Raw genomic sequence first — 41697 nt, forward strand, 5'->3', positions numbered from 1 at the left:
CGACGGGCTCGACCCCGAGGCCGTGGCATCGCTCGCCTCCCGGCGCAGCTACCCGCTGAACTCGAGCTTCCGGCCCACGTACAACATGGCCGTCAACCTCATCGACCAGTTCGGACGCGAGCGAACCCGTCAGATCCTCGAGCTGTCGTTCGCACAGTTCCAGGCCGACCGGGCGGTCGTCGACCTCGCCCGCACCCTGCGCAAGCAGGAGGAGTCGATGGCCGGATACGAGCAGGCCATGCGGTGCCACCTCGGCGACTTCGGCGAGTACGCCGCCCTGCGGCGCCGTATCGGCGAGATCGAGCGGCAGTCGTCGAAGGGCAACCCGACGCACGCGCAGCGCGATCGGATGCAGCGCGAGCTCACGTCCGCTCGCAAGGCGATGCGCGCGCATCCCTGCCACGGCTGCGCCGAACGGGAGTCGCACGCCCGCTGGGCCGAGCGCTGGTGGCGGTTGAAGACCGAGCACGAGCAGCTCTCCCGGCAGATCCGCACCCGCACCGGCCAGGTCGCGAAGCGCTTCGACCGCGTCACCGAGGTGCTCGAGTCGCTCGGGTACCTCGATCGCGACGCATCCGGTGCTCTCGTCTCGACCTCGTCGGGGCGCATCCTGAAGCGCATCTACGGGGAACGCGACCTGCTCGTGGCGGAGTGCCTGCGACGCGGCCTCTGGGACGGACTCGACGAGGCCGGTATCGCCGCGATGGCGGCATCGCTCGTCTATGAACCGCGCCGCGACGACAGCAATGTCGAGTACCGACTGCCGCGGGGCCGGTTCCGTGAGGCGTTCGAGCGCACGACCGACACCTGGGCGGTGCTCGACGACATCGAGCGCGACCATCGGCTGCCCGGGAGCGAGGTGCCGTCACCCGCGCTGGCCTCGGCGATGCACGCCTGGGCCCGCGGCACGAGCCTCGGCACGGTGCTCGCCGACACCGAGCTCGCCGCCGGCGACTTCGTGCGACTCTCGAAGCAGGTCGTCGACCTGCTCGACCAGGTCTCGATCGTCGCCGATGCCGAACTCGGCGCGACGGCGCGATCGGCGATCGACGCCGTGCGGCGCGGTGTCGTGGCCTACGGCGCACCCGCGTGAGCGCCCCGCGTGGTCGCCTAGGCTGATCTGGTGCCCGAGAAGTCCCATCGCCCCCTCCTGCCGCTCTGGGGTGCGGTGCTGGCCGCCGCAGCCGGCGGGTTCGCGTACGATCTCGGCTTTCCGGGCGCGAGCATCTGGCCGCTCGCATTCGTCGGCATCGCGCTCGCACTGATCAGCCTCATCGGGCGATCGTCGTGGGGTGCCGCGCTCGTCGGCCTCGTCTTCGGGCTCTCGTTCTACCTGCTGCAGGTCTCGTGGACCTCGCTCTACCTCGGCCCGGTGCCGTGGCTCGCCCTCTCGATCCTCGAGTCGCTCTTCGTGGCGGCGGGCGGCGTGCTGATCGCGCTCGCATACCGATGGCTGCCGAAGGTGAGCGGCTCGCGGTGGATCAGGCTCGTCGCGTTGCCGTTGCTCGTCGCCGGCCTCTGGTGCGTGCGCGAGGCCGCGACCGGCAGCATTCCGTACGGCGGGTTCCCCTGGGGCAGGGCGGCGCTCAGTCAGTCGGAGAGCCCCTTCGCCGACGTCGTCTCGTGGGTGGGGTCGACCGGCCTGAGCTTCATGATGGTCGCGATCGTCGCGGGTGTCATCGAGTGGGTGCGGCTGGCGGGGTGGCGCCGGCCGATCACCGTGCTGCCAGTCACGGCGTTGCTCGCCGTCTCGATGCTCGTGCCCGCGTGGCAGACGACGCCCGCGGGCGAACTGCGGGTCGCGAGCGTGCAGGGCAACGGCCCATCGGGGTACTTCGATGAGCGCGAGCCGGGCGACGTCTTCGCCGCGCAGCTCGCGGCGACCGAACCGATCCTCGACGAGCCCGGCATCGACGTGCTGCTCTGGCCCGAAGGCGGTTCCGACATCGACCCGACGCGCAGCGAGTCGGTCGCTCGGGTCTTCGATCGCCTGAGCGAAGAGCTCGATGCGCCGCTCGTGCTCAACACGGTGACGATGCGCGACGACGAATACTTCAACACGTCGATGCTGTGGCGCGCGGGCGAGGGGGCCGTCGACCTCTACGACAAGCGCCACCCCGTGCCGTTCGGCGAGTACATCCCCGATCGGGACTTCTGGTACGCGCTCGCACCCGACCTGATCGGCCTCGTGCAGCGCGGGTACACGCCGGGCACCAACGCGCCCGTGTTCGACCTCGGCGAGGCGATCACGGGGCTCGCGATCTGCTTCGACGTCATCTACGACGACGTCGTCTGGGAGGGCGCGCGCGATGGCGCGCAGCTCTACATGTTCCAGACGAACAACGCCGACTTCCGCGGCACCGACGAGAACGAGCAGCAGCTCGCGATCGCGCGCCTCCGCGCCATCGAGACCGGTCGCTCGGTCGTGAACATCTCGACCGTCGGCACGAGCCAGGTGATCGACCCGTCAGGTCGCACGATCGATTCGCTGCCGGCCTACGAGCCCGGCGCGATGGTCACCGACGTGGAGCTGCGCGACGGGTTGACGCCATCGGTCGTGCTCGGCGCGAGCGTGCCGAACGTGATCGTGATCGGCTCCCTGGCGGCACTCATCGCCGCCGGAATCATCGCTCGCCGCCGGTCTCGCGACCGGGGCGGCGATGACACCGTCGGAACGGATGCGGCCTAGGCGCCGATCTTCTGCTGGCCGCGACGGGCCCGCAGGTAGCTGAGACGCTCTTCGAGCAGTTCCTCGAGCTCGGCGCGCGTGCGCCGTTCGAGCAGCATGTCCCAGTGGGTGCGGGCGACCTTCTCGCCCGAGCGGTCGATCTCGACCGGCTTCGAGTCCACGAGCAGCACAGCGGATGCACCGCAGTGCTTGCACTCCCAGGATTCGGGCAGTTCGGCCTCGGTCGAGAACGTCATCACGGTCTCGCGTCCGCAGGTCTCGCAGCGATAGGCGTACTCCGCACGGTCTGCGAACACCACGCCGTCTTCACTCTGCAGGCTCTGTGCGCCGATGCGCATGCCTCGAAGGCTCCTGTCCGCCATGGCGTACTCCTCTCGCTCGTCTCTATGTCTAAACGATCAAGCTGGGCGTTCCCTTTCCGGACCCTGAGGTTTACCGGGGAATTCTCAGTTTCGAGCAGCGATGAGGGGGAGAGCGAGGTCGGCGCGGTCGGTCACGAGCCCGTCGACGCCGAGGTCGAGCAGCCGCGTCATGTCGGCGGGGTCGTTGATGGTCCAGACGTGCACCTCAGCGCCCGCGCGGTGCACGGCCGTGACGAAGCGTTCGGTCACGAGCGGCAGTGCGCCGACGCGCTCGGGCACCTGCAGGGCGCGCGCGCCGCGGAGCGCTCGGGCAACGGCTCGCCTCGAACCCGTGAGCGATGCGAGACGGGTGCGGATGACGCCTGCGCCGCCGGCCGAGGTGACCGCATCGGGCACGCGCGCGGCGAGCCGCCGGCGCCGGCCCTCGGAGAAGCTCGTGAGCAGCACGCGCGAACCGGCGCGCGCCTTCGTCACCGAGGCGACGGTCGCCTCGACCGCGCTCTCGATCTTCACGTCGATGTTGAACCGTGTCTCGGGGAACGCATCGAGCGCCTCTTCGAGCGAGCAGAACCCCTGGCCGTGCCCGAGGTCGATACGTCGGAGCTCGGCCATTGTGAGCTTCGAGACCTCGACGTCGCGGTCGGCCACTCGAGCGAGCGTGGGGTCGTGCGCGACGACCGCCACACCGTCGGCGCTGAGGTGCACGTCGGTCTCGACGTACTCGGCACCGATCGCCACGGCCTTCGCGAACGCGAGGAGGGTGTTCTCGGGTGCATCACGGGCGAGGCCGCGGTGCGCGAGCACTCGCGGCCTCGTCGGCTCGAAGTAGGTGGTGACCACTGGCCTGCCGTCAGAAGCGCTGGCCGGTCGCCCCGGGGGCGTCCGGTGCCTGCGCCGGGGCGGTGGGGGTGAACGCCTTGCCGATTCCCTTCAGCGCCTCGGTGAGCTCGCTCGGCACGATCCAGAGCTTGTTCGACTCGCCCTGCGCGATCTGGGGGAGCATCTGCAGGTACTGGTAGCCGAGCAGCTTGGGGTCGGCATCGCCCTTGTGGATGGCGTCGAAGACCGTGAGGATCGCCTCGGCCTCGCCCTGGGCGCGGAGCACCGCGGCCTTCGCGTCACCCTCGGCCTCGAGGATGGCGGCTTGCCTCGCGCCCTCCGCCGTGAGGATCGCGGACTGCTTGGTTCCCTCGGCGGTGAGGATGAGCGCACGACGGTCGCGCTCGGCACGCATCTGCTTCTCCATCGAGTCCTGGATGGAGTGGGGCGGGTCGATCGCCTTGAGCTCGACGCGTCCGACCCGGATGCCCCACTTGCCGGTCGCCTCATCGAGCACGATGCGGAGCTGCCCGTTGATGTTGTCGCGTGAGGTGAGGGCCTCTTCGAGGTTCAGGCCGCCGACGACGTTTCGCAGCGTCGTGGTCGTCAACTGCTCGACGGCGCCGAGGTAGTTCGCGATCTCGTACGTCGCAGCGCGGGCGTCGGTCACCTGGAAGTAGACGACCGTGTCGATCGAGACGACGAGGTTGTCTTCGGTGATGACCGGCTGCGGCGGGAACGAGACGACCGTCTCGCGCATGTCGACGAGCGGCCGCAGGCGATCGATGAACGGCACCAGGATGTTCAGGCCGGGGCTGAGGGTCTTGTGGTAGCGGCCGAGCCGCTCGACCACTCCCGAATACGCCTGGGGGATGATTCGGATCGACTTCGCCAGCACGACGATGACGAAGATGACGATCGCGACGACGACGATCGTCGCGATGATTCCGGAAACGTCCATCAAGCCCCAGTGCTCCTCTCCACCGGAACGACGACCGCCGTCGCTCCGTCGATACCGGTCACGAGCACACGCTCGCCGACCGCGACATCCGCCTGCTCGGTGATGGGCGACAGCCGAGCCGTCCACACGTCGCCGTTCTGCAGGCGCACCTGACCGCCCGCGGGGGTCACCGTGCGCACGACCTGGCCGTCGGCGCCGATCAGCGCGTCGATGTTGCTGCGCGTCGGATCGCCACCGCGCCGCAGCATCCGCAGGAGCGGTGGCCGCAGCAGCAGGATCAATGCGACCGCGACGAGGGCGGCGATGATGAACTGCGCCCACCACGGAATGCCGAACAGACCCGACAGCAGACCGGCGACGCTGCCGAGCGCGAGCATGAGGAACGTCATCTCGAGTGTGAAGACCTCGATGGTCGCGAACGCCAGGATCAACACGAGCCACACGATCCACGCGTACTGGGTCAGCACATCCAATTCGTTCTCCTTCGCACGGCCTCTACTGAAACTATCAGGGCGGTCGACCCAGTGGGTCGCGCCTGTGGACTTGATAGTCTCGGTTCGCCTGTTCTGTGCGGACCACGTCCGTCAAGCCTCGAGGAGTTCCACTGTGACCAACCCGCTCGCCCCCGGTTCGCTCGACGGCCGCGTCGCTCTCGTCACCGGCTCCTCGCGAGGAATCGGTGCCGACACCGCCCGCTACCTCGCGGCCGCCGGGGCATCCGTCGTCATCAACTACCGGAGCAAGGCTCCTCGCGCCGACAAGGTCGTCGCCGAGATCACCGAGGCGGGCGGCACCGCCATCGCCGTCGGCGCAGACCTCACCGACGCGGCATCCGTCGCCTCGATGTTCGAGCGCGCCGTCGCAGAGCTCGGGCCGATCGACATCCTCGTGCTGAATGCCTCCGGCGGCATGGAGACCGGCATGGGCGACGACTACGCGATGCGCCTGAACCGCGACGCGCAGGTCAACGTCGTCGAGGGCGCGCTGCCGCACCTCGCGCCCGGCGCCCGCATCGTGTTCGTCACGAGCCACCAGGCGCACTTCATCCGCACGACGCCGACGATGCCCGAGTACGAGGCCGTCGCCCGCTCGAAGCGCGCCGGCGAAGACGCGCTCCGCGCGAAGCTCCCCGAGCTCGAGGCCGCCGGGTTCGAGTTCGTGGTCGTCTCGGGCGACATGATCGAGGGCACCATCACGGCGACCCTGCTCGAGCGCGCGAACCCCGGTGCGATCGAGGCCCGCAAGCAGGACGCCGGCCGGCTGTTCAACGTCGCCGAGTTCGCCGCAGAGGTCGCGTCGGCCGCGGTCGAGCCGGTGCCGGCCGAGAACACGCGCTACGTCGGCGACACCTCGGGCTTCTCTCGCGAGGGCGATGCCTGATCCGATGGTCCTCCGTCTCGGCCACTCGGCCTGAGACGGCGAAAGCCCGCCGAAGCGATTGCTTCGGCGGGCTTTCTCGTTCGTCGGTTCAGGACGCGGCAGGCGTGACGCCGCGTCCGAAGGTGAACGCTCGCACGATCTGCACGATGCCGAGCACGATGAGGGCGATGCCCGCGACGATGAAGAGGACGACGGCGCCCCACAGCGGCGAGAAGAGCAGCACGATACCGGCGAGGATGCTCAGGATGCCGAAGAAGATCGTCCACCCCCTCGAACCTGCGTCACCCGACTGGGCCAGCGCCACGATGCCCTCGACGATCCACAGGATGCCGACGAGGATGCCGAGGAAGATGCCGAGGAAGACGGCCGACTCGCTCGGGTTGGCGAGCACGATGATGCCGCCGATCACGAACAGCAGTCCGAGGATGATGTCGAGCGTGCGTGCGCCGCCCGAGATTCCCTTCGAGAAGATGCCGAGACCGAGATAGGCGATGCCGGCGATCAGGAAGTAGATGCCGAACAGCACCGTGATCACGACGGCGGATCTCTCGGGCCAGAAGGTGATGAGGAGGCCGAAGATGAGTGCGACGGCGCCGCTGATGCCGAGCGTCGCGCGGATGGTGTTGATCGCCGACTTCGTGAGTGACGATGCGTCGAGCGAGAATGACGCGAAGACCCCGGTGGGCTGCGACGTAGACATGATGGGTCCCTTCCGGCGGCGGGTGCCGCGCAAGGGTCAGGCTATGGCCGCCGGTCGCCTGAGTGTCGGATGTGAATCCGCGAGTCTTCGGATGTCGCGGAGTGACCGTGTGGTCGCATTGATGCCCCGATCCGGTGGGAAAAGGGTCGAGATGCGGCCGGGATGCCAGTATCGGAGCATGACGGAGGAGCTGCTGAGCGGCGGGAACATGGACGTCGTCGTGCGCGTCGGCGACACGGTGCGCAGGGTGGCCGGCGAGTGGACGCCGTCGGTGCATGCGTGGCTCCGGGCGATCAGGGCGAGCGGCGTCGAGGAGGTGCCCGTGCCGCGGGGGAGCGACGCCGAGGGCAGGGAGGTGCTCAGCTACCTCCCAGGTTCCACGCTCGATCGCGCCGAGCCCGCCGTGCTGTGGTCACCCGACGTGCTCGAGCAGGCCGCACGGCTGTTGCGACGGATCCACGATGCCGAGCCGTCGCCCGACGCGGCATCCGGTGTCTGGCGTACGAAGCGGCACGACCCGGTCGAGGTGATCTGCCACAACGACTTCGCACCGTACAACCTGCTGGTCGAGGGCGGACGCCTGGTCGGCGTCATCGACTTCGACATGGCCTCGCCCGGGCCGCGAATCTGGGATCTCGCGTACCTCGCGTATCGTCTCGTCCCCTTCGCCGAGGACGCCGAAGGTTTCGACGACCTCGAGACGAACGGCGGCGAGTCGCGGATGACGCGGCTGAACCGTGTGATCGCTGCCTACGGCACCCCGTACGCGGCATCCGCCGTACTGGCGATCGCCGCGGAACGTCTCGACGAACTCGCCGCGTTCACTGGCGCTCGCGCGGCCGAGACCGGGCGATCCGACCTCCGAGCGCATGCCGCGATGTATCGGCGCGATGCCGAGCACCTCCGTCGCCTGCTCACCGGGCGCGAGGGATGATGGCGGCGACCGTGCTCGCGCTGCCGTTTCGCGGAACGTGGATGGCGCAGAACAGTCCGGCCCGACGGGTGCCGAGCCACGGCGTCGACCTCTTCGGCGAGCGATACGCGATCGACTTCGTCGCGGTCGATCGGCGTCGTCGCACGGCCGATCGACGCGACTGGCGGACCATCTTCGCCACCGAGCCGCCTGAGCGGTTCCGCGGATTCGGGCTCCCCATCCTCGCGCCGGCCGATGGGGTCGTCGTCGCCGTGCACGACGGCGAACCCGACCACGACGGCCGGAGGTCGCAGCTCGCGCTGGTGCCGTACGCGCTCGGCCAAGCAGGCCGGCTGCGACAGGGCGTGCACGCGATCGCGGGCAACACCGTGACCATCGAGTTGCGCGGCCGTGCGGCGTTCGTCTCGCTCGCGCACCTGCGTCTCGGTTCGATCCGCGTCACTGCGGGCGACGCGGTCGCGGTGGGTCAGCCGATCGCCGAGTGCGGCAACTCCGGCAATTCGACAGAGCCGCATGTGCACCTGCAGGTGATGGACCGGGCCGACCCGGCGCACGCCGAAGGTCTGCCGTTGGCGTTCCGGTCGTTCACGGAGTGGCGACCGGGTTCGGCCCCGCCGTCGACGGTCGATTCAGGCATCCCCGGCGAGGGTTCGATCGTGGAACCGACCGGCTGATCCGCGCAGGAATCGAGAAGCGGCGGCGCCGACGGGCGGCTAGCGTGACGCCATGGACATCACGATTCACTCGAGTTTCCTGCCGCACACCGACCCGGATGCATCCGTCGCCTTCTATCGCGACGCCCTCGGGTTCGAGGTGCGCAGCGACGTCGAGTTCGAGGGCATGCGCTGGATCACCGTCGGCGCCCCCGATCAACCCGAGACCTCCATCGTGCTGGAACCGCCGGCGGCCGACCCCGGTGTCACCGACGCCGAACGCGACCTCATCATCGAGATGATGGCGAAGGGCACGTACTCCGGAATCCTGCTCGCGACGACGGATCTCGATGCCGCGTTCGCGCGACTCCGTGCAGTGGGCGCCGAGATCGTTCAGGAGCCCATCGAACAGGGGTGGGGTGTTCGCGATTGCGCGGTGCGCGACCCCGCGGGCAACATGATCCGCATCCAGGAGACGCGCTGAACGGCGCGTGCCTCTGTTACTTCGACGCGGCGACGGCGCGATCGAGCGCGGCGCGGATGTCGTCGGGCGAGGTCAGGGGAACCAGCTCATCGCCGATGAAGATCGTCGGGGTGCCTTCCGCACCGAGTGCCACGGCGGCATCGAAGTCGAACTGCACGCGGGCTTCGGTCGCGGGGTCGGCGACGGCCTCGTCGTAGGCCGCCATGTCGAGCCCGAGGTCGGAGGCGTACTGACGGAAGACGTCGGCCTTCGAGACCTGCTGCTCGCCCCACTCGGCCTGCGTCTCGAACATGCGGTCGTACATCTCCTCGAACTTGCCCTGCTGGGCCGCGGCCTCGACGGCGATGGCGGCGGTGCGCGAGTTCACGTGTCCCGGCATCGGGAAGTACCGGGTCACGAAGGTCACCTCGCCGGCGTAGTCGGCACGGAGTTCTTCGACGAACGGGTAGACGGCTCCGCACACCTCGCACTCGAAGTCGAGGAACTCGGTGAACGTGACCGTGCTGCCCTCGGCGACATCGAGTCGGTGGCTGTTCTCGGCGACGACCGGCGTGGTCGAGGCGGCAGCGCCGGGCGGCGCAGCGGGAGCCTGGTTCGCCGTGACGGCGAAGACGATGCCCACGGCGGCGATCACGAGCCCCCCGATCACGGCGAGCTGGATCTTCGTACTGTTCTTCATCGCCACGGGGGAAGCGCCTCTCGAGCCGTGCAGGGCGGATGCCTCGGGGAGGGGTGGTCTCCGAGGCATCCGTTGGTCTCGATACAGCGTACGGGCGTTCCCTCCGCGATGCTCTCAGTCTTCGGGGATGGCGCGTCCGAACGTCTCGAGGGTGATGACCTCGGGCTCGGGGCCGCCGCGCACCCCGGTGTCGAGCGCGTCGATCGCGGCCAGCTCGTCGCTCGTCAACTCGAAGTCGAAGACGTCGAAGTTCTCGGCGATCCGCTCGGGTCGCACGGACTTCGGGATCGCGGAGCGGCCCTGCTGCAGGTGCCAGCGCAGCATCACCTGGGCCGCCGTCTTGCCGTGCTGCTCGCCGATGCCGACGATGACCGGGTCGTTGAAGGTGCTGCGGCTCGAGTCTCCGCGGTACGAGGTGATGCCGCCGATCGGCGACCACGCCTGGGTGAGGATGCCGTGCTCGGCGTCGGCGGCCCGCACACCCGGCTGACTGAAGTACGGGTGCACCTCGACCTGGTTCACCGCCGGCACGACCTCGGTGCGCTCGAGCAGGGTCGCGAGGTGGTCGGGCATGAAGTTGCTGACGCCGATGGCGCGCACCCGGCCGTCGGCGAGCAGTCGCTCGAGCGCGCGATAGGCCCCGACCGTCGCGTCGAACGCGCTCGGCAACGCCTGGTGGAGGATGAGCAGATCGATCGTCTCGACGCCGAGCTTGCGGGCGCTCTTCTCGAAGGCGTGCAGGGTCTCGTCGTAGCCGTAGTCGCTGATCCAGACCTTGGTCTCGATGAAGACGTCGTCGCGCGCGAGTCCGGAGGCCCGGATGGCGTCGCCGACCCCGCGTTCGTTCCCGTATGCGGCCGCCGTGTCGATGAGGCGATAGCCCGTCTCGAGGGCGGTCTCGACGGCCTGCGTCGTGACCTCGGGAGGGGTCTGGAAGACGCCGAAGCCGAGCGCCGGCATCGTGACGCCGTTGTTGAGGGTGACAGTCGTGGAAGTCATGACTCCATCTGATCGCATCCAGTGTCGCTGCGGGAGTCCCCGACGAGACGAGTATCAGCAGTACCTGTCTTGCCGCGACGCACCGGCCTACCCTCGAGACATGGACAATCGCAGCGAGGTGCGCGAGTTCCTGCGTACGCGACGCGCCCGCATCACGCCGGAGCAGGCCGGTCTGCCCGCCTACGGCGGCAATCGCCGGGTACCGGGACTGCGCCGCGAGGAGGTGGCGATGCTCGCCGGTGTCAGTGTCGACTACTACACGCGTCTCGAGCGCGGCACGCTGACCGGGGCATCCGACACCGTGCTCGAAGCCCTCGCCAGGGCGCTGCAGCTCGACGACGCCGAGTCCGCCCATCTGTTCGACCTCGCTCGCGCCGCCAATGCCTCGCCGACTGCCAGGCGCCCGCGCACCAAGGCGGGCGAGGTTCGCCCGACCCTGCAGCGCGTGCTGGATGCGATCACCGAGGCGCCCGCGATCATCAGCACCACCCGCACCGACTACCTCGCGGCGAATCCGCTCGGCCGGGCCCTCTACTCCGTGGTCTTCGCAGCTCCGCAGCCGAACGGCGCGAGATTCGCCTTCCTCGATCCGGCCGCCGCGGACTTCTATCCCGACTGGGATCGCGTCACTCAGGACGTCGTCGCGGCGCTGCGCGGTGAGGCCGGTCGCAACCCCTACGACAAGCGACTCACCGATCTCGTGGGGGAGCTCTCGACGCGCAGCGAACGGTTCCGCACGCTCTGGGCGGCCCACAACGTGCGCCACCATCGCACCGGTGTCAAACGTCTCCACCATCCCGTCGTCGGCGCGATCGAGTTGAGCTTCGAGGCGATGGACCTGCCTGCGGACCCCGGGTTGAAGCTCTCGGTCTTCACCGCCGAGCCGGGCTCGACGTCGGCCGACGCGCTGAAGCTGTTGTCGAGCTGGGCTGCGACAGCGGATGCCGCGGCGGAGGCCGCTCGGGTCGACGACGCCTGAGGGGTCGACGACGCCTGAGGGCGGGGGCCACGAGAACCTCCGACGGAAGATCTCGTCGCGACACGTGTCGATCTCGACCGGTTTCGTTCGACGACTCAGTGAAGGCCGCCGCACGAGCGGCCGCTGAGGAGAGGAACCATCATGCAGTACTTCCTGACCGTCCCGCATGACACCGCAGACGAGCCGACGATGGCGTCGATGCAGGAGTTCGACCCGGCCGAGTTCGAGGCCATGATGGCGGCAGTCGGCGCCTTCAACGCTGCCCTCGAGGAGGCGGGCGCGCTCCGCTTCGCCGGCGGCTTGCAGCCGCCCTCGACGGCGAAGACCGTGGATGTCTCCGGGGGAGCGACGACCGTCGTCGACGGCCCGTTCGTCGAATCGGAATCGTACGTGGGCGGATTCTGGGTGATCGAGGCCGGCGATGAAGACGACGCCGTGCGGTGGGCGTCGTTGGCGGCGAAGGCGCTGGGGGGTCGCATCGAGGTGCGCGCCCTGCAGGAGGCACCAGGGGAGTGACCCGCGGTCGGCCCGCGCCTCCACGACGGCGAGCGGCTATCGTGTTGCGTATGCGAGACGAGGATGACTCGGCACCAGCGGCTGAGCGGATCACGAGGGAGTCCGAGCCGCCCTACCAGGCGCTGCTTCCGAACCTCGACCGCGTGTCGCGTTCGTCCTTCGCTGCGGGCACGGTGAGCCGTCGACGGATCGATCGAGCGTTGCTCGTCCTCGCCCTGGTCGCGCTGGCGATCGCGGCCGCCGTTGTCGTGCCACAGCTCGTCGGTGGTTGACGCCGTCGGCGACGTCGCTGCGTTTCGAGAGGGTTCCCCGATGGACTCGCGTTTCGTTGTTCGGCCCGCCCGAGTCGAGGACGTCCCCGCCATGGCCCGCATGCTCGTCGCATCATGGCGTGAGACGTATCGCGGCGCGATGCCCGATCGCGTGCTCGACGATCCAGGGCTCGTCGAGGCTCGCGAACGCTTCTGGACCGCCGCCCTCGTCGATGAGCGCTACCGTGCGAACCGGGTCGCGTTGGCCGAACGGGAGGGAATCGTCATCGGGGTCGCGATGGCCGGCCCGCCGGAAGACCCGGCGCCCGAATGGAGTACGCACCTCTACGTGCTGTACGTCCTCGCGTCCGAACACGGCACCGGCGCCGGCGCGGCGCTGCTCGACGCCGTCATCGAGAACGACGACGAGTCGGTCGCCCTGTGGGTTTCCGATCCCAACCCGCGGGCGCAGGCGTTCTATCGGAAGCACGGCTTCCGTGCCGACGGCACGGTGCAGAGCGTGCAGGGCGTCCGAACGATCCGAATGGTGCGAATCCGTTCGAGGGAGTCGGGCTGAAGAGTCGCCGGCCTGAAAGAACCGACGCACCTACTGAAGGGCCGAGGTCTGCAGCGGATGGACGAGACCTAGTAGCGCTCCCGAGGGTTGCGCGTGAGCCGTTCTGACTGGTCGATCGCGTGCTGGCGAGCGACCTCGGCATCCGGCTGCACCGCGGTGCTGCTCGGGGTCTTGCTGCGTCGCCGCTTCAGCCAGGCTGCGATGAATCCGCCTCCGACGAGCAGGACTGCGACAACACCGAGCGTCAGCCAGCCGCTCGCGTCCATGTCAAGAGGAAGGTCGCTCATGGCGGCAGTCTAGGTCTCCTGCGATCCGTTCAATCGGCAACCACGACGCGATGGCCTCCAGACGAACCGGCAATCTCGTCCCGAACGAGGAGGATGCGCGGGGGAGTGCAGGCGCGATCACCCCAAGGCGATGCGCTTCCGCAACGTCTCCGCCAACGACGCCACGTCGACCGAAGTCGTCGTCTCAACCGGCACAACCGGGAGGCCGGTGATCGGTACGGCGGACGAGCTCAGCGCCTCCCACTCTGAAAGGCGCCCAGCGTCGGAATGCGCAGCATGGCGATCCCGCGTGAGGAACCGTTCTCGAGCGATGTCAAGCGAAGTATGGCACCAGACTTCGACGCCGCGCGGGGCGCCGAGCGCGTTGTAACCGCTGCGAAAGAAGGAGTTGTCGCGACCTGCCGCCCAGAAGGACTCGACGATGACCGTTCCGCTGAGCATCCCGGCTATCGCCCAGGCGTTCTCAGCGGCGACTGCTCCGAGCCGCGACGTCGGCAAGGGAACGTTGATCGCATCGCTGAGCGCTTCTTTGATCGAATCCTTCGCGACCAAGGGAACCGCGAGTTCTCGTGCCAGGGGACCGGTCAGGGTCGTCTTGCCCGCGCCCGGGATGCCGTTGACCACGATCAGGAAGTCGATCACGATCTGAGACTAGATGCTGCGATCTCGCTGCCGGCAGCTCTCCACTCGAGCCCTTGTGTTCGGAGGCGTCGTGTTCTCGAGTAGACCGCCTGATCGGCTGCTGCACTTGGCGTTCGACGGAGCCTCGTCGGGCCAGCAGAATGACTGTTGTGAACAGCGACGGCGAGTGGTGGGACGTTGTGGACGTCGACGGCGTACTGACGGGGGAGACCTTCCGCAGGGGTGCGTCCAATTGGCCGGCTGGGCGCTTCCATTTGATCGTCGCAGTCTGCGTGCAGCGCGAGGACGGAGCTGTCCTCCTCACGCAGCGTGCAGCGGACAAGAAGGAATTCCCGCTCTCGTGGGAATTCCCCGGTGGCAGTGCGTTGGTCGGCGAATCGAGCCGAGTAGCCGCGAATCGCGAACTGCTTGAGGAAACGGCCCTTGACGTACCCGCGGATTCGCTCGAGCTGATCGGTCGTTTCGTTGAGGCGTCGGCTCTGCTCGACTTCTATGTCGCCAGTGAGCCGGCCGAAGCGGACCTGATACTGCAGGCGAGCGAAGTGGCAGCGGCTGAATGGGTCCCAGTTCACGAAGTAGAACGCCGGGCAAACGCCGGTGCGATGGCCGTCCCGTGGTCAGCACGTCTGGACGCCCTCTGGCCTCGCGCCGTACGGTCGCTCAGGGACACCCTCTGAGCGTTGTCGCATCAGTATTGGACGACACCTTGTGATTGGACGACACCTTTGTGCTCAACATTCCGGGGGAGTGGCATCCGTAACGATAGAGAGAACGATCGGTCCTCGTTTCGGCAAAGCGAGTTCTCCACGAGTTGGTACGTGCTTCCGGCCGGAATGATAGAGGGCATGTCAGTTGATCGCTCTTACATCCGAGTGAAGGCCATGCTCGTCTCACCGAACGACGACGGCTCTCGCCACCTCGTCAGCAGGAACGCTCCGACCAGCGAGAATCCGCTGGGCTTTCACCGGCTGATCGGCGGCAGTGTCGAGCTGGGGGAGACGCACCAGGAAGCGATTATCCGCGAGGTGCACGAGGAGCTTGGAGCCCGCATCCTCGACCTCACCCATCTGGGCATGGTCGAGAGCATCTTTCGCTACAACGGCGAACTCGGACACGAGATCGTCGCTCTCTACTCTGGCAGGTTGGAGCCAGCGCCAGCGGATGAGGGCGGGACGCTCACCGAGTCGGATGGCTCAGTGGTTCCTGTTGTTTGGCGACCATTCGATGACGCCGACATCACGGTACCGCTGTACCCGGCAGGGGCACGCAATTGGATTCGCAGCTCGCTCACCTAAGCCGTCGCATCGTGCGAGGCCTGCAGGATTGCCGGTGCAACTCGACCTTTTGCCGGTGGAGGCTTGATTCCAACTCGTGAATTGCCTACGCCGATAATGCACATTATGTCGGAATAAAGCGGGCAAAGGTCAGATTCGGCGCTTCGTTGAAGCCTGCGCAACTCCCCTACGGGTTTCAGGAGCGATGCCCACGAATCATCTCGACCCGAGAGAGAATCACACCTGACCGACCACAACCCGATGCATCACCCCGCGAGCCGCCGCGTACGCGACCTCGTCTACGAGACGCTCGCCGCTGAGGGCCGCGCACCGTCCGTCGGGGAACTCGCCCGCATGACCGGCAGCTCGACCGCCCGGGTCCAGGGGCTGCTCACGGAGCTGGCCGACGCACACGCACTCGTCCTGAGCGCCGAGGGCGACCGGATTCGGATGGCCCACCCGTTCACCGCCGCCCCGATGGCATTCGTCCTGACCCCGGTCGACGGCCACGACGACCGCCGCTGGTGGGGCGGCTGCGCCTGGGATTCCTTCGGCATCAGCGCGGCGCTGAAGCTCGACGTGCGCATCGACACTGCCTGCCCACAGTGCGGCGAGCACATCTCGGTCCACGCCGGCCCCGAGACGGCGCCAGAGGGCGAGCTCGCCGTCCGATTCCCGAGGCCCGCGGCCCAGTGGTGGGAAGACGTCGTCGCCACCTGCACGATGATCCGGCTGTTCTGCTCCCGCGAGCACGCCGAGCTGTGGACAAACGAGCACTCGCCCGGCAACGGCTACATCGCCGACGCCCGCACCGTATGGGACCTCGCGCAGGCTTGGTACGGAGACCGCATCGAACCAGACTTCGAGCCACACACCCGCGAGCACAACCAACGGCTGCTGGAAGAGCGTGGCCTCACCGGCGAATTCTGGCAGCTGCCCTGAGTGCGCTGAACCACAAGCCTTGTTGAAGTTCAGTGAAGCGACTTCACCATCGAAGAATCCCCGATCGACTGAAACTGCAGGCTCATCCGAGTTCGAGGACGTACTCCGTCTCGGAATCCGCGAACTGCACAACTACAGTCACCGGCCGCTTGTTCACTGAGGACGGGAGTTCGAACACGTGCGTCGTTGCCGCCATGTCTGCTGTGCATGGGTCGTGCGGCGATGGGCCGAACTCGACCCGCACTTCGTCCGTGTCGAGGACCTGCAGCTCGCTTGCGACGGATGGGCAGCTGCTGCTGCCGACCGTGATCACCCCGAACGCAGCTTCACTCACCCAGCCGACAACCGGGTGACCGTCAGGGAGGTCCGGACCAGGTCCCTCCCAGCCATCGGGCATCCCCCTCACGACACGATCGGCTTGGGACTCGTCGCCGATGCCGCTGCCTGGCGCGTCGGCGGCGCAGCCCGCGATCGTCAACATCACAGCGAGCATTGTGCCGCCCACTCTCACCCGTGTCAGCCTTCGAGTACTACCGCGGTCCGAACCAGATGCCTTCATATTGTGTTGGTGTCTCGAAGCGGGCCTTGTTCGACAGCCGAGATTGTTTCGTTATCGACTCGATGCAGCGATCGCTACCATCGCCGGGCAGCGCTCGATGAATCGGTCGCCCGAACCGTGCCCCGCAGCATCTCCCCCAGCGGCAAGAAGATGCCGTTTGCCAGCTCATCGAACCTGCCGATCCGACCCTTCAGCGGGCGTTCCGGAAGGACATGGTGACCAGAGCGAGCACGTCTGCGGTGCTGCTTTCCATTGCCGTCGGCACCCATTTCTCCGGCCAGACTCGTCCGTGGCTCACCCACGCCGTCGCCAGACCTGCTGCCCGCGCTCCTCCAATGTCGGCCTGGACATGGTCGCCGACCATCCACGCGACTCCGTCGGCCCCTGCGATTTCGCGTGCAGCCGCGAAGATTCGTGCGTCAGGTTTCTTGAAACCGAGCTCGCCCGAAATGGCACTCCCAGTCACGATTTCAGCGAGCCCCGTGCGCCGGAGTTTCATCCGCTGCTGTTCGGATTCTCCGTTGGTCACGATCACGAGGCGTTCACCGATTGCCGCCAGCGCATCGAGCTGCGCCAAGACGCCGGGATAGCACTCGATGTAGTCGACGTGCTCATAGAGCAGTCGCCTTACAAGACCATCGACATCGGAAGCATCGGGCATCAACCTGTCGAGGATCATCCCCGCCAGCTCAGCGCGCGGAGTGTATCCGTGTGCGTCAGCTTGAATGAGCCATTCGACATCCGACGCATCCCCACCCCACGACGCGATCGCGGCGTTCACCCAACGCGAGAATGCGGCGTCTCGATCCACGAGCGTGTTGTCAAGGTCAAGAAATACGGGCACGGATGGATCCTATGAGGCCACCGATTTCCGACCCCACTGGCCCCTGCCGGGGAAGGCGGCCCTCCCCCAGTGCTTCTCTTCGCCGCTCGCGGGCGATCGTCCTTCCGTTGGCCATCGCGTCGGGTGGCTTGTCCTTGTGCGGTGGCTCTTCTTCAGCGATGTGATGGATGATCCCTCGTTGTTCTACCTCTTCCACCGGCGCTTGCGACTGGCGGGCGTAGGTTGGCCTGCATGAGCATCGTTGGACCACTCGGTCATGTCGTCGAGAACGCCACGCGCGCTGATGCGTTGGAGGTTGCGCGGCAATTCCTGGCCGAGGCTCACCCCCTTGCGTCGGCCGCAGTCCTCGCGGGAAGCGTCGCGGCGGGCACCTCAACGTCGACCTCCGATCTCGACATCGCGATCTACTACACGGATCGGACCGCCAACGCTGCGGTGACGCTCGAGTACGCCGGTTGGCTGATCGAAACCTTCCTCTACGATCCGACGTCGCTGACCGAGTGGTTCGATCGTGAGGCTCTGCAGCGTCGCCCGGTGGCCATCGACATGTGGGCGCGAGGAGTTCCAGTCGTGGGATCCGACACCCTGGCCGAGGTTCAACAGGGTGCTCGTTCGCGACTAGATCTGGGCCCCGAATCTCTGAGTGACTCCGAGTCGGCCGAGCTGCGATATCAGCTCACCGCGGCGGTCGATGATCTTGCAGGCGTGAGTGACGCCGCTGAGGAGTACGCAATCGCATCGCGTGTCTTCGAGAACACTGCCTGCCTCCTGTTGATGACGAACGGTCAGTGGGTGGGCTTCGGAAAGTGGCTGATTCGACGGCTGCAGCAGTTCGACGATGCGGACGCGCATGCGCTCGTCGAGTGGGCGCGAGACCCGCATCGCACCACAGGAACGCTGGTGCGACTCGCCGAACATGTACTCGATCGCGCGGGCGGACGGTTGCAGGCTGGTCATACGCGCGGCGCTCCCTGAACACCGATCGGGACGTCATCGATCGGAGCAGAGTTGGTCATCCACGAATGATGGTCGACCAGGGTGCCGCGACTACGTTGGCCGTGCCCGCCGTTCGACGATGAAGGCCTCCTTGCCGTCTACGTAGGCGATCCGGTCATCAGGATGCTGGATGGACAGATTGACCTTGAGCTCCCGGTACGCATCTCGTTCAGACGGGTGAGCTCGCAGGAAATCACGGAAGCCGATGTAGTACTGCCATTCTCGTGACCCGTGCTCCAATACATGGAGATTTGCGAGCCGGATCATCGGCTGGAGCTCATAGCCGTACATGCGATCCGGACGAACGTCGTTCGCGTCACCACGGAACACGAACCCGAGTTCGGTGAGCCAGTCATGAACCTCGGCATACACGTCGCTAAGCCGGATAGGTTGACGAACCCCAATTCCGATATCCAGGATCGGCTTCGCCGCCAGCCCAGGGACCGATGTCGATCCAATGTGCTCGATCGCAACGACCGCATTCGGCGCGTCGAATGCCATGGCCGCGCGAACATCATCAAACGTGCGCGCCCAAGTATCAGTTGCTGGCGTGATCTGTACGATGCCCCGAGGGAGCCCCAGGGCTGAACCTGCGAAGGCGATCGCTAGAGCACCGGCGTGAGACATCTCGCCAGACTAGTCCGGCGAGATGCTGTCGAGTCCCGCGTCGCACCTTTCAGATGGTAGCCACACCAGTTCGACCGCAATCACGGGGAATTCATTGTCGAGAAGCGCGACGGTGCAATACGCGTTGGCGGCGAGCCGCCCAAGAGCATTGCGATCCGTCCCGAGATCCGGCGGGTGCATGAGCGGCGCGCGGCGACTTCGATGAGGCGGACGGTTACTCGACAACGACGACGTAGGCGTCGTGGGAATCCGCCCAGTCGGTAGCCGCCGCGACCATCGCGTCTTGGTCGCTGGTGCCTGCTAGCCCGGTCCCGCCAGATTCGTCCACGGAGGAGACCGTGCCCCAAGCACCGAAGCCCAAGTAGACGATGACGACGGTGCGACCAAACTCGTTCGCATATGAAGTCGCCACCTCGCGGAGGCTTCTCATGCCCGCCATGGGCGCGAACTCGTCGTCGGTCTGTGCCTGAGCCGCGCCAGGCGCCGCATCGGCGATGATTTGGTCTATGACCGGCTGCGGGAGGGGCCGTCCGGGTGTCACGACAACGACGGTGCCATCGTGAAGGGTGATGTCGCGGGGTGCGTTCCTCGCGAGTACCTGCTTCTCGAACTCGGAAAGCTCGCCGTCCTCGTCCGTGTCCCCTTCGATCGCAGCGGAGGCGGCCGCGTTCGGGGTCGTCTGGGTCTCGGGCAGGAACGAGGCGTCCGCATTGGTGCAGCCGGTGAGCAGCGGGAGCATCAGCAGCGCGGTGAGGGCGACGCAGCCAGTCGGGGTCTTCATCATTCGGCGAATCTATCGCCCGACAGAGTGCAGATCGTGACCCTGTCGAAGGCTGGACGTATCCTCTCCCCCACTGTCGGTCATCTGAGCACTGTGATAGACAACCGGGATGTACGAGGTCCTCACGTTCGTTGATCAGCTACGACTGATCAACGAACGGTCGGCAGCCTTCCGCGCTGCAGTGGCCGCGGCACCCGATCTGGACGCTCAGATGCGGACCCATCCCGAACGGACACTGTTCGATCACGTGCGACACGTGGGCATGGGTCGCCGGAAGGCGGCCGCCATCGTCACCGCCGGACCCGCGGATGCTCCCCCGGATGAGTCCGCGTGGGGAGGCGGTATGGATACGTCTCGGGAGCGCGAGGAGCTCCTGGCCTGGTGGGTCGAGTCCATTGATCATCTGGAGAGCGTGCTGCGCGAGGCGGGTCCGGATCGTGGCTGCTGGACGTGGTGGGCGGACTCGCCGTCACCGCAAACCTCCGGGGCTTGGGCGCGACGCCAGCTCCACGAGATCGCGGTGCACACCTACGACGTCCAGCTCACCGTGGGTTCCCCGCAGCCGATACCGAGGAGGATCGCCCTCGACGGTTTCGACGACTGCCAGTACACGCTCTGCGCGACGACTGTCGCTTGGCCTCACGACCCCGCCATCGTCGACTACCACGCCACCGAGGGCCGCTCCTGGCGCCTCCGGCTGTCCCACGACGGCGCACAGGTCACCCACCGCAAGCCCACTGCCGGCGAGGACCTCGACACGACCGACGCCTCCGCCCGGGGCACGGCCAGCGACTTGGTCCTGTTCTTCTACGGCCGCATACCGCTGGAATCGTTGGAGTTCGACGGCGATCGTCGCATCTTCGATCAGCTCGCAGTCTGGGACCCATCCGTGTGACGGCCGACGACATGCGATCGCATGTACTCCCCGAGGCCGCGAGCCACTCCCCCGTCGGAGTCGGGCAGTTCGTTCCCAGCGGTCGTTCGGCCGAGAATCGCGTACGAGCTGCCGCGACGGCCGCCCGAGCACTAATCTGGACAGGGATGTACGAGAAGGAGTTGCCATGTCGACGATCAGCACACCGCTCAAGCGCGCGGATGCTCGGCGCAACATCGAGGCCATTGTCGAAGCGGCGACGGCTCTGCTCGCGGTGAACCCTGACGCGAGCGTGCAGGACATCGCGAAGGCCGCAGGGGTCGGCCGGGTGACCTTGTACGGGCATTTCGACTCCCGCGCAGCTCTCGTCACCGAGGTTGCGGCCCGGGCGATCGCCCAGACCGAGGAGTCGCTGCGCGACGTCGATATCGACGGTGACGCCCGCGATGCGATGGCGCGGCTGCTCGAGGCCACCTGGCATCTCACGCATCGATTCGGGGGGATCGTCATCGCCGCGGGCCAGGTGCTCCCACCCGACGAGATGCGGCGCGCCCACGAGGCGCCTGCAATGCGAGTGCGCGCCCTTCTGGAGCGCGGTCGGCAGGAGGGTCGGTTCCGAGCCGACATGCCCGTGGAGTGGCAGATCACCGCGATTCAGGCGGTGCTGCATGCCGCATCGAGCGCCGTGCACCGCGGCGAGATCTCCGCCGATCAGGCGCCACGTCTCGTCAGCGACACCGTACTCGCCGCCCTCGTGTCGCCGGCCTGAGGCGCCGATAGCGCAGCCCTCCCGGTCATTGCGACGTGGCTGATGTGCGACGTGGGAGGAAGGCGACCGCGAGCGCTGCTGCGACGGCCGCCACTGTGGCTGCGAACCAGAACCCGTTGTTGTACTCGGTCAGACCGCCCTCGGCCAAGGCTGCAGCGGCGACGCTCGAGACGGCGGAGACTCCAGTCGCGGCACCGAACTCATGGAAGGTGCTCAGCGCTCCCGAGCCGACGCCGGCTTCGTGGGGCGCGACCGCAGAGAAGGTGCTGGTCGCAGAGGCGACGAACGTCATGCCGGTGCCGAGCGACGCGATGCTCATCGCGATGACGAGGACCGTCATGCTCGCGAATCCGGCCGCGGCGACCATGCCGAGCGCTGCGATGGCGAGACCGACGACGGCGACGATGCGAACGCCGAAGCGGCCGATGGCCCGTCCGCCGAGTTGCGCGCCGGCGATCGATCCGAGCGCCACGGGGATGAAGACGAGCCCTGTGTCGAGAGCGCTGAACTCATGGACGTGCTGGAAGATGAAGGAACCGAGGAAGAACACCGCGATCATGAGGGCGGTGGCGACGAATATGAGTCCCAGGCCGGCGATGACCGGTCGGCGGGTGAGCATGCCGGGGTCGATCAGCGGAGAACGGGCGACGTGCTGTCGCCACGCGAACAGCGCGTAGCCGACCGCACCGGCAACGATCGGCAGGAGCGTTGCGAAGCTGAACCAGCCGGCATCGCCGGCCACAGTGAGTCCGTAGATCACCGCCGCCGTCGACAGCGTGACGAGGGCGGCTCCGAGCAGGTCGAGACGTCCGCCAGCCCCCGACAGCGCGGGCACCGTGCGGGCGAGCGCGACGAACAGGACCGCACCGATGGGGACGTTGATCCAGAACACCCATGACCAGCCTGGTCCTGAGGTCAGCAGCCCGCCGAGGATCACGCCGATGGCGGCACCGGCACCACCGAGCGCGGACCAGACGCCGAGTGCTTTCGCGAGTTCGGCGCCCTGGAAGACGCGCGCGATGATCGAGAGCGCAGCGGGTGACATCGCGGCCGCCCCGAGTCCCTGCAGCGCGCGACCGGCGAGCAGGGTGCTCGGGTCGGTGGCGAAACCGGTGAGCAGCGACGCGATGGTGAACACGGCGAGCCCGGTCAGCACGATCCTTCGGCTTCCGAATACGTCGGCCGCCTTGCCGCCGAGCAGCATCAGTCCGCCGAACACGAGCGCATAGATGCTCACCACCCAGGTGAGCGCGCTGCGCGAGAGGTCGAGGTCAGCGCCCATCTGCGGGAGTGCCAGCGCGACGACGGTGACGTCGACGATCAGCATGAGCTGGGCGATCCCGAGGAAAGCCAGCATCCTCCATCGACGCCGATGCACGCCGCTCTCGGTGAGTACCTGGTCGGCCGAATCGGACATCGGAGAGCTCCCTGTAAATCGAACTTGACTGTACGAGTTGGAATCTAACATGAACACGTGTGTTCAACAAGGGGCCCGCATTCGCATCTACTTCCCCGCTGTCGGCACCGGCGCGATGCCCCGTGCAAGCAGTGATCGCCTTCGGCTGTTGCCAGTACGAACGTGCACGTTGACAGGCGATGAACGCAATTCGTACACTGCCGTTCAACATGACAACCGACGACATGCGATCTCGCGCAGCCCGGAGGCGGCAACGTGTACGGTCCGGTGAAGACGCGCCGCGCCGATCAAGGGAGAGAACAGGATGAGACCACTTCGATACTCCATCAACGTCACACTCGACGGCTGCTGCCATCACGAGGCAGGGCTGCCGCCCGACGAGGAGTCGATGCGCTACTGGGCCGCCGAGATGGAGCGAGCCGATGCCCTGCTCTTCGGCCGGGTGACCTACGAGATGATGGAGTCCGCATGGCGGCGGCCGGCTACGGGCACATGGCCCGACTGGATGGATGAGTGGCAGCTCCCGTTCGCCGAGGCCATCGACGGGGCGAAGAAACACGTCGTGTCGAGCACGCTGAGCGATGTCGACTGGAATGCCGAGCTGCTGCCAGGCGACTTGGGGCAGGCGGTCGAGCGGCTCAAGAAGGAGCCTGGCGAGGGCCTGTTCGTGAGTGGCGTCACGCTCCCCTTGGCATTGGCAGACCTGGGACTGATCGACGAGTACGTGTTCGTCGTGCAGCCGATCCTTGCCGGACACGGGCCGACGTTGCTTGCCGGTCTGCGCGAGCGCATCGAGCTCGAGCTCGTCGATCGCCAGGAGTTCACCTCGGGGGTGTTCGCGCTGCGATACCGGCCCACGCGATCAACGGCGTGACGGGAACGCTCCTGACGGTTCGAGCGGGTGCAGGGCCATTCGGCACTCGCACCCGCATCGGCGTTCACGGGAGAACGCGAAACCTGCGTCCGTCGAAGCTGACGATGTCACCGTGCTGCAGCTGGCGCCCGCGTCGGCGATCGACCTCGCCGTTCACGGCCACATCGCCGGCGATGATGGCCTCTTTCACGTCTCCGCCGGAGTCGAGGAGTCCAGCGAACTTCAGGAACTGCCCGAGGCGAATCACCTCACCACCGATCGGGACGTCATCGATCGGAGCCGAGTTCGTCATCCTCGGATAGTAGTCGACCCGGCGCCCGCAAGCCGACTCCCCCACCGGCGTTCGCCCGGGTGGCCGGTGACCAGCGACGGTGCGGCGCGCCCGGCACCGGAGTAGCCTGTGCGCCAGTTCTCCTGACGACGCGGAGGGAGCGGATCATGGCCGGGAAACCGCTGCGATGCCGTATTGGCCTGCACAAATGGGTGATCCAGCATCAGGTCGAGACCGGCGTGGGCTTCTACGTCTGCGCTCGTTGCGGAGCAGACCGGTCGTCTGACGGCCCGTCGGTGCCTCACGGTCTGTCAGGCTGACCTCATCGAGGCTTCCGGAGTTGCGCGAGCGGACCATCGACTTCGGCACGTTGCCCGTGCTCAGTGCGCTCAGTCGTTACCTCCAGCTCGCGCGACCGCCGGTCATTCGCCAGGCGACTCGGATGCATCGGCGTCGTGTCGAACGCGCTGTTGCTGCCACCGAACGGCTCGCGCAAGCCACGAGGTGGGTACGAATCGCGGATCGTCCCGGTGCAGGAGTTCATTGCGCACCGCGCGAATGGCGAGGGGGATGCACAAGGCGATCCCGACGATCGCGCTCCAGAAGAGGAAGTCCAGAACGAATTGCATCAGCTCGGGGCGCAGTCGGAGGTCGCACGGTGCCGAACGACGAATTCGCGCATGGCGCCAACCTACTCCCCGGCCGCCATTCCCCGCGCGAGCGTGCGAGCTCAGTCCCGATACGCCGCCAGGAACACGCGGACACCTGACTCCAGCCCGGACTCCACTTCGGCTTCGGTGATCGCGTCGAACCGGCCGGTCATCATGATGCGGTTGCTCGGAATCCAGAGCAGCAGTCCGGCGAGCTGGTTCGCGGCGATCCGCGGCTCATCCACACGCAGCCAGCCACGCTCGCTCGCGCTGGCGAGCAGGTCGGCCATGTGCCCGATCGTGAGCTCGAACGCGCCCTCGTAATAGGCGCGTCCGATATCGGGGAACCGCGCCGCCTCGGCGATGACGAGCCGGCGGAATCGTTGCACACGGCGATCGAGCACCGAGTCGGTCAACAGCCGAGCCAGTGCCCGCACCACCGCTTCCCCATCGTCGTAGGCATCGATGTCGAGGCGCACGATGGAGTCGTGCACCCGGTCGACCATGTCGGAGATGAGCGCACGGAAGAGCCCCTCCTTGTCGCCGAAGTACTTGTACACGGTCTGCTTCGAAGCGGCCGCGGCCGCCGCGATCACGTCGGTGCTCGCGCCCGTGTACCCGTCGAGCACGAATGCGTCGAGCGCGGCGTTCAGGATTCGTGCTCGTGTCGCCTCGACACGTGGGTTGGTGTTCATGCCTTGACTCCTCCGGTACTCATCAGTACCGTACCATTCAGTACCGTACTGAACGGTACCGTTCAGACGAAGGAAGACTCCCATGACCCAGTTCATCCACTCCGCCGATGGCACGTCGATCGGTTTCGACGACCTCGGCCACGCAGACGCCCCCGCCGTGATCCTCGTGCACGGCGCGACCGCCTACCGCGCCATCTCCCCCAGCGCTGCAGCGCTCGCCGCCACCGGCGGCCTCCGCGTCATCACCTACGACCGCCGCGGTCGCGGCGAGAGCGGCGACGCCGCGCAGTACGAGGTCGAGCGCGAGATCGAGGACATCGCCGCCCTCGTCGAACACGTCAGCGGCACCGCGATCCTGCTCGGCGAGTCCTCGGGCGCCGTGCTCGCACTCGAAGCCGCGCTCGCCGGAGTGACACTCGCTGCGGTCGCCGCCTTCGAGCCGCCGTTCATCGTCGACGACGCGCGTCCGCCGATCCCGGCGGACTACGTCGCTCGGCTCGACGCATTCGCCGCCGACGGCGATCGGCTCGGAGCACTTCGGTACTTCTCGCTCGAGGCGGTCGGACTGCCCGCGGAGATGGTCGACCAGATGATGGCGTCACCGTTCATCGCCGCAGTGGAGCCGTTCGCCGGCACGCTCCGGTACGACGCGCGCGTCATGGGCGACACCATGGCCGGAAACGTCGCGGCGCTCGAGCGCTTCGCACCGATCCCGGTCCCCGTCACGGTCATGGTCGGCGAATCGACGTTCCCGTCGATCCGTTCCGGCGCCGAGGCCTTCGCAGCGCTCGTTCCCGGCAGCGAACTGGTCATCGTGCCCGGCGGCGACCACCAGCTTCCCGCAGACGCCGTCGCCCCCCTCCTCCGTTCGATCGCCGTGGGCGTCTGACATGCCCCGGACCATCACCGCCGAACTCTTCGCGAGCGCCGACCTCGTCGTCGAAGCGCCGGAGGCGTGGCACTTCCCCTGGGTCGGCGAGGAGATGCTCGCCGAGGTCGCACGGGAGCAGGGCGAAGCATCCGCACTGCTCCTGGGTCGCCGCACCTACGAGGTGTTCGCCGGCTCGTGGCCCGACCGTGGCGACGAGGTACCGCTCGCCCGCCGGCTCAATGCGATGCCGAAATTCGTCGTCTCGACGAGCACGCTCGGCTCACCGGCCTGGCACAACACCGAGCTGGTCGGGTTCGACGACCTGGCAGAGCTGAAGGATCGCGGAGAAGGTCGCATCACGGTGGCCGGGAGCATCCGACTCGTGGAATCACTGATCGCCGGCGGTCTGCTCGACGAGCTCCGCATCCTCACCCACCCGGTGATCCTCGGCGAGGGTCGCCGCCTGTTCGACGCCTACGACGGGCCCCGGGTCGACCTCGAGCTCGTCGAGTCCCGCACGCTCGAGCGGGGCGTCCAGCTCGCCGTCCACCACCCGCGCGTGCAGCACTGAAGCCACGCAGCACGCAAGCACCGAGAAGGAGCACGACCATGTCCCAAGGGCAGTCATACCTCGACAACGTCGAGACCTCGACCGGACTCACACCTCGCCGGTTCATCGAACTCGCCGATGAGCGGGGACTCGGAGCCGTCGGCACCAAGACCGGCGAGGTCGTCGCGTGGTTGAAGAACGACTACGGGCTCGGGCACGGTCACGCGATGGCGATCGCCCAGGTCATCAAGCACCGCGAGACCGTCGACATCAGGAACGCCGAGTGGACGCCCGAACCGCCGGTCAGCATCGGCCGACTCTGGCTCGACGGGAAGAGCACCCGGCCGTGGTGAGGCGCGACAGCCGCATCCACGGTCGGTGATCGACGGTGATCGACGCGAACGGGCCCATTGTTTGACGACCGTCTCATAACCGATACTGTTGTACCTGTGTCAAATAATCAACCGGCGCGACTCTCTCCAGAGCAACGTCGCGATCAGATCCTCGATGTCGCGACCCGCTATCTGTCGCACTCGACGTACGACTCGATGTCGATGCAGGCGATCGCCGCCGAGGCCGGGGTGACTCGTGCCCTCGTGCACCACTACTTCGGCGGCAAAGACGGTCTCTACGACGCCGTCGTCGCGCGTGAGGTCGGCGTGCTCCTCGAGCTGACCGCCCTCGACCCGTCGCTCTCCCCCGAACAGAACCTCGATCGCGCACTCGGTGCCTACTTCGACTACTTCTCATCGACCGGCGGGGAACTGCGGAGGTTCTACGCGTCCGTGGCGTCAGCGCCGAAGCACGACCATCCGGTCGCCGACGCGCACCTCGTGCAGATCGACCGCATCATCGGCGCACTCGGCGTTCCCGACTCCCCCCGCAACCGCATCGCAGTGGCGGCATGGCTCACGTTCGTCGTCGAAGCCGCCAATGAATCGGCGGCGCGGCCCGAGGTCACCAGGGACGATGTGCTGTCCATCTGCCGCGCTGCATTGCGTGCCGCCGTCTCCGACACGCCCACCTGATCGGCCGAGTCCGCGCACCGCCCCGACCCCCGCCCACCCGAACCACGAAGGACTCCACCATGAAACTCGTCATCCTCGGCGCCACCGGCCATGTCGGGAGCGAGACCGTCGACCAGGCACTGAAGGCCGGCCACGAGGTCGTCGCATACGCGCGTCGCCCCGAAGTGCTCGCGGCCAGGCCCGGACTGACCATCGTGGGCGGGTCCATCACCGACGTGCCGGTCATGGCCGCCGCGTTCGCCGGCGCTGACGCCGTGATCTCCGCCGTCGGATCGACCGAGGCGGGTTTCGCCCGGAAGACGCTCCCCGCGATCACCGCTGCGGTCTCGCAGGCCGGCGTTCGACGATTCGTGCTCGTCTCGGCCTTCGGCGTCGGCGACACCAGGCAGAAGGCATCCGGCTTCGCACGCCTCATCTACGCGACGGTGGTCAAGAAGCTCTTCGTCGACAAGGAACTGGCCGAGGCCGCGGTGCTCCCGACGCTCGACCTCGACTGCACGGTCGTCTACCCCGTCAACCTGAAGGCCGGCCCGTCGGTCGGCGCAGCCGTCGTTCCGCTCGAACGGGTCGAGAGCGTCCCCGGCCTGCCGACCCTCCCGTACATCGACGTCGCCGAGGCCCTCGTGCGCACCGCCGAGGATGAGGCACGCGTCGGTCAGCGACTCCTGATCACCACGAACGACGGCTACCGCGGCATCTGAGCGCCTGCCGATGCGCCGTCACTCGTTCGCGTGGCGTTCGGCGTACTTCTCGAGCCGCCGACCCGTCGCAGGCATGCCGAGCTCGTTGTAGGGCCCACCGACCTCGTGCTCGGGCAACCGCACGTCGGTGGGGCAGACCAGCACCGTGTTGGCCGTCGAGTGATCGATGAAGTGCTCGAACATGGGATGCCCGCAGATCGGACATGCCTTGCCGTCGGTCGGCTCGAGCGGCGCCTCGTCCGTTGGAGCCGGCGGGTTGCTGAACACGGGTTCCAGCACCCGATCGACCTTGTCGAAGAAGTGGGTGAATGCGTTGCCGTCATCACGGCTCGCGTCGTCACGTGCCATCATGCGCCTGATGGTACGCCTGCTGCGCACCGCGCCGCCACTGCACTCCCGTACGCCGGGTACCCGGCCTCCGCACGACACCGCCCGCGAATAGGCTTGGCACATGACGGATGCCCCAGACACACGCCAGGTCACGATCATCACCGGTGCGAGCCGCGGCATCGGCGCGGCGATCGCCGAACGTCTCGCCGTCGACGGCCACGACCTCGTGCTCACCTATCGTGAGCGACGCGACGAGGCCGATGCGATCGCACGTCGCTGCGCGGCATCCGGCGCCCGAGTGCTGCTGCTGCAGGTCGATCTCGCCGACCTCGAGGCGGCGGCCGCCGTCGTTCCCGCGGCGCTCGCCGAGTTCGGGCGGGTCACCGGCCTCGTCAACAACGCCGGCATCACGGGGCTCATCGGTGGCTTCCTCGATGCGTCCATCGAAGAGAGCGACGAGCTCTTCCGCGTGAACGTGCTCGCACCCATCGTGCTCACGCGGGCCGCGATCGCCCACATGGCCACCGATCGAGGCGGGGCCGGCGGCAGCGTCGTGAACATCTCCTCGGGGGCGGCCCGCAGCGGTTCGCCGAACACGTACATCCCCTACGCCATGAGCAAGGCGGCGCTGAACGCGCTCACCACGGGCGCTTCGAAGGAGTTCGGCCCCGTCGGCGTGCGCGTCAACACGGTCTCCCCCGGCACGACGTACACCGAGATCCACGCGGCGGCCGGCCGACCGAACGCCCCCGAAGAGCGCGCGCCGAACATCCCGATGCGTCGTGCAGGCGAGCCGCACGAGATCGCGGGTGCGGTCGCGTACCTCTTCTCGGCGGATGCCTCGTACACGACTGGCGCCGACATCCGCGTCGCCGGCGGCAACTGACGAGAGGCGTTCAGGCTTCGCCGAAGCCCGATTCCGCGAGTGCCGCCAACGCGTCCACTGCTTCGCGGCCGCTCAGGTCCCTCGTCGTGATGTCGACCTGTGCGCCCTTCGTGAGGCCGAGCGACATGATGCCGAGCAGGCTCTTGGCGTCGGTGCCGTTCACGGTGACCTTCTGCGGGAACGTGCTCGCGAGCTTCACGAGCTCGGCCGCCGGTCGTGCGTGCAGCCCGTCGGAGTTCACCAGACGGATGCTCCGGGTGTAGCCGGATGTGGCGGGGGCGACGGTCGCGGCATCCGACGTGGTGCGACTCGCGCTGGGGCTCTCGCCCTCGTTCGCCGCGGTCGCCGGCCCGCGCGCCGATTCGGCGGCGGCCACCACGACGTCGAGCGGATCTCCGGCCTCGGCGGCGACCGCCGCTGCGACCCCGCCCTCGACGAGCGGCGCATCGACGATGCGCACGCGCTCGCGCACCTCGTCGTCGAGGAAGTCGAGGGCCGTCTCGGCCGTGAGGATCGCAGATCCGAGATCGCACAGCACGACCACGCCGGCCCCCGAGTCGGCCTCGGCGATGCCGGCCGTCACGAGGTCGAAGCTCGTGCCGATGCGGCCGTCGTCGGTGCCGCCCGCAGCGACGAGCGCAGCGGTCGGCGCCATCTGGCGCGCCAAGTCGACGAGCCCCGAGGCGATCGCCGCCGAGTGCGAGACGAAGAGCACGCCCACCTTCTCCGGAGTGCCCATCTCAGGCACCTGCTGATGCCGCCGCCGCATCCGCGGCCGCTCGAAGCAGCAGCGCACTCGACTCGGCCCCGGGGTCCCGGTGTCCGGCAGATCGTTCGCCGAGATAGCTCGCGCGGCCCTTCCGCGCCACGAGCGGCTCGGTGGCGACGGCGCCGGCTTCTGCGGCATCGGCCGCCGCCGCGAAGACGCCCGCCGCATCGACGCCCGCCTCAGCCGCGGCATCCGCTGCCTCGACGGCGGGTGTCCACGCGTCGATCATCGTCTTGTCGCCGGACTCCGCCTTGCCGCGGGCGACCACACCGTCGCGAGCAGCAGTGAGGATGGCGGCGATCGCCGGCCCGTCGAGCGACACCGCGCTGCCGGCCGCCGCGGCGGCCTTCAGGTAGGCGGTGCCGTAGAGCGGGCCGGCCGCACCGCCGACCGTCGAGATGAGCGTCGTCGCGACGAGCTTCAGCACATCACCGGGCGTCGAGCCGGCGGCGAGGTCGTCGAGCTTCGGCAGCACCGCCTGAAAGCCCCGGTCCATGTTCTCGCCGTGATCGCCGTCGCCGATCTCGCGATCGAGCGTGATCAACTCGACTCGGTGATCCGAGATCACCTGCGCGCTTCGTCTGACCCAGTCCACTGCCCAGGTGATGTCCAATCCCACCGAGATTCCCCCTTCGATCCTCTTCTAGCGACCCCACCGCAGTGCAGCCGTCTGCACCGGGGCATCCCACAATTCGATCATCTCGTCATCGAGCTTCAGCAACGTGATCGACATCCCCTGCATCTCGAGTGCGGTGATGTAGTTGCCCACGAGCGATCGCGCGATCTCGATGCCCCGCTCCTCGAGCACCTCCACCGCCCGACGGTAGGCGACGTACAGCTCGACCTGCGGCGTGCCGCCCATGCCGTTGACGAAGAGCAGGGTGCGCTCACCGCGTTCGTACGGGAGGTCGTCGAGGATCGGCTCGAGCAACCGGTCGACGAGGCGATCGGCGGGTTCGAGCTTGACACGTTCGCGCCCCGGCTCGCCGTGGATGCCGATGCCGATCTCGATCTCGTCTTCGGCGAGGGTGAAGCTCGGTTCGCCCGCATGCGGCACGATGCACGGCGTCAGGGCGAGCCCCATCGAGCGCGCACCGGCGTTCACCCGCTCCGCGATCGCGACGACCTCGTCGAGCGAATCCCGACGCTCGGCAGCTGCGCCGGCGATCTTCTCCACGAGCACGGTTCCGGCGACGCCGCGTCGGCCAGCGGTGTACAGCGAGTCCTTGACGGCGACGTCGTCGTTGGTGACGACCGATCGCACCTCGATGCCGTCGGCGGCGGCCAGGTCGGCGGCCGTCTCGAAGTTCAGCACGTCGCCCGTGTAGTTCTTCACGATGTGGAGCACGCCCGCCCCGCCGTCGACCGCCTTCGTGGCGGCGAGGATCGGATCGGGCGTCGGCGAGGTGAACACCGCACCCGGCACGGCGGCGTCGAGCATGCCGAAGCCGACGTACCCCGCGTGCAGCGGTTCATGCCCGCTGCCGCCGCCGCTCACGATGCCGACCTTGCCCGCGACCGGCGCATCGGCTCGCACGACATGGATCGGATCGAACTCGACGCGCACGAGATCGGCGTGGGCGAGGCCGAAACCGGCGACCGACTCGTCGACGACCCGCTTGGGATCGTTGATGATCTTCTTCACGACATCCCCTTCCCTCAACTGCCGGGCGCCGTGCAGCCGTGCAGCGACGTCGACGCAGCATTCCCCCGCCAACCTACGCCCGACGAGCTCTCGACCGTAAGGGGCAGCGCGAAATCTCGCGCGCCCCCATTCCCCGCCGCAGCAGGGCTGAGTATCGTGGGCTGTGTTCCGCCCCTGGGCGAAGCCCTCGGGCTAGCGAAAAGGATGGATGGTCAACGTGGACAATCTCGGAGTGTTGTTCCTCAGCGAGCTCGTCGGTACCGCGATGCTCGTGCTCCTCGGCTGTGGTGTCGTGGCCAACGTGGCCCTCGCCAAGACGAAGGGCTTCAACGGCGGATTCCTCATGGTGACGATCGGCTGGGGCCTCGCGGTCTTCGCCGGTGTCATCGTCGCGTACGCGTCGGGCGCGCACATCAACCCGGCCGTCACACTCGGTCTCGTCGCCAACGGTGCGACCGAGTTCGGCAACGCGGCACTCGGCATCACGGTTCCGGTCGACTTCCTGTCGGTGAGCGCATACATCGGCGCCCAGCTGATCGGAGCGATCATCGGCGCCGTGTTCGTCTGGCTCGCCTACAAGCAGCACTTCGATGAGGAGCCCCAGGCGGCCTCGAAGCTCGGTGTCTTCTCGACGGGCCCCGGCATCCGCAACTACGCCTGGAACCTCGTGACCGAGATCATCGGCACCTTCGTGCTGGTGTTCGTCGTGATCGGCTTCGGCGGCGGACGTCAGGGCGACGGCGGACTCGCGGCGCTCGGTGCGCTGCCCGTCGCGCTGCTCGTGATCGGCATCGGCGTCTCGCTCGGTGGCCCGACCGGCTACGCGATCAACCCGGCCCGTGACCTCGGCCCGCGCATCGCGCACGCCATCCTGCCGATCCACGGCAAGGGCGGCAGCGACTGGTCGTACTCGTGGGTGCCCGTGATCGGCCCGATCATCGGCGGCCTGCTCGCCGGGTGGCTGGCGATCCCGCTGCTGCCCATCATCACCTGATGAGGGCGGGGCCGGTCCGTCGGACCGGCCCTGCTTCATCCGCGGAACGAACGCCGGTCTCGACCGGCTGATCAGATTGAGAGAGAAACCGAATGGCCGACTACATCCTCGCGATCGACCAGGGCACGACCTCGTCGCGCGCGATCATCTTCGACAAGGCCGGATCGATCATCTCGACCGGGCAGCTCGAGCACGAGCAGATCTTCCCGCAGGCCGGCTGGGTCGAGCACAACGCCACCCAGATCTGGGACAACACGCGCGAGGTGATCGGCCAGGCCCTCGGCAAGGCCAACCTGACCCGGCACGACATCGCCGCCGTGGGCATCACGAACCAGCGCGAGACCGCGGTGGTCTGGGACAAGACCACCGGCCGCCCCGTCTACAACGCGATCGTCTGGCAGGACACGCGCACACAGCCGATCGTCGACCGGCTCGCGGCCGACGGCGGCGTGGAGCGGTTCAAGCAGCAGGTCGGCCTGCCGCTGGCGACCTACTTCTCGGGCACGAAGATCGTCTGGATCCTCGAGAACGTGCCCGGTGCACGCGAGAAGGCCGAGGCCGGCGACCTGCTGTTCGGCACGACCGACACCTGGGTGCTGTGGAACCTCACGGGCGGCGTCGACGGCGGCGTGCACGCGACCGACGTCACGAACGCCTCGCGCACGATGTTCATGGACCTCGAGACCCTCGCCTGGGACGACGACATCCTCGCCGCGTTCGGCGTGCCGAAGTCGATGCTCCCCGAGATCAAGTCCTCCTCCGAGGTCTACGGCCACGCGCACACCTCGAGCCTGCTGCGAGAGGTGCCGGTCGCCGGCATCCTCGGCGACCAGCAGGCCGCGACCTTCGGCCAGGCGGCGTTCGACGCCGGTGAGTCGAAGAACACCTACGGCACCGGCAACTTCCTGATCTTCAACACGGGCGAGGAGATCGTCCACTCGAAGAACGGGCTGCTCACCACGCTCGGGTACAAGCTCGGCGACGCCGCTCCTCATTACGCGCTCGAAGGCTCGATCGCGGTCACCGGTTCACTCATCCAGTGGCTCCGCGACAACCTCGGCCTGTTCTCGAGCGCGCCCGAGGTGGAGGCCCTCGCGAAGACGGTGGAGGACAACGGCGGTGCGTACTTCGTGCCCGCGTTCTCGGGCCTGTTCGCACCGTACTGGCGTCCCGACGCCCGCGGCGCGCTCGTCGGCCTCACGAGATTCGTGAACAAGGGCCACATCGCCCGCGCAGCGCTCGAGGCGACGGCATTCCAGACGCGAGAGGTGCTCGACGCGGTGAACGCCGACTCGGGCGTCGACCTGACCGAGCTGAAGGTCGACGGCGGCATGATCGCCAACAACACCCTCATGCAGTTCCAGGCCGACATCCTCGGGGTGCCGGTCGTGCGTCCCGTCGTCGCGGAGACCACCGCGCTCGGCGCGGCCTACGCCGCCGGCCTCGCGGTCGGCTTCTGGTCGAGCCTCGACGAGCTGCGCGCCAACTGGCAGGAGGACTCGCGCTGGGAGCCCGCGATGGATCCGGCCGAGCGCGACCGTCAGATCCGGCTCTGGAAGAAGGCCGTCACCAAGACCTTCGACTGGGTCGACGACGACGTGAAGTGACGGATGCGGCGGTGGGACCGAGCCGGTTCCACCGCCGCATCCCGTGCGTGGTCAGGCCGACACGCGCCTGATCAGGATCGGGTCGCCGCGATCCACTCCTCGAGCTTGCGAGCGGCCGCACCGCTGTCGATCGCGGCCTCGGCGGCGGCGATCTTCTCCGTGAAGCGGTCGAGGATGGCGCGCTGGAACTGGCTCGGATCCTTCGCCAGCTCGAAGGAGACGAGACCGGCTGCGGCGTTCAGCACGACGATGTCGCGCACGGGGCCGCGGGCGCCGGCGAGCACGTCGTGCACGACGCCCGCGTTGTGCTGGGCGTCGCCGCCGGCGAGCTGATCGATCGTGGCGCGGGCGATGCCGAGATCGCGCGGGTCGAGGTCGTGCTCCTTGACGGTGCCGAGCGACACCTCCCAGACATGGCTGTGGCCGGTCGTCGTGAGTTCGTCGAGGCCGTCGTCGCCGCGGAACACCAGCGCGGTCGCACCTCGGGTCTGGAAGACGCCGACGATGAGCGGCACCCGGTCGAGCTGGGCGACGCCAACAGCGGATGCCTCGGGGCGAGCAGGGTTCACGAGCGGACCGAGGAAGTTGAAGACGGTCGGCACCCCGAGCTCGGCGCGAACCCGCCCGGCATGACGGAAGCCGGGGTGGAACGCCGCCGCATAGGCGAAGGTGATGCCGACCTTCCCGAGCACGTCGGCGACGCGCTCGGCGGGAAGCTCGAGGTCGAGTCCGAGCGCGGCGAGCACATCGGAGGAGCCCGACGACGAGCTTGCGGCGCGATTGCCGTGCTTGATCACCGGCACACCGGATGCCGCGGCGACGATCGATGCCATCGTCGAGACGTTGACCGTGCCGAAGCGGTCACCGCCGGTGCCCACGATGTCGAGCGCCATCGGGTCGACCGGAAGGGCCACGGCGTGGTCGAGGATCGCGTCGCGGAAGCCGACGATCTCGTCGACCGTCTCGCCCTTCACCCGCAATGCGATGAGGAATCCGGCCAGCTGGGCCTCGCTGATCGCGCCCGTCATGACCTGCTCCATGCACCACGCGGCATCCGAAACACTGAGATCGGACCCTTCGAGAAGGGAATTCAAGATGTCTGGCCAGTTCTGTCCTGCGGGCATGCGTCGATCCTATCTGCGGGATTCACGGCGGATTCGCGGCCTTCGCACAGCGCAACTTAGGTTTGCCTTACCCGACGGGAGCGACACGACTCCCCGGGATGACGAAAACTCAGGCCTCGTTTCAGCCATAATGGGATGGTGACGAGCACCTCAATCACTTATCAGGCGAGCGCGCCCCTGATCAAACGACCCAACACCGTAGCGGTGGGAACGATCGTCTGGCTCGGCAGCGAGGTCATGTTCTTCGCGGGACTCTTCGCGATCTACTTCACGCTGCGGTCGACATCACCCGAGCTGTGGACCTTCGAGGCCGGCAGGCTGAACGTGCCGTTCGCGGCGGTGAACACCCTGATCCTGGTGTTGTCGTCGGTCACGTGCCAGTTCGGCGTCTTCGCCGCGGAGCGCCTGCAGCCGTACGCGACCGGATGGAAGCCGACCCAGTGGGGCGTGGTGGAGTGGTTCTTCCTCACCTACGCCATGGGCGGCGTCTTCGTCGCGGGTCAGGTCTGGGAGTACGCGACGCTGGTCTCCGAGGGCATCGCCCTCGACTCGAACGCGTACGGCTCCGCCTTCTACCTCACGACGGGCTTCCACGCCCTGCACGTGACCGGTGGCCTGATCGCGTTCCTGTTCGTCATCGGTCGCGTCTTCGCGGTCAAGAACTTCGGTCACCGCGAGGCGACCAGCGCGATCGCCATCTCGTACTACTGGCACTTCGTCGACGTGGTCTGGATCGGACTGTTCTTCGTCATCTACGTCCTCAAGTAAGTCGCATCAGGAGCGTCACCACAGCATGACCGTGAACAGGAAGATACCCATGACTCGCCAGAAGCGACGCACCGGACGCCGGCACCCGCTCGCCACCGTCGCGCTCCTCGCGCTCGGCCTCGTCTTCACAGGTGGTGCATACGCCGCGTTGAGCAGCGGCACCATCGCGCAGGCCGAAGTGGACCCGAGCTCGCAGCAGACCATCGAAGAGGGCAAGAAGCTCTTCCAGGCCAACTGCGCCACGTGCCACGGGCTCTCCGCCCAGGGCACCGGCGAGGGCCCCAGCCTCATCGGCGTCGGCGCAGCAGCGGTCGACTTCCAGGTCGGCACCGGCCGCATGCCGATGCAGATGCAGGGCCCCCAGGCGCAGCAGAAGCCCGTGCAGTTCACCGACGAGCAGATCCAGCAGCTGGCCTACTACGTCGCCTCGCTCGGCCCCGGCCCCGACATCCCCAGCGACCACCTCGTCAACGGCGGCGGAGACGCGGCCAACGGCGCAGAGCTCTTCCGCATCAACTGCGCGATGTGCCACAACGTGGCCGGCGCCGGTGGCGCGCTCACCGAAGGCAAGTTCGCTCCCCCGCTGACCGACGTCTCGGGCGTGCACATCTACGAGGCCATGGTCACCGGCCCGCAGAACATGCCGGTCTTCAACGACCTCAACATCTCGCCCGAAGACAAGCGCGACGTCATCACGTACCTCAAGTACCTGCAGGACAACCGCTCGCCCGGCGGCATCGAACTCGGCTCCCTCGGGCCGGTCGCAGAGGGCCTGTTCATCTGGATCTTCGGTCTCGGCGCGATCGTCGCGATCACCGTGTGGATCACGGCGAAGTCCAACTAGCGCACGCCCCGGCACAGAAGTAGCTGAAGAAGGAGAACCATGGCACAGGACGACCACAGCGGCGCAGAGCTCGCCGCTGCCGACTCGTCGCACGCCGCGCACGACACTGCCGTCTCGCCGGGTACCGCGGTCATCACCGCAGACTCGTTCGAGAACCCCGGCTTCCCGCCGCACCGGCCCCGGGTCACCGACGAGAACCCCAAGCGAGAGAAGCGTGCCCAGCGCACCGTCTACACGCTGTTCTACCTGTCGATCCTCGGAAGCGTCTGGGCGATCGCTGCGTACATGCTGTTCCCGATCGAGTCCAACGACGTGGGCGCGGTCCGTCTGAACAACATGTTCTTCGGTCTCGGCGCAACGCTCGCCCTGCTCGCCATCGGCTTCGGCGTGGTGCACTGGGGCAAGGCGATCATGGCCGACGTCGAACTCGTCGACGAGCGCCACCCCATCGGCGGCTCCCCCGAGACGCAGGCGGCAGCCGTCAAGGTGTTCGCCGACGCGGACCGCGAGTCGGGCTTCACCCGCCGCGCCGCGATCCGCAACAGCCTCATCGGTGCGCTGCTCGTCTTCCCGCTCCCGGCCGTCGTGCTGTTCCGCGGCTTCGCTCCTCAAGACCAGATTCCCGTCGAGCTGCTCAGCCACACGATGTGGAAGAAGGGCACGCGCCTCGCGCTCGACCCGTCGGGCGTGCCGATCAAGGCCGCCGACGTCACCATCGGCAGCGCCTTCCACGTCATCCCCGAGGGCCTCCAGGACCTCGAGCACGGCAAGCTCGAAGAGAAGGCCAAGGCCGCTGTGCTGCTCATGCGCCTCGAGCCGGGCGATCTGAACCACGCGCCCGGTCGCGAGAACTGGGCCTACGAGGGCATCGTCGCGTACTCCAAGATCTGCACGCACGTCGGATGCCCCGTCGCCCTGTACGAGCAGCACACGCACCACCTGCTGTGCCCGTGCCACCAGTCGCAGTTCGACGTCGCGAACGCCTGCGAGGTCATCTTCGGCCCGGCGGCTCGCCCCCTGCCCCAACTTGCGATCGCCGTTGACGACGAGGGCTACCTCGTCGCGCAGCACGACTTCACCGAACCCGTCGGCCCGAGCTTCTGGGAGCGCAATTGACCACCGCACCGTCCGCAACCGCGCCGCAGAAGCGGTCGTTCACGTCAGCTGCGTCCGTGTACGTCAACGAGCGCACGAGCATCGCGGGATTCGTCAAGGAGCTCGGCCGCAAGGCGTTCCCCGACCACTGGTCGTTCCTCCTCGGCGAGGTCGCGCTCTTCAGCTTCGTCGTCGTGCTCATCTCGGGCACCTTCCTGACGTTCTTCTTCCAGGCCTCCATGGTCGAGGTGCACTACGACGGTTCGTACGTGCCCCTCAAGGGCGTCGAGATGTCGGTCGCCATGGCGTCGACGCTCGACATCTCGTTCGACATCCGCGGCGGCCTCTTCGTGCGCCAGATGCACCACTGGGCGGCCCTGCTCTTCGTGGCGGCCATCGGCCTGCACATGCTGCGCATCTTCTTCACGGGTGCGTTCCGCAAGCCGCGTGAGCTGAACTGGGTGATCGGCTTCATCCTCTTCATCCTCGCGATGGCAGAGGGCTTCACCGGCTACTCGCTCCCCGACGACCTGCTCTCGGGCAACGGCCTCCGCATCATCGACGGCATGGTCAAGGGCATCCCCCTGATCGGCACGTGGACCTCGTTCCTGCTCTTCGGCGGCGAGTTCCCCGGCACCCAGATCGTCGGTCGTCTCTACACGCTGCACATCCTGCTGCTGCCGGCGCTCGTCGTCGCTCTCGTCGCGCTCCACCTGGTGTTCGTCGTCGTGCACAAGCACACGCAGTACGCCGGCCCGGGCAAGACGCAGCAGAACGCGGTCGGCCCGCCCATCCTCCCGATCTACGCCGCCAAGGCCGGCGGGTTCTTCTTCATCGTGTTCGGTGTGCTCGCGCTCATCGCCTCGATGTTCACGATCAACCCGATCTGGAACTACGGCCCGTACGACCCCTCCCCCGTCTCGGCCGGTACCCAGCCCGACTGGTACATCGGCTTCGCCGACGGCGCCCTGCGACTGATCCCGCCGGGCTGGGAGTTCGTCTGGCTCGACCGCACGTGGTCGTTCAACATCCTCGTGCCGCTGATCGTGATCGGCATCTTCATCGTGACCGTGCTGATCTACCCGTTCATCGAGGCCTGGGTCAAGGGCGACAAGCGCGAGCACCACATCGCCGACCGTCCGCGCAATGCGCCGACCCGCACGGCGATCGGTGCAGCCGGTGTCACGTTCTACGCCGGCCTCTGGGCGGCTGCGAGCTCCGACATCCTCGCGACGCACTTCTCGCTCACGATGGAGGGCGTGATCCACGCGCTCCAGGCGGTCGTCATCATCGGCCCGTTCATCGCCTACTTCATCGCGAAGCGCGTCTGCATCGCGCTGCAGAAGAAGGACCGCGAGATCGTGCTGCACGGCTACGAGTCCGGACGCATCGTGAAGCTGCCGGGCGGCGAGTTCATCGAGGTGCACCAGCCCCTCGACGAGTACGACCGCTGGAAGCTCGTCAGCTTCGAGAGCTACCAGCCGCTCATGATCCGTCCGAACGCACGTGGCAAGATCACGTTCGGGCAGCGTCTCCGCGCCGGGTTCTCCCGCTGGTTCTTCGAAGACCGCATCGCGCCGGTCACGAAGGGCGAGCTCGAGTCCGGCCACGACACCCACCACTGACGATCCCGTCAGACGGATTCGGGCACCGCGCCATGTCGATCGATTCGACGTGGCTGCGGTGCCCGAACTGCTTTCACGACCTCGAACCCGTCGCCGATCGAGTGCTGGGATGCGAACTCGGCCACCGGTTCGACCTGGCCAGGCATCTGAGCGTGACGCTCCTGCCGCCGCGTGCCCCGCGCACGATCGGCGACGACCGTCAGATGCTCGAGGCTCGCGCCGGACTCCTCGACTCCGGCGCCTATGCGCCGATCGCCGACGCGCTCGTTGCGGCGGTGCGCGACGCGCGGCGAGCCACCTCCACGAGCGCGGGCGACGCCGAATCCGATGATGGGGCGCTCATCTCGGCGACTGCAACGCGCATCGTCGACCTCGGGTGCGGCACGGGATACTACGCAGGGGCGCTCGAGCGCGCGACGCCGGATGCCTCCGTGCTGCTCGCCGATCGCTCCCCCGCCGCCGTCCGCATGGCCATGCGCGCCGTACCCGGCGCGACCGGCGTCGTGCTCGATCTCTGGCGGCCGCTCCCGATCCGCGACGCCAGCGCCGACGTCGCCCTCAACGTCTTCGCGCCCCGGAACCCACCCGAGTTCGCACGGATCGTGCGGCCGCGAGGACTCCTGCTCGTCGTCGTCCCGACGTCGGCGCACTTCATCGAGCTGCGGCGACTCGGCGCTGCACTCGACATCCCCGAGGGGAAGGCCGATCTCGTCACCGAGCAGTTCGGTGGCGCGGGTTTCCGCGCACTGCGGGCGACGAGGGTCGAGTACCAACTCACGACGGACGAGCGAATGCGAGAGCTCCTGGTCGACATGGGTCCGGCCGCTCACCATCGCAGCGATGGCGAGACGCCCCGAGGCGACCTCGCCGTGACCGTCTCCGTCGACGTCGTCGCATTCGAGCGGGACTCGTCGGCACCCTGAGCGACCTTCCGGGCGTCCGAACGATCGCTACTCGGGGCTGTACTCCCGCGCGCACTTCGTCGGGTCGAGCCCTGCTTCGAGGATCTGCGCCCAGACGTCTTCGGTCGTCGTCTTCGGCGTCACTCCGGCGGCGGCCAGACACGCCTGGTTGGCGCGATTGGCGAGCGATTCGTCCTTGTGCAGGAACTGCCACCGCTCGTCGACCCTCTGGAACTCACCGAAGTAGCAGCGTTCCCGGTCGCCGGTGAAGTCGGCTTCGGCGAGCGTCGCGTAGTCCATAAAGTGGTCGTTCAGCATCGCGCTCAGCGCGGCAACCACAGCCACGTGTCGCTTCGTCATCGAGTGCCTCTTTCGGTCCGCGCGTGAAGCGGACCCTCCCTCCTGTTCGACGCGGCGTCAATGGAGCTGAGCGACCTTCCGGGCGTCCGAACGATCGCTACTCGGGGCTGTAC

52 protein-coding genes (1 of these 52 only partly in view) are annotated in these 41697 nt (G+C 67.6%); 30 read left to right on the forward strand and 22 right to left on the reverse strand.

The window, feature by feature from the left end:
• Positions 1-1093, forward strand: the 3' end of a protein-coding gene (locus ACFTQE_RS01555) for a DEAD/DEAH box helicase (protein ID WP_376923412.1). The gene continues 1340 nt to the left of window position 1, outside the view; 1093 of the gene's 2433 nt are visible here — the last part of the coding sequence; its start codon lies off the left edge, out of view; it ends in the stop codon at positions 1091-1093.
• A gap of 30 nt (positions 1094-1123) precedes the next feature.
• Positions 1124-2689 carry an apolipoprotein N-acyltransferase gene (gene lnt / locus ACFTQE_RS01560; RefSeq protein ID WP_376923413.1) on the forward strand — a complete coding sequence of 522 codons (1566 nt, stop codon included), beginning with the start codon at positions 1124-1126 and terminating at the stop codon, positions 2687-2689.
• Here lnt and ACFTQE_RS01565 read toward each other — a convergent pair.
• The 4 genes from ACFTQE_RS01565 to ACFTQE_RS01580 form a co-directional block, all read right to left on the reverse strand.
• The gene (locus ACFTQE_RS01565) at positions 2686-3051 is read right to left on the reverse strand and encodes an RNA polymerase-binding protein RbpA (protein ID WP_022892121.1); all 366 of its coding nucleotides are present in this window, start codon (positions 3049-3051) and stop codon (positions 2686-2688) included. The genes lnt and ACFTQE_RS01565 overlap by 4 nt on opposite strands.
• A gap of 84 nt (positions 3052-3135) precedes the next feature.
• Positions 3136-3891 (reverse strand): glycerophosphodiester phosphodiesterase family protein, encoded by a 756-nt coding sequence (locus ACFTQE_RS01570; protein ID WP_376923414.1) that lies wholly within the window; start codon positions 3889-3891, stop codon positions 3136-3138.
• Positions 3892-3901: 10 nt separating this feature from the next.
• Complete coding sequence (locus ACFTQE_RS01575) at positions 3902-4831, reverse strand: SPFH domain-containing protein (RefSeq protein WP_376923415.1); 930 nt, start codon at positions 4829-4831, stop codon at positions 3902-3904.
• Positions 4831-5298 (reverse strand): NfeD family protein, encoded by a 468-nt coding sequence (locus ACFTQE_RS01580; protein WP_234980758.1) that lies wholly within the window; start codon positions 5296-5298, stop codon positions 4831-4833. Before ACFTQE_RS01580 ends, ACFTQE_RS01575 begins: the two co-directional genes overlap by 1 nt.
• 139 nt (positions 5299-5437) lie before the next feature.
• Here ACFTQE_RS01580 and ACFTQE_RS01585 point away from each other — a divergent pair, with 139 nt between their 5' ends.
• Complete coding sequence (locus ACFTQE_RS01585) at positions 5438-6211, forward strand: SDR family oxidoreductase (protein WP_376923416.1); 774 nt, start codon at positions 5438-5440, stop codon at positions 6209-6211.
• Between the two features lie 88 nt (positions 6212-6299).
• Here ACFTQE_RS01585 and ACFTQE_RS01590 read toward each other — a convergent pair whose 3' ends face one another.
• A complete protein-coding gene (locus ACFTQE_RS01590) occupies positions 6300-6911 on the reverse strand; it encodes an HdeD family acid-resistance protein (protein ID WP_376923417.1) in 612 nt (203 codons plus the stop codon).
• A gap of 178 nt (positions 6912-7089) precedes the next feature.
• Between ACFTQE_RS01590 and ACFTQE_RS01595 the strand changes: the two genes are divergently transcribed.
• From ACFTQE_RS01595 to ACFTQE_RS01605, 3 genes are read left to right on the forward strand one after another with little or no spacing between them, the layout of a single operon-like run.
• A complete protein-coding gene (locus tag ACFTQE_RS01595; protein ID WP_376923418.1) occupies positions 7090-7845 on the forward strand; it encodes an aminoglycoside phosphotransferase family protein in 756 nt (251 codons plus the stop codon).
• A 41-nt stretch (positions 7846-7886) separates the two neighbouring features.
• Positions 7887-8519 carry a M23 family metallopeptidase gene (locus ACFTQE_RS01600; protein ID WP_376923419.1) on the forward strand — a complete coding sequence of 211 codons (633 nt, stop codon included), beginning with the start codon at positions 7887-7889 and terminating at the stop codon, positions 8517-8519.
• A 52-nt stretch (positions 8520-8571) separates the two neighbouring features.
• Positions 8572-8982 (forward strand): VOC family protein, encoded by a 411-nt coding sequence (locus ACFTQE_RS01605; protein WP_376923420.1) that lies wholly within the window; start codon positions 8572-8574, stop codon positions 8980-8982.
• Between the two features lie 16 nt (positions 8983-8998).
• Here the strand turns inward: ACFTQE_RS01605 and ACFTQE_RS01610 are convergent, their stop codons facing one another.
• Positions 8999-9661, reverse strand: a complete 663-nt coding sequence (locus ACFTQE_RS01610; RefSeq protein ID WP_376923421.1) for a DsbA family protein — start codon at positions 9659-9661, stop codon at positions 8999-9001.
• Positions 9662-9775: 114 nt separating this feature from the next.
• The gene (locus ACFTQE_RS01615; RefSeq protein WP_376923422.1) at positions 9776-10660 is read right to left on the reverse strand and encodes an aldo/keto reductase; all 885 of its coding nucleotides are present in this window, start codon (positions 10658-10660) and stop codon (positions 9776-9778) included.
• 100 nt (positions 10661-10760) lie between these two features.
• On the opposite strand from ACFTQE_RS01615, the gene ACFTQE_RS01620 reads away from it, so the two are divergent.
• The 4 genes from ACFTQE_RS01620 (at position 10761) to ACFTQE_RS01635 (ending at position 12983) form a co-directional block, all read left to right on the forward strand.
• Entirely contained in the window at positions 10761-11639 is an 879-nt protein-coding gene (locus ACFTQE_RS01620) for a helix-turn-helix domain-containing protein (RefSeq protein WP_376923423.1), read from the forward strand.
• A 141-nt stretch (positions 11640-11780) separates the two neighbouring features.
• Positions 11781-12155 (forward strand): YciI family protein, encoded by a 375-nt coding sequence (locus ACFTQE_RS01625; RefSeq protein WP_376923424.1) that lies wholly within the window; start codon positions 11781-11783, stop codon positions 12153-12155.
• Positions 12156-12205: 50 nt separating this feature from the next.
• Positions 12206-12427 (forward strand): hypothetical protein, encoded by a 222-nt coding sequence (locus ACFTQE_RS01630; RefSeq protein WP_376923425.1) that lies wholly within the window; start codon positions 12206-12208, stop codon positions 12425-12427.
• A 91-nt stretch (positions 12428-12518) separates the two neighbouring features.
• A complete protein-coding gene (locus ACFTQE_RS01635; RefSeq protein ID WP_376923426.1) occupies positions 12519-12983 on the forward strand; it encodes a GNAT family N-acetyltransferase in 465 nt (154 codons plus the stop codon).
• Between the two features lie 68 nt (positions 12984-13051).
• Here the strand turns inward: ACFTQE_RS01635 and ACFTQE_RS01640 are convergent, their stop codons facing one another.
• On the reverse strand, positions 13052-13270 hold the full coding sequence (locus ACFTQE_RS01640; RefSeq protein WP_376923427.1) for a hypothetical protein: 219 nt from the start codon (positions 13268-13270) through the stop codon (positions 13052-13054).
• A 117-nt stretch (positions 13271-13387) separates the two neighbouring features.
• A complete protein-coding gene (locus tag ACFTQE_RS01645) occupies positions 13388-13912 on the reverse strand; it encodes an AAA family ATPase (protein WP_376923428.1) in 525 nt (174 codons plus the stop codon).
• A 149-nt stretch (positions 13913-14061) separates the two neighbouring features.
• On the opposite strand from ACFTQE_RS01645, the gene ACFTQE_RS01650 reads away from it, so the two are divergent.
• The 3 genes from ACFTQE_RS01650 (at position 14062) to ACFTQE_RS01660 (ending at position 16128) form a co-directional block, all read left to right on the forward strand.
• Positions 14062-14589 (forward strand): NUDIX domain-containing protein, encoded by a 528-nt coding sequence (locus ACFTQE_RS01650; protein WP_376923429.1) that lies wholly within the window; start codon positions 14062-14064, stop codon positions 14587-14589.
• A 168-nt stretch (positions 14590-14757) separates the two neighbouring features.
• Positions 14758-15207 carry an NUDIX domain-containing protein gene (locus ACFTQE_RS01655; RefSeq protein WP_376923430.1) on the forward strand — a complete coding sequence of 150 codons (450 nt, stop codon included), beginning with the start codon at positions 14758-14760 and terminating at the stop codon, positions 15205-15207.
• Between the two features lie 240 nt (positions 15208-15447).
• Positions 15448-16128 carry an alkylmercury lyase family protein gene (locus ACFTQE_RS01660; RefSeq protein ID WP_376923431.1) on the forward strand — a complete coding sequence of 227 codons (681 nt, stop codon included), beginning with the start codon at positions 15448-15450 and terminating at the stop codon, positions 16126-16128.
• A gap of 82 nt (positions 16129-16210) precedes the next feature.
• Here ACFTQE_RS01660 and ACFTQE_RS01665 read toward each other — a convergent pair whose 3' ends face one another.
• Positions 16211-16612, reverse strand: a complete 402-nt coding sequence (locus ACFTQE_RS01665; protein WP_376923432.1) for a hypothetical protein — start codon at positions 16610-16612, stop codon at positions 16211-16213.
• A 265-nt stretch (positions 16613-16877) separates the two neighbouring features.
• Positions 16878-17531, reverse strand: coding sequence for an HAD family hydrolase (locus ACFTQE_RS01670; protein ID WP_376923433.1), 654 nt, complete (start codon positions 17529-17531; stop codon positions 16878-16880).
• 231 nt (positions 17532-17762) lie between these two features.
• On the opposite strand from ACFTQE_RS01670, the gene ACFTQE_RS01675 reads away from it, so the two are divergent.
• Positions 17763-18506 carry a nucleotidyltransferase domain-containing protein gene (locus ACFTQE_RS01675; protein WP_376923434.1) on the forward strand — a complete coding sequence of 248 codons (744 nt, stop codon included), beginning with the start codon at positions 17763-17765 and terminating at the stop codon, positions 18504-18506.
• 72 nt (positions 18507-18578) lie between these two features.
• Here the strand turns inward: ACFTQE_RS01675 and ACFTQE_RS01680 are convergent, their stop codons facing one another.
• Positions 18579-19154, reverse strand: coding sequence for a GrpB family protein (locus ACFTQE_RS01680; RefSeq protein WP_376923435.1), 576 nt, complete (start codon positions 19152-19154; stop codon positions 18579-18581).
• A gap of 214 nt (positions 19155-19368) precedes the next feature.
• On the reverse strand, positions 19369-19938 hold the full coding sequence (locus tag ACFTQE_RS01685; protein ID WP_376923436.1) for a hypothetical protein: 570 nt from the start codon (positions 19936-19938) through the stop codon (positions 19369-19371).
• Positions 19939-20044: 106 nt separating this feature from the next.
• Between ACFTQE_RS01685 and ACFTQE_RS01690 the strand changes: the two genes are divergently transcribed.
• Together ACFTQE_RS01690 and ACFTQE_RS01695 are read left to right on the forward strand one after the other, a co-directional pair.
• A complete protein-coding gene (locus ACFTQE_RS01690; RefSeq protein ID WP_376923437.1) occupies positions 20045-20830 on the forward strand; it encodes a maleylpyruvate isomerase N-terminal domain-containing protein in 786 nt (261 codons plus the stop codon).
• Between the two features lie 166 nt (positions 20831-20996).
• Positions 20997-21578: a TetR/AcrR family transcriptional regulator gene (locus ACFTQE_RS01695; RefSeq protein WP_376923438.1), complete on the forward strand. Its 582-nt coding sequence runs from the start codon at positions 20997-20999 to the stop codon at positions 21576-21578.
• A 25-nt stretch (positions 21579-21603) separates the two neighbouring features.
• Here ACFTQE_RS01695 and ACFTQE_RS01700 read toward each other — a convergent pair whose 3' ends face one another.
• On the reverse strand, positions 21604-22995 hold the full coding sequence (locus ACFTQE_RS01700) for an MFS transporter (protein ID WP_376923439.1): 1392 nt from the start codon (positions 22993-22995) through the stop codon (positions 21604-21606).
• A 304-nt stretch (positions 22996-23299) separates the two neighbouring features.
• Between ACFTQE_RS01700 and ACFTQE_RS01705 the strand changes: the two genes are divergently transcribed.
• The gene (locus tag ACFTQE_RS01705) at positions 23300-23869 is read left to right on the forward strand and encodes a dihydrofolate reductase family protein (protein WP_376923440.1); all 570 of its coding nucleotides are present in this window, start codon (positions 23300-23302) and stop codon (positions 23867-23869) included.
• 64 nt (positions 23870-23933) lie between these two features.
• Here the strand turns inward: ACFTQE_RS01705 and ACFTQE_RS01710 are convergent, their stop codons facing one another.
• Both ACFTQE_RS01710 and ACFTQE_RS01715 read right to left on the reverse strand, forming a co-directional pair.
• Positions 23934-24161 carry an RNA-binding S4 domain-containing protein gene (locus ACFTQE_RS01710; RefSeq protein ID WP_376923441.1) on the reverse strand — a complete coding sequence of 76 codons (228 nt, stop codon included), beginning with the start codon at positions 24159-24161 and terminating at the stop codon, positions 23934-23936.
• Between the two features lie 709 nt (positions 24162-24870).
• Positions 24871-25485, reverse strand: coding sequence for a TetR/AcrR family transcriptional regulator C-terminal domain-containing protein (locus tag ACFTQE_RS01715; protein ID WP_376923442.1), 615 nt, complete (start codon positions 25483-25485; stop codon positions 24871-24873).
• An 82-nt stretch (positions 25486-25567) separates the two neighbouring features.
• On the opposite strand from ACFTQE_RS01715, the gene ACFTQE_RS01720 reads away from it, so the two are divergent.
• The 5 genes from ACFTQE_RS01720 to ACFTQE_RS01740 all read left to right on the forward strand — a co-directional run bounded on the left by ACFTQE_RS01720 (position 25568) and on the right by ACFTQE_RS01740 (position 28635).
• The gene (locus ACFTQE_RS01720; RefSeq protein WP_376923443.1) at positions 25568-26374 is read left to right on the forward strand and encodes an alpha/beta fold hydrolase; all 807 of its coding nucleotides are present in this window, start codon (positions 25568-25570) and stop codon (positions 26372-26374) included.
• Between the two features lies 1 nt (position 26375).
• Positions 26376-26927, forward strand: a complete 552-nt coding sequence (locus ACFTQE_RS01725) for a dihydrofolate reductase family protein (RefSeq protein ID WP_376923444.1) — start codon at positions 26376-26378, stop codon at positions 26925-26927.
• A 38-nt stretch (positions 26928-26965) separates the two neighbouring features.
• The gene (locus ACFTQE_RS01730; protein ID WP_376923445.1) at positions 26966-27259 is read left to right on the forward strand and encodes a DUF4287 domain-containing protein; all 294 of its coding nucleotides are present in this window, start codon (positions 26966-26968) and stop codon (positions 27257-27259) included.
• Between the two features lie 96 nt (positions 27260-27355).
• Positions 27356-27934 (forward strand): TetR/AcrR family transcriptional regulator, encoded by a 579-nt coding sequence (locus tag ACFTQE_RS01735; RefSeq protein ID WP_376923446.1) that lies wholly within the window; start codon positions 27356-27358, stop codon positions 27932-27934.
• A gap of 59 nt (positions 27935-27993) precedes the next feature.
• On the forward strand, positions 27994-28635 hold the full coding sequence (locus ACFTQE_RS01740; RefSeq protein WP_376923447.1) for an NAD(P)-dependent oxidoreductase: 642 nt from the start codon (positions 27994-27996) through the stop codon (positions 28633-28635).
• Positions 28636-28653: 18 nt separating this feature from the next.
• On the opposite strand, the gene ACFTQE_RS01745 is transcribed toward ACFTQE_RS01740, so the two are convergent.
• On the reverse strand, positions 28654-28986 hold the full coding sequence (locus ACFTQE_RS01745; RefSeq protein ID WP_375832880.1) for a hypothetical protein: 333 nt from the start codon (positions 28984-28986) through the stop codon (positions 28654-28656).
• 100 nt (positions 28987-29086) lie between these two features.
• On the opposite strand from ACFTQE_RS01745, the gene ACFTQE_RS01750 reads away from it, so the two are divergent.
• A complete protein-coding gene (locus ACFTQE_RS01750; protein WP_376923448.1) occupies positions 29087-29851 on the forward strand; it encodes an SDR family NAD(P)-dependent oxidoreductase in 765 nt (254 codons plus the stop codon).
• Positions 29852-29861: 10 nt separating this feature from the next.
• On the opposite strand, the gene dhaM is transcribed toward ACFTQE_RS01750, so the two are convergent.
• The 3 genes from dhaM to dhaK are packed head-to-tail and all read right to left on the reverse strand — an operon-like array spanning position 29862 to position 32265.
• Positions 29862-30590 carry a dihydroxyacetone kinase phosphoryl donor subunit DhaM gene (gene dhaM / locus ACFTQE_RS01755; protein ID WP_376923449.1) on the reverse strand — a complete coding sequence of 243 codons (729 nt, stop codon included), beginning with the start codon at positions 30588-30590 and terminating at the stop codon, positions 29862-29864.
• Position 30591: 1 nt separating this feature from the next.
• Positions 30592-31239, reverse strand: a complete 648-nt coding sequence (gene dhaL, locus ACFTQE_RS01760; RefSeq protein ID WP_376923450.1) for a dihydroxyacetone kinase subunit DhaL — start codon at positions 31237-31239, stop codon at positions 30592-30594.
• A 24-nt stretch (positions 31240-31263) separates the two neighbouring features.
• Complete coding sequence (gene dhaK, locus ACFTQE_RS01765) at positions 31264-32265, reverse strand: dihydroxyacetone kinase subunit DhaK (protein ID WP_376923451.1); 1002 nt, start codon at positions 32263-32265, stop codon at positions 31264-31266.
• 217 nt (positions 32266-32482) lie between these two features.
• Here dhaK and ACFTQE_RS01770 point away from each other — a divergent pair, with 217 nt between their 5' ends.
• Both ACFTQE_RS01770 and glpK read left to right on the forward strand, forming a co-directional pair.
• On the forward strand, positions 32483-33259 hold the full coding sequence (locus ACFTQE_RS01770) for an MIP/aquaporin family protein (protein ID WP_375832870.1): 777 nt from the start codon (positions 32483-32485) through the stop codon (positions 33257-33259).
• 92 nt (positions 33260-33351) lie between these two features.
• Positions 33352-34866: a glycerol kinase GlpK gene (gene glpK, locus ACFTQE_RS01775; RefSeq protein ID WP_376923452.1), complete on the forward strand. Its 1515-nt coding sequence runs from the start codon at positions 33352-33354 to the stop codon at positions 34864-34866.
• Positions 34867-34937: 71 nt separating this feature from the next.
• On the opposite strand, the gene trpD is transcribed toward glpK, so the two are convergent.
• The gene (gene trpD / locus ACFTQE_RS01780; RefSeq protein WP_376923453.1) at positions 34938-35990 is read right to left on the reverse strand and encodes an anthranilate phosphoribosyltransferase; all 1053 of its coding nucleotides are present in this window, start codon (positions 35988-35990) and stop codon (positions 34938-34940) included.
• A 135-nt stretch (positions 35991-36125) separates the two neighbouring features.
• Between trpD and ACFTQE_RS01785 the strand changes: the two genes are divergently transcribed.
• From ACFTQE_RS01785 to ACFTQE_RS01805, 5 genes are read left to right on the forward strand one after another with little or no spacing between them, the layout of a single operon-like run.
• Positions 36126-36758, forward strand: coding sequence for a heme-copper oxidase subunit III (locus tag ACFTQE_RS01785; protein ID WP_376923454.1), 633 nt, complete (start codon positions 36126-36128; stop codon positions 36756-36758).
• A gap of 49 nt (positions 36759-36807) precedes the next feature.
• A complete protein-coding gene (locus ACFTQE_RS01790; RefSeq protein ID WP_375832862.1) occupies positions 36808-37602 on the forward strand; it encodes a c-type cytochrome in 795 nt (264 codons plus the stop codon).
• 39 nt (positions 37603-37641) lie between these two features.
• The gene (locus ACFTQE_RS01795) at positions 37642-38718 is read left to right on the forward strand and encodes a Rieske 2Fe-2S domain-containing protein (protein ID WP_376923455.1); all 1077 of its coding nucleotides are present in this window, start codon (positions 37642-37644) and stop codon (positions 38716-38718) included.
• On the forward strand, positions 38715-40322 hold the full coding sequence (locus tag ACFTQE_RS01800) for a cytochrome bc complex cytochrome b subunit (protein WP_376923456.1): 1608 nt from the start codon (positions 38715-38717) through the stop codon (positions 40320-40322). The genes ACFTQE_RS01795 and ACFTQE_RS01800 overlap by 4 nt, the downstream gene beginning before the upstream one ends.
• Before the next feature lie 32 nt (positions 40323-40354).
• A complete protein-coding gene (locus tag ACFTQE_RS01805) occupies positions 40355-41245 on the forward strand; it encodes a methyltransferase domain-containing protein (protein ID WP_376923457.1) in 891 nt (296 codons plus the stop codon).
• A 27-nt stretch (positions 41246-41272) separates the two neighbouring features.
• Here ACFTQE_RS01805 and ACFTQE_RS01810 read toward each other — a convergent pair whose 3' ends face one another.
• Complete coding sequence (locus ACFTQE_RS01810; protein ID WP_376923458.1) at positions 41273-41584, reverse strand: hypothetical protein; 312 nt, start codon at positions 41582-41584, stop codon at positions 41273-41275.
• Between the last annotated feature and the right edge of the window lie 113 nt (positions 41585-41697).

Source organism: Agromyces sp. NPDC056965, from assembly GCF_042673425.1.
In the GTDB taxonomy this organism is placed as follows: Bacteria; Actinomycetota; Actinomycetes; order Actinomycetales; family Microbacteriaceae; genus Agromyces.

Bases quoted from the DNA above. Each gene is read 5' to 3' on its own strand.
- trpD (WP_376923453.1), bottom strand. From the start codon at position 35,990: ATGCCCGCAGGACAGAACTGGCCAGACATCTTGAATTCCCTTCTCGAA.
- ACFTQE_RS01720 (WP_376923443.1), top strand. From the start codon at position 25,568: ATGACCCAGTTCATCCACTCCGCCGATGGCACGTCGATCGGTTTCGAC.
- ACFTQE_RS01595 (WP_376923418.1), top strand. From the start codon at position 7,090: ATGACGGAGGAGCTGCTGAGCGGCGGGAACATGGACGTCGTCGTGCGC.
- ACFTQE_RS01605 (WP_376923420.1), top strand. From the start codon at position 8,572: ATGGACATCACGATTCACTCGAGTTTCCTGCCGCACACCGACCCGGAT.
- ACFTQE_RS01745 (WP_375832880.1), bottom strand. From the start codon at position 28,986: ATGATGGCACGTGACGACGCGAGCCGTGATGACGGCAACGCATTCACC.
- ACFTQE_RS01725 (WP_376923444.1), top strand. From the start codon at position 26,376: ATGCCCCGGACCATCACCGCCGAACTCTTCGCGAGCGCCGACCTCGTC.
- ACFTQE_RS01600 (WP_376923419.1), top strand. From the start codon at position 7,887: ATGGCGCAGAACAGTCCGGCCCGACGGGTGCCGAGCCACGGCGTCGAC.
- ACFTQE_RS01715 (WP_376923442.1), bottom strand. From the start codon at position 25,485: ATGAACACCAACCCACGTGTCGAGGCGACACGAGCACGAATCCTGAAC.
- ACFTQE_RS01620 (WP_376923423.1), top strand. From the start codon at position 10,761: ATGGACAATCGCAGCGAGGTGCGCGAGTTCCTGCGTACGCGACGCGCC.
- ACFTQE_RS01805 (WP_376923457.1), top strand. From the start codon at position 40,355: ATGTCGATCGATTCGACGTGGCTGCGGTGCCCGAACTGCTTTCACGAC.
- ACFTQE_RS01575 (WP_376923415.1), bottom strand. From the start codon at position 4,831: ATGGACGTTTCCGGAATCATCGCGACGATCGTCGTCGTCGCGATCGTC.
- ACFTQE_RS01640 (WP_376923427.1), bottom strand. From the start codon at position 13,270: ATGAGCGACCTTCCTCTTGACATGGACGCGAGCGGCTGGCTGACGCTC.
- ACFTQE_RS01630 (WP_376923425.1), top strand. From the start codon at position 12,206: ATGCGAGACGAGGATGACTCGGCACCAGCGGCTGAGCGGATCACGAGG.
- ACFTQE_RS01790 (WP_375832862.1), top strand. From the start codon at position 36,808: ATGACTCGCCAGAAGCGACGCACCGGACGCCGGCACCCGCTCGCCACC.
- ACFTQE_RS01700 (WP_376923439.1), bottom strand. From the start codon at position 22,995: ATGTCCGATTCGGCCGACCAGGTACTCACCGAGAGCGGCGTGCATCGG.
- glpK (WP_376923452.1), top strand. From the start codon at position 33,352: ATGGCCGACTACATCCTCGCGATCGACCAGGGCACGACCTCGTCGCGC.
- ACFTQE_RS01705 (WP_376923440.1), top strand. From the start codon at position 23,300: ATGAGACCACTTCGATACTCCATCAACGTCACACTCGACGGCTGCTGC.
- ACFTQE_RS01695 (WP_376923438.1), top strand. From the start codon at position 20,997: ATGTCGACGATCAGCACACCGCTCAAGCGCGCGGATGCTCGGCGCAAC.
- ACFTQE_RS01590 (WP_376923417.1), bottom strand. From the start codon at position 6,911: ATGTCTACGTCGCAGCCCACCGGGGTCTTCGCGTCATTCTCGCTCGAC.
- ACFTQE_RS01635 (WP_376923426.1), top strand. From the start codon at position 12,519: ATGGCCCGCATGCTCGTCGCATCATGGCGTGAGACGTATCGCGGCGCG.
- ACFTQE_RS01610 (WP_376923421.1), bottom strand. From the start codon at position 9,661: ATGAAGAACAGTACGAAGATCCAGCTCGCCGTGATCGGGGGGCTCGTG.
- ACFTQE_RS01730 (WP_376923445.1), top strand. From the start codon at position 26,966: ATGTCCCAAGGGCAGTCATACCTCGACAACGTCGAGACCTCGACCGGA.
- ACFTQE_RS01750 (WP_376923448.1), top strand. From the start codon at position 29,087: ATGACGGATGCCCCAGACACACGCCAGGTCACGATCATCACCGGTGCG.
- ACFTQE_RS01615 (WP_376923422.1), bottom strand. From the start codon at position 10,660: ATGACTTCCACGACTGTCACCCTCAACAACGGCGTCACGATGCCGGCG.
- ACFTQE_RS01565 (WP_022892121.1), bottom strand. From the start codon at position 3,051: ATGGCGGACAGGAGCCTTCGAGGCATGCGCATCGGCGCACAGAGCCTG.
- dhaM (WP_376923449.1), bottom strand. From the start codon at position 30,590: ATGGGCACTCCGGAGAAGGTGGGCGTGCTCTTCGTCTCGCACTCGGCG.
- ACFTQE_RS01660 (WP_376923431.1), top strand. From the start codon at position 15,448: ATGCATCACCCCGCGAGCCGCCGCGTACGCGACCTCGTCTACGAGACG.
- ACFTQE_RS01740 (WP_376923447.1), top strand. From the start codon at position 27,994: ATGAAACTCGTCATCCTCGGCGCCACCGGCCATGTCGGGAGCGAGACC.
- ACFTQE_RS01690 (WP_376923437.1), top strand. From the start codon at position 20,045: ATGTACGAGGTCCTCACGTTCGTTGATCAGCTACGACTGATCAACGAA.
- ACFTQE_RS01625 (WP_376923424.1), top strand. From the start codon at position 11,781: ATGCAGTACTTCCTGACCGTCCCGCATGACACCGCAGACGAGCCGACG.
- ACFTQE_RS01810 (WP_376923458.1), bottom strand. From the start codon at position 41,584: ATGACGAAGCGACACGTGGCTGTGGTTGCCGCGCTGAGCGCGATGCTG.
- ACFTQE_RS01680 (WP_376923435.1), bottom strand. From the start codon at position 19,154: ATGTCTCACGCCGGTGCTCTAGCGATCGCCTTCGCAGGTTCAGCCCTG.
- ACFTQE_RS01785 (WP_376923454.1), top strand. From the start codon at position 36,126: ATGGTGACGAGCACCTCAATCACTTATCAGGCGAGCGCGCCCCTGATC.
- ACFTQE_RS01685 (WP_376923436.1), bottom strand. From the start codon at position 19,938: ATGATGAAGACCCCGACTGGCTGCGTCGCCCTCACCGCGCTGCTGATG.
- ACFTQE_RS01675 (WP_376923434.1), top strand. From the start codon at position 17,763: ATGAGCATCGTTGGACCACTCGGTCATGTCGTCGAGAACGCCACGCGC.
- ACFTQE_RS01655 (WP_376923430.1), top strand. From the start codon at position 14,758: ATGTCAGTTGATCGCTCTTACATCCGAGTGAAGGCCATGCTCGTCTCA.
- ACFTQE_RS01795 (WP_376923455.1), top strand. From the start codon at position 37,642: ATGGCACAGGACGACCACAGCGGCGCAGAGCTCGCCGCTGCCGACTCG.
- ACFTQE_RS01710 (WP_376923441.1), bottom strand. From the start codon at position 24,161: ATGACGAACTCGGCTCCGATCGATGACGTCCCGATCGGTGGTGAGGTG.